Origin of the sequence: Bacillus fonticola (genome assembly GCF_012955605.1) — a bacterium.
GTDB classification, from domain to species: domain Bacteria; phylum Bacillota; class Bacilli; order Bacillales; family JC228; genus Bacillus_CG; species Bacillus_CG fonticola.
Genome location: NZ_CP052135.1, coordinates 2,682,185 through 2,739,855 on the forward strand (window position 1 = coordinate 2,682,185; position 57,671 = coordinate 2,739,855).

The following is a 57,671-nucleotide window of genomic DNA, read 5'->3' on the forward strand; positions in this document are numbered from 1 at the left end:
TCGTCTTTGGGGTGGTCTCGTCTATCTACTGATCTCTCTCGCAGGTCTAACATCGATTATCATGTTTGATATGAGTCCTTGGTTTTACTTATTGATCGCCTTTGTACTCGGGAACAGCTTTGCTTCAATGGGGTTTTTAGGACATGAAATACTTCATGGAACCGTGGTGAAAAAACCTTGGGTACGAAATTTCCTTGGAGCCGTAGCCTTTTGGCCGCTTAGCACGGGGCCACGCCTTTGGAGAAAGTGGCACAACATGGACCATCACGTGCATACACAGCACGAAGAACTCGACCCAGATTCTTGGCCAAGCCTTCGTCAACTATCAAAAATTAAAATTCTACGCTGGATCTATAAACTACCCCTTCCAGTACGTGCATTTTTCAGCTTTTTGTCGCTGACGATCACATTTACGATGCATTCTTTACGGATGTTTGTCGTGTACTTGAAGGAATTCAAAAGCACGAACCGCCCAATGGTTGTTGTTCAACTTATTCTTCCTTGGGTCACCTGGATCGGATTACTCGTTTGGATCGGACCACTAAAATGGCTCTTTGCGTTTGTGATACCACTATTGATCGCAAACTTTATCGTCATGGCGTATATCTCAACGAACCACAGACTTAACCCACTCGTTCCAGTCAATGATCCGCTCGCAAACAGCTTGACGGTGACGGTGCCAAAATGGGTCGACGCCCTACACTTTAACTTTTCGTACCACACAGAGCACCACCTTTTTCCGGCGATGAGCTCTAAATATTACCCGATGGTGAAAGAACACATTAAGAGTATGTGGCCAGAACGCTATCATGAAATGCCGATGACAAAGGCGTTAGTCACACTGTGGAGAACACCACGTGTCTACCATGATGACGGTACCGCTCTCATTGATCCATATCCAGGCAATGTATACGGATCACTCGGACACGGCCTAGATCCAGCGAAAATCAAATTTCAAAAGCTCAACCTAAAAGGGACGGCTTTCTTTTTGAAAAAGGGCAAGACGGAGAAGGCTTAGTAGCTTTTGAAAAGGCGCAAAACACAAATTGATGTGTTTGCGCCTTTTCTTATTCGTTTTTGCTATCGTCAATCTCGCAACAAGGCATTGGTACCTTTTCGGATCTGATGAGTGTGAGTATTTGGTTCTTGAGTCTGAGCATTTGCCCCTGAGTCTGAGCATTTCCTCCCAAGTCTGAGCATTTGTCCCTGAGTCTGAGCATTTCCCCCCAAGTCTGAGCATTTCTCCCTGAGTCTGAGCATTCCCCCCTGAGTCTGAGCATTCACCCTCAAGTCTGAGCATTTCCCCCCAAGTCTGCGCATTCCCCCTCAAGTCTGAGCATTCCCCCCCAAGTCTGAGCATTTCCCCCCAAGTCTGAGCATTTGTCCCTGAGTCTGAGCATTTCCCCCCAAGTCTGAGCATTTGTCCCTGAGTCTGAGCATTTCCTCCCAAGTCTGAGCATTCACCCTCAAGTCTGAGCATTCCCCCTCAAGTCTGAGCATTTCCCCCCAAGTCTGAGCATTCACCCTCAAGTCTGAGCATTCACCCTCAAGTCTGAGCATTCACCCTCAAGTCTGAGCATTTGTCCCTGAGTCTGAGCATTCCCTCCCAAGTCTGAGCATTTCCTCCCAAGTCTGAGCATTTGTCCCTGAGTCTGAGCATTCACCCTCAAGTCTGAGCATTTGCCCCTGAGTCTGAGCATTTGTCCCTGAGTCTGAGCATCCCCCCCCCAAGTCTGAGCATTCCCCCTCAAGTCTGAGCATTCCCCCTCAAGTCTGAGCATCCCCCCCCCAAGTCTGAGCATTCCCCCTCAAGTCTGAGCATTTCCCCCTCAAGTCTGAGCATTCCCCCCCCAAGTCTGCGCATTTGAAATAGGCGAGCTAGGCATGTAATAAACTGTTCCAGGCACGTGTGATGGACTTCCCCCACTTTTGCCATGATGTCTCAAATGACCGGCGAAGAGATTGATCAAGATCAATTAAAAAAACAAATTGCAGAAAGCATGGTCGGACAGGAGCTCCTTATACAGGAAGCAGATACCCGTGATATTAACGTTTCAGAAGAAGACTTCAATGAAACACTCGATCGATTAGCATCCCAAAATGGACTCGAATCCAAAGATGAATCTTTGGCCGCTTTGGAAGAACAAGGCATGGGTAAAGAAGAAGTCATGTCTCAATTGGAACCGCAAGTAAAAGTAGATTTGCTTGTCGCTAGTGAGTCTGGTGACATCACACCTACGGATGAAGAGCTACAAGCAGCTTATGATCAGATGGTAGCCCAGCAAGAGCAAGCAGGGGAAGATGCAGAAGCTCCATCTTTTGATGAAGTGAAACCAGACCTTGAAGAAGAGGTAAAGATGCAAAAAGAGTCAGAAGCCGTTCAAGCACTGGTTACAAAACTGCGTGAAGGTGCAGACGTTACGGTGAATATTTAATACCTTTGGAAAACCAGGTTCCGTTTTGGGACCTGGTTTTTTAATGGGCGAGCTAAGCACTTTATAAACCATAGCTACCTATCCCTCTGTCCCACCTAATATGTTATTTATTTTCCTTTACCGCTTTATCTTTCTCCAATAGCACAATGAATCCAGGTAGTAATATACCCCTGATTAAGAAGGTGTCTAATAAAATTCCGACAGCCACTATAAAACCAAATACAAAAAGTAATTGAATCGGCTGTGTCATCAAGACTGCAAATGTAGCTGCAAGAACAATTCCTGCTGATGAAATGACACCACCTGTGTTCGCGACCGCAATCTCAACTGCATTTTTCACAGGATGGTTCCGCCTTTCTTCCTGGAATCTTGAGACTAAGATGATATTATAATCAATTCCTAGGGCTACTAAGAAAACAAAGGAATATAGGGGAACCCGGTTGCTAATCGTATTTATATCAAAAAATATATTCGTTAAAAACATGCCTAATCCTAATGCAGCAAGGAAAGAGACTAAGATCGTTCCCATCATGTAAATCGGCATCTTAATTGTTCCGGTTAAGAAGATAAGCATCACAAAAATTAAAAGGGTTTCCAATAGCACAATGACAATGACATCTCTATTATTCGTCGAACGATCGTCCACTTGTGTAGCGGTCTCACCTGAGAAATATAGGTTCCCGTCGAGATTACTTTCCGCTAGGATCTGATCTGACTTTTGAATGATTTCATCCATCGCGTCAATAGTGGCAACTGCATAAGGACTTTCTTCAAAAGTAAGGGTGTATCTAATAACTGTATCATCCTCTGCCATACCATTGATCCGAACATTACGGACAAGAGGCTGTGCAATAAGGACATCACTCAGTTTTACTTGCTGTTCACTTGTCACTGTGTCATCAGCTTCTAATAAAACAGTAGTTGGCGCAAGATCTCCTTTATCAAATTTTTCTTCCAAAATTTCATAGCCCTGTCGTGAAGGCATATCTTCAGGGAAAGATTTTATTGTATCGAATTCATATTGAAGGTTAAATATATTCCCAGCCGACAAAAGAAGAAATATCCCAATTACAACTACTGAAAGGCCAGGCTTTCGAACAACAAAATGCCCCACCTTGCTCCATATAGTGTTTTTCTTGAGTTTGTCTCCTCCTACTTTAGGAATTTTAGGCCAGAAAGACTTTCTTCCGAATAGAGTAAACAAAGCAGGAACTAATGTTATAGAAGCCAGCATAATAACGACCATTGTTGTGGCAAAGGTTGGAGCAAAATTCCGATAGTCACCAAATTGGGCAAAAAATAATACAAGCATTGCGGCTAAAACAGTACCACCTGAAAAGAAGACAGGCATCCCAGTCTCTCTCATTGCTGCTTTCATGGCATTAAATTTGCTTTCTTCCCTACTTAACTCTTCGCGAAAGCGGGAAAAGACAAATAGTGAATAATCAATGACTGAAGCAAATAAAAGGATGGACATGATTGATATCGTTTGATTGCTTAGTAGTAGGCCGGCTTTCCCCATTAACCCAAGCGTTTGCATAACAACCTCATAGACAAAAGCTGCGGCAATTAAGGGAATCATGGCCAGTAATGGTGAACGATAAATAACCATTAATAAAACAAGAATTAAACCAACTGTTGAGAATAAAAGGACCAGATCGGCTCTGGAAAATAAATCCAGGGAGTCGGTTGCAATTCCGGCAGGACCTGTCATGTACAGATTTAAATCAGATGACTCCTCTACCACGTTAACAAGTTTCTCTTTTGCATCGTTAATTTCCTTTGTCTCTAAAGCAGAGTTGAAAGAAACAGGAATGACGGCGGTTGTTTCGTCCTCAGATAAGAGACCTGCTACTGCCTGAGGGGGTAAGGATGATAACTGAATCAAAAGTTCGAGTCCTTCGATCTCCTGACCTTCAATTGTACTAAAAAGTTCAACTATCTGACTAAATGCTAGACTACCTTCCTTTGCTTGAAAAATTAGAATGGCTGGAGTGCCTTTAAGATCTTGGAAGTATCTATCTACTTTTTTCTGTGCAATAACTGATTTGGCATTATCCGGTAGAGAAGCTATTCTTGAAACCTCATAATCTTTCGCGTTTGGTGCAAGCGCAGCTAATAACAAGGTAACAACAAACCAAATGGATAAAGTAATCCACATTCCTCTTTTGGTTGAAACGCGGTCAGTCACTGCTTGTAAGATTTTCTTCATTATTTTTACCCTTCCTTCTCCGGAGGCTTTAAGTAAATGTTGTACTCAATAAGGTGACACAACTGTTACTTTTAATAAAAATAAAATTGACACCGCTGTCACCATCATTATCTGGTATAGTGACATAAGTGTCAATTAACTTTTTATGAACATTCCGTTACGAAGCATTTCTTTAATTGAGCTAACCCAGACTGAATATGGAGTCTCAAAGTGATTAGGAATGGTAACCGACTGAAAGATGTATGAGAGCATTAAAGAGTTGGGAATATTTGGGTTAAGTTTCCCTTCCTTGAGACCAAGTTGAATGAAGTTCTCTAGATAAGAATACATGCTAATATGAAGCTGATCTAACTGCTTTTTATTATTCTGTACCTTTTGGTTGGTATGAGTAGGGATTTGTCTACCTATTTTAATAAGACGAAGGGTATCGGGCTTTCCAAAAAAAAGATCAATTAAAAAATCGAATTGTGCTTCAAATCCTTTATGAATTTCAATCTTTTTTAATTCAACAAGAAATTGATTCATTTCATAAACCATAAATTCAGAAATGAGCTCTTCTCTATTCACAAAATACTTATATAAAGCTCCTCTTGATACCTCCAATTGATCTGCTAAAAGACTAATAGTAAATCCCTCATAGTCGTGGCGTAGAAGAAGAGCCCTGGTTGCTTGAAATAGATCATCAGTAGAGAATTTACGTTCACGTGCCATTTTTTCACCTCGATTTTATTATAGAACAAATTTGGACAGTGGGACAGGCACAGACCCAACTAAATATCCCTCTTTTAACCCCACTTCTCACTATACTCCTCTAACGTCGCTTCCATCTGTTCAAACGTATAGTTATGATTCACCACATCCACAACAAAATCTTCAGCTACTTCCGGAGGCATGGTGAATCGATACCCGTTGTGAGCTAGTGACTCGAACAGAGCGTTCGCCTTGCTGAATAAGGAAGCGTACACATCCTCACCAAACACGCTTTCCTGTGGACGATGCACTGTTGACTTCAAGAGGTTCCGTTCTTTTGCCTTACTTTACTGTTATAACTATACTATCTGTAATACTTTTCTGACACAAGGGGCTAACCGGCACTCTTTCATATTAGGAAACGCTCGTTCGAAGGGATTCGGACATATCAATACCACCACATTTCAATTTGCTCTATGTCATGTCAGCATGTATAATATGAGTACATATAGCGTAGTAATAAAGAAGACCGTGGTAGGTTGCACTACGCACGGTCAGGTTGAACTACATGCCGCAAGGATTAGCGGCTAACCTAATTAGGGATGTAAGAAATAGTCACCCAACTTTGGTCTGAGCGGGGTGGCTATTTCTTTTTATTTATGGCGACAACGATTGCTACAATAGTTGCTGTATACACACAGCCTGAAGAGTCTGTGCAGCAATGACAATTGCAACGATTTCAGTTGTCTCCATCAGCGTCACCCCCTTTCTACAAGGGAGTGTCAGCCGCCACCCTGCTTTATGTAGTTACACTTGTATTCTATCATTACTCTGGTGACAACACTACAAATAGATTGAATATTGCCAACACACTTACGATATTAGATAAGGTCGAAAAGCTCTCTCTAGTTCATCTTTAAGTTTCTTAAACTGCGGAACGAACGTGAACTGCATGACTTCCTCTATGTCAAACACATTCATTCGACAAATTTCGAGTGGTGACAGGCACCGTTCACTTAACTCCCTTGAGAGGAAGCAAGAGTACCGTGCCCTCTCTTCTCCCACTATTGTTAAAAACTAGGGAAACACACGAACCGTCCCCGTGTTTCCATAACATATATAATTTAGTTATTATTCCGAGGGAGATGAAAGTGATGAAAAGATTAATAACACTGATTACCGAATTTTTATTTAAAACAGACGAACAGCAAGCACAAAGCCAGATAGTAAAACCAAAGTTCGCCAAAATTCAAAAATCAAATTATTTCCGTAGGAGAAGTCTCTAGAATCAAAGCTTTCATTTTGAAATTGTACAGAAAAAAGAGTTGCCATCGGCAACCCTTTTTTGTACTTATTATTAACGAAGAAGTTGTAAAACTCCTTGTGGTTGTTGGTTCGCTTGCTTTGCGACTGTATCTTTCGATTACAGAATAGACTATATCTTCATCCATGTATTTTCATGGAGCTGGGCACTTCGAACAGCTTCCCGCTGCCCTACGAGATTCATAGTCATAGCTTTTGCCTTAGACCGTATTCTCTAGTCGTTGAACCTTCTCCAGAGTTTCCTTACAGGAGCTTGGCTGCTGATTATCCATTTTTCATCCTCATCATTTTCACACCTTCACGCTGACCGTTTCCAGTTACGTTGTGGTTGATGAAGCTTTAGGAAGTTCCAGCAATTCACCCAGTTATACTCTAGCTCGTTACCAAGCTAGACGCCCTTAAATCATTATCTCAAAAGTTGTAAAACTCCTTGAGGCAATTGATTCGATTGAGCCAACATTGCTTGTGCTGCTTGTGCAAGAATTGAATTCTTAGTTTGGTTCATCATTTCTTTCGCCATGTCTACGTCACGGATACGAGATTCCGCAGCAGTTAAGTTTTCGGAAGATGTGTTTAAGTTATTGATTGTGTGATCCAGACGGTTCTGGAATGCACCTAATTTTGAACGTTCACTGGAAACTTGCTTAATAGCATCGTCTACTGTTTTGATAGCTGTTTCAGCACCAGCAGTTGTAAGAACATTGATATCTTTAATTTTATTAATATCATTTCCTAAGGTAGTTGTATCCATTTGATTAATATCAACTAACATTGTTTGATCTTTGTTAGCACCAATTTGGAAGCTTACTCCTGAAGATGCTACATTAATTGTAGCTGAAGAATCATCGGATGTAGCTGTAGCTGTAAACTCAGCAGTACCATAAACAAGTTTTTGTCCAGTTCCAGTAACAACTTTTGTATCATCTGGACCAGCTATTGTTGCAACTGCATCTTTTCCATCTGTAAGTGCTCCACCATTAATTGTTGATGCATTTGCTCCTGTTATAGCAAATGTTTTGCCAGAGCCAAATTCCGTTGCTGTAAATACAAGTTTGTCATCTCCATCAAATGCAGCTGTAAAACCAGTTTCACCAGATTTTGAATTAATTAGTGTTGTTAATGCTGTTTTTGTTGTTACACCAGTAGTATCAAGTTGAACACCATTAATAGCGACATCTTTATCATTTGCACCAAAAGCAGTTGCTACAGCTGTATCGTCTGCATAAGCTGCAGAACTTGCTGCAGTTGTAGCCTTAGTAGCTGCCGTATCAACAGTTACCGTATAATTGCCAACTTTTAATCCAGTTGAAGAAACAACGGCAACGTTTGAAGAATTACTTGACGTTGCAGATGCACCTAAACTACCATTTAATAATTTTTGTGTATTAAATTCCGTTGTACCTGAGATCCTATCAATCTCAGAGTTTAATTGCCCAATCTCTTTTTGGATCTCATTTCTATCATCCGCAGTATTAGTATCATTAGAAGCTTGAACAGAAAGTTCACGCATACGTTGTAAAATAGATTGTGTTTCGCTTAATGCACCCTCTGCTGTCTGAACCATAGAAATACCATCCTGAGCATTACGTGACGCTTGGTCTAACCCACGAATCTGCCCACGCATTTTCTCAGAAATCGCTAACCCCGCCGCGTCATCCCCAGCTTTGTTAATACGAAGCCCCGAAGACAATTTCTCCATTGATTTAGATTGGTTAGTTTGAGCAGTATTCAACTGACGATATGTGTTCAACGCCGCGATATTACTGTTAATACGCATGTTTGTTTTCCTCCTTGAATTTGAGGGATCACGTCCTTGTGATCCGCTAATGATTTTGGTGGCGTGAGCGGTCGGCCGCGCCGCTTTTGCCGGTTACAGTCTTTATATCGGTGTGATTTTCATTCTGTTTAGGGGTTATTTTACTTTTTTCGGTGTTTGGTGCGTATTCTTTGCGGTCGAGGTCCTGCTAGAGGAACTTCTTCAAAAACCACGCCGTCCTGGCGCAACGCAGAAGCACCCACGTCCTGTTGAAGCAGGAATGCGTGCTTCGGGATTGTGGATGTTCGGCGATGGCACTCGTGGCTTTGTTGGGGATTGATGCTGACACCCCTATACAGCTCACTCCCCTTGTTTTCCACCCGATAATAGCTTCCTCACATCTACCGTTCCTCCGACCGCCTCCGCATTCGCTGCAGCCGTGTCCGCTAAGAGCTCCTTCCTCACAATATCCACCGATTTCGGGGCGCGGATGCCGATTTTCACTTGGTCGTTTTTCAGCGAGATAATCTCTATCTCGATGTCGTCACCAATACAAAGCGTTTCCCCCTGTTTGCGTGTCAGTACGAGCATGCCGTCACCCCTTCTCCGCTGCTGTTTTTGTAATGAGTGGTTGTTTCATAGCGTAGTTACCTTCGTTTAAGACGACCTGCTTTCCTTCCTTCGTGCGGACGTTACAGATGATTGGCGCTTGGAAGTTAGCGGTTGATTGGTCGAATGGGTCTGTTACGGTCACGATGACAAAGATTTGCGCTTCCTCTTCGTTTTCGAGGTGAAGCTGCTCTACAGTTGGTTCATCGAGTGTGAATTCGTAGTTAGCGAGAAAAGCGAATGGGTTTGTGATTACGAAAGCGAGCATTGGTGTGTTGATTGATTGCAGCACTTGGTACATGCCGTCGTCAGTGAGCTGGAGAATGGTGAATTGATGTTCTTCAGGGAACCCTGGTATTCCTCGTTGGAACGTGTAGATTTGGTTGGCTTCTATTTGTATGGTGTCGTGATATTTTGTTTCGATGTTCATGGGAATTGCCTCCTTTTTCTTGTGCGGGCCAGGCACTTGTGAAATCGGAACTTCTGCTAAAAACGTGCCGTCCTTGGCGCTGGCTCGCGTGCTGAAAATATGTTAAGCAGTTGCATCAATCGTAGGCTCTGGCATATCAAACGAAATCTCGATGTATGGGTTTTGGCGCATGTACGTTTCAACAGATCCTGGTTGGTAATCAATAATCGGAGCGTTTTGTTGTGCTTCAATAATGGGTTTTCGTGGTGTCGCGTCAATTTGTAGTTCGCCTGGATCGACGCTGATTTCGACGCTTCCGTATGGTGGAATAAAACCGATATTGAAGTCTTTCATTTGTGCCATGCTGTTTTCTGCAGCAATGCTAGCTATTGGGAACCCGCCATTTTCAATTTTCATGAGGCGGTCACCTTCTTGAGAGCGTCTTGCCATCCCAGCTAGCCAGTCCGATTTTCCCATTTCGGCAAACTCACGGATTCTTGTCGAGATACGTTTTAGGTCCACTGCGTCGCGCGCTTTCTGCTGATCAATGCTAATGGTAGCTGGACGCGAGTCAATTTGTAGATCTGCTTTCGGTTGCTGGATGCTCAGGTCAGCTTTTGGCTGCTGGATTGTTTGTTTCGGTTTTGTGATATTGAGTCCAGTTTTTCCCCATTGCTGGTCTATGCGCAGTTGAGGTATTTGCATCTAGGTTCACCACCCTTGTTTTGTGCTGTTGTCGCAATCCTAGCGGAGGAAATACACGTAGACTCCTGCGGAAAAGCGGAGACGCTGAGACCCCACAGTGAGCGTCCTTTGCGAACGAGGAGGCTCAGCGCGGAGCCCGCGGAAAGCGTAGTGTATTTCCGGAGCGGTATGTTATGTCGCATTACATTTCAATAGCAACAAATAATGCAAAAAGAGCCTTTTTCAAAAAGAAAAGCTATCCCTCTATGGAATAGCCTTTACCGCAAGAAATCTAGTAATGTCGGTTGAATGATGCGTGCACCGACTCCGAGGGCGGCTCTGTGTACGCTTTCTTGTGTTTTCAAATCTGTAATGACGCGTTCAATGTCGATGTCCTCGTTTTCAGAAAGTACGCGGGACGACATCACCTCTTGTTGGTCGATACGGGTTTCGATCATTTCGAGGCGGTTATAACGTGCGCCGAGTTCTGATCGTTCCGCAGACATTGTCTCGATGTTGCCATCTAGATCACTGAGTAACTCGTCCATGTCTAAGTCCTCTGCGCCGTTCAAAGTATCTTCAATGTTCTGTAGAGTTTGGAACATCTCACTAGAAAACACGTTTTCTCCGTTCACGCTCGCTTGTAGTTTCACACCTGGAGATACTTGAACTTCGTATGGGTCGGTATTGATGGTCGAAACGGGTGGGTTTCCTTCTGTAACAGGTGGCTGATCGACACTCGTTCCGTTAAAGATGTAACGCCCACCCACTTGTGTGTTGGCTATCCCCATAACAGATTCTTTAAGCTGACCAATTTCTTCGCCGATTGCTTGTTTGTCATCCTCACTCAATGTCCCGTTCTTTCCTTGAATCAGCAGTTCACGAACTCGCTGTAAGGCGTTATTCGTTTGCTCAATGCCTGCTTCTGAGTTGTCCATCCATAAATAGACTTCAGACAAATTACGTTTGTACTGCTGAATGTCATTCAAGTTAGAGCGATACTGTACACCCTTCATCGCAACAACAGGGTCTTGAGAAGGTTTGGTAATCTTCTTCCCTGAAGAAAGCTGGTCTTGGTACATTCCGAGTTTTTCATAGCTTTTGCTTAAATAACTTAAGGAGTTGGATGCGAGCATGCTTTGGGTTACGCGCATCGACCTCACCTCACTTTTGGATTAGCGTCCGACCAATCCCATATTATTAATGATTCGTTCAAGCATTTCATCTACTGTCGTAATCATCCGTGCAGACGAGTTATAGGCTTGTTGAAATTTAATCATGTTCGTCATTTCTTCATCGAGCGAGACGCTGCTTACTGATTGACGGCGTCCTTCCACTGCACTGCGGAGCTGTTCACCGTTTTCTGTCATGCGGTTTGCCTCTTGGGCGTTCACACCCATGGCACCGATCACCGACTCGTAATAGTTAGAGAAGCTAGTTGAACCGTCTTCACTGTATGCAAGATCATTTTTAATCACTTCAGCGAGGGCAAGTACGTTGGAGGAATCCCCCATTTCAGCCTCCCCTGTATTTTCATTAGGAATGGCGTGGGCAATGTTGTCAAGACTGTCACGAATTTGGTCGTCTATCGTCATGCGACTTGCAAATCCAGCTTTGTCTCCAAGCGCTCCGTCATCTGAGCTTGCGTCTGCAAAAAATCGAATATCTTCGTTCGTTTGGTCATTAGTAATCTCGTTCGGGCTCATACCGTCTCCGTGCACTGTATTAAAAGCTTGAGCAAATGTATAGGCCAAGTTATCGAGCTCTGCCAGCATGTTTGGGTACAGACCTTCAACATCCCCTGCTTCGCTTTCAAAACCGTATGCCTCCACTAATCCTTGTAGCTTTCCAGGAGAACTGAATTCAGCTGCTGAGATCACTTTCCCACCGACTGAAATACCTGATACCGCATCGCCGTCGTATTGAATATTGATATCTTTTCTTCCCGAAGGACTGACGAGTGTTGTTAATTCGCTACCACTTTCATCGAGGAGCTTCACAGTTGCTAGTCCTTCAGCAATGGAGGAAGGGTTGCCACCGCTACCACTATATTCGACTTTCACGCTTGCAAGCTTTGATAATTCATCTATCAACACATCGCGGCGATCGTACAAGTCGTTTGGCAAATACCCATGAGGCTCTACTTCCGAAATTTGTTTGTTAATACCTTCGATCTGCCGCAAGAGCGAATTCGCATCCTGCTCGGTTACTTCCATCTCGTTTTTCAAATCCGTCTGAATGTTAGAAAGAGACGTGGATAAATAGTTAAACGTTTCTGCAAGAGCAATCCCTCGTTGGCGAACAACAGATCGCGCTCCCTGATTTGTCGGATCCACTGACAAGTCTTGCAGAGACGACCAAAATTGATCCATCGTTTTAGCCAGTCCAGATTCACTCGGCTCGTTCATAATCTCTTCCATTTGTTGCATAGCGTCAGCTCGAGTTGACCAGTAGCCCACTTTGCTATTTTCCCCACGGTACTGAATATCCAGGAAAGCTTCGCGCACGCGTTGAATCGATCCGGCCTCCACTCCGGTTCCGAGCTGTCCGGTTACATCCGGACGGTTAAAACTGCTTGGCGGGTACGGATTTGTCTGTTCAAAGTTCACTCGTTGGCGGGAGTAACCTGGTGTATTCGCGTTGGCGATGTTGTTGTTTGTTACAGACAAGGCCGTTTGTTGTGCAAACATACCGCGCTTTGCCGTTTCCAAACCTTGAAATGTTGAACGCATGAATTCGTTCCTCCGTTTCGGTCGTTACACTTTTGCTTGAAAGAATCCTTGTCCATTCTGTTGCTGTGGCTTCTTTCCTTTTTGAGGACCATATGTCGTCGCTTCTTCTTTCGGTCGCAACATATTCATAGAGAGATGGACAAAATGCAACGACTGATTGAGTAGCTCCTGGTTGAGTACGTTGCGTTCTTTAATTTGTAGGAGCTTACCCGCAAGTTGTTCACGAATAGCGAGCATCTTCTCTTTGTCCGCTATGCTAACGTAGGCGAGACAATCATCAAATGAGCTTGTTCCGTGTTCTGGAACGAGATCGCGTACGAGCTGTTGTCGCTTCCGCTCGACCTTCTCAATCGCTCGCACATGTTTGTCTTCTTCCTTTAGTAACTGTTGAAGTGCTTCCGTGTCACCTTTTTGAAGGATCTCCGTTTTCTTTTCCGTTACGGACCATAGGCTATCGTGTAGCTGCAATAAAGCATTCATCGTTTGGATAAGTTCTCGATTTGGCAACAAAGGCTGCCTCCTTTACGGTCGGTTGGTCGTTTTATAAAAATCTACTAGACTTCTCGCGACTTCCTTCTGATTAACTGTATAGTTGCCAGACTGTACGTCTACTTTCAACTGCTCCATTCGTTGTTCACGTTCAACTGATGTGGCACTTTTTTGTTGAAGCTCTTTTGCACGGTCTGAGATGTGAAGTTGGTCGCTTTGCGTTCGTTCGATTGATTTTGGTTGCTGTACAGTGGGCTGATACTGCTTGTAAGGATTAATACCACTGGTTCCAAATGGTTGAATCTTCATAGTTCCATTCCTTTCTTCCGTTCGCACTCTTACCGTTTATATCGACTTTTGGAAAGTAAAGTTAAGTAGAATGGATGAGGAAATTCGTCCCTATTTTCACTAAAGGACTTTTGGATGATACCTCTATAATATTTGTCCAAATCTGTCGAGGACTTTGGTATACTATGCTAAAGAGGAGGTGAGATAATGGAGCAGCTCTTACAGCAAATTTTACAGAAGCTCGACAATCTTGAAAAGGGGCAACAAGTTACAAATACACGACTTGAGTCACTTGAGCAAGGGCAACAGGCTCTTGAAAAGGGACAACTGGCTCTTGAAAAGGGGCAACAAGCCCTTGAAAAGGGACAACGCGACCTTGAAAAGGGACAACTGGCTCTTGAAAAGAGGCAACAGGCCCTTGAAAAGGGACAACTGGCTCTTGAAAAGAGGCAACAGGCCCTTGAAAAGGGACAACTGGCTCTTGAAAAGGGGCAACAGGCCCTTGAAAAGGGACAACTGGCTCTTGAAAAGGGGCAACGCGACCTTGAGCTGGGGCAGCAAACTCTTGAACAAGGGCAACGAGCAACAAATCAGCGTCTTGAAGCACTCGAAACCAGTCACAAAAATCTTGAATCTAGCCACGAGTCACTTATTAAGGCTGTCGAGAGAAACACAGAGCGTATAGATAACCTCACAATTGAGATGCGTGGTCACTTTAAGCACATCGAAGATAACCTCGAAACCCACAACAACATCTTCAACTTGATTTCACGTGAATGGAAAGGCCCGTACAAAAGAAAGTATTAATATCTTTTCCCCAATCCCACACATATTTCCGGTTGGGATTGGGGAAATATTGATTATTTGAAATTTAAACAAACGTTTGATTAAGCGGTACACTGCCTGTTAAGTTTACTTTTAACACTTAAATAACTGTTTAAAATCTCATCTTTCTTGTTTATTTCCTCGGCAATTTTCTACCTTTTCCGACATCCTTACAACTTCAAATCCAAACGTTCTGATTCACACTCAGGCCCTAGCTCATAGGCCTTATCATAATACTGACCATGTAGTGCAGCAATCATACCAGCATCGTGCGCTGATCTTCTTGTAGTGTACGCTTCTCTATGTATTCTTCTTTTTCTAATTGGACGAGTAAGAAGATGAAACCCTATCCATTTTCGCAGTATTCTGTCATGATGAAGGGAAAAGGGGTGCGAGTATATGGGATTTAACATTATCAGTATTGATCATATTCAAGTAGCTGCTCCTCCTAATCACGAAGAGAGTGCGCGGACTTTTTACGGAGAAACTTTAGGGCTAGAAGAAGTAGAAAAGCCTATATCGTTACAAAGACGCGATGGTTGCTGGTTTCAAATAGGCGCACAGCAGTTGCACGTCGGTACTCAGGAGGATTTTACCCCTTCCAAAAAGGCGCACCCTGCTTTCGTTGTGAAAGACTTAACAGAACTCCGGAACAACTTACAGCGAAAAGGCGTTGAAATAAAGCCAGACACACCGATTGATGGACGAGAACGCTTCTTCGTCAAAGATCCTTTTGGTAATCGTATTGAGTTCTTGGAGTATCTAACCTAAATAAAAAGAGGACTTTTGCATCTTTACGCATAAGTCCTCTTAAATTTTACTGAGATCCCTTTTTCCCACCAAACGTATAGTACGTTAGCTTCTGTTCTTGCTTTAGCAACTCTTTTTGTCGTTTTTCATCGGTTGTATGCTGTTGTAAATCCTTTGTGAGTTGTTCTCTACACCCGATACAAATCTTTCCTTCTCTCAAAAAGGTTCCACACCTTTCACACGGATACCCTAGATTTGGAAACTGTGCAAGACGGAGTCGCCCTTTCTTAATATATTTGATAAGAAGGTCTTGGGTAACGCTGGTCGCTTCTGTCACCTCATCCATTGTAGCCGTACGATTCTCTCTTTTTTTTATAAAGTCATAGGCTTTCTCAAAATCGACCTCTTCTTGTTTAAAACACTCTCCGCATACGTCACGAAAGCTTGTTTCTACAAAAACTGCATCGCAACTTGGACAGTTATTCAGTTCTCCCATGTTGTTGTCCAACCCCTCTACCTGTCTTTTCTTCTATTATAACGAAATATAATAAAAGGGGAACGGGGGAACATTCTATTATTCAATCGCTCTGTCATTTTTTGACCCGACGAAAATTGTATTATTCAACCGCTCTTGCCATTGTTACGGATGCGACTTCTTTTGCTTGCCCACTTTGTTTCAAAACGTGTGCTGCTTCATGAACGGTGGCGCCCGTCGTATACACGTCATCAACGAGTAGTACGCGTTTACCTGTCACATCGACATCATTTTGCAGTTGAAAAACACCTTCAAGTTCGAATCGTTCAGCGAGTTGACCTTTCGCTTGCTTTGCTCGATGAAGTCGCCACAGGGCATCGGTTGCAAGGAGTCCAGCTTCCTCTATAAGTGCTTTCGCTTGATTGAAACCACGCTCTTGACCTCGCTCCTTTGACACGGGAATTGGGACAAGGACATCTGGCTTCCACCCTCGTACAACGTCACGCAGTAACACATTCACCACACCAGCCACTGCTACGTCTCCCCGATACTTAAAGCGCGCGACCAACGATTGACAAAACGCATTGTATTGAAAAAAACTGTGATTCCAAAGCAAATCATCCCCCCTTACTCCTTGTAGCCACCCTCTACAATCATGACAAAGCGGGAGCGATCTTTCAGGAGGAGTGGCCGGCATCCAGCAAGACACACCAGATAAGGTGGGCTTTTGTAAAGGGGCTTTCCGACAACGAGGACAACCTATCCTTGATGGAATGCGGATGAGCTGCTTTTGGCAAGAAGAGCAGACAGGTGTTCGACTCGCTCCAGAGCGGAACCACGTCCAGCTCCCCCATTCGTCTACTGGGACCCCACAACACAGACAAGTATCCACCTCTACAATAGTTTTAAACAGACGCTTCATGGGCGCGGTCCCCCTCTAAAGTCAAGATCTCCATTAGCTAATGCTTCACGATTCATACTTCGAATGTGATGTCGTGCCCGCAGCATACTTAGCGAAACTCCATTATGAAAGAAACAAACCTGTCCCATCGTATCGTCCTTTTTTCGTCCGGCTCGCCCAGCAATTTGTACTAGTGCAGCTTCTGTAAATTGGCGATGCTCACCGCCAATAACCGCCACATCGACAAACGGAATCGTGACGCCACGCTCTAAAATGGTTGTCGTCAGTAACACCCGGCGATCTCCTACGCGTAACGCTTGTACCTTCTCCTTCCGCGCGGGATCTTCGGCATGAACGCTTGTTGCTTCTGGAAGGTGTTTCAAGAGGCCTTTTTCAACTTTTTGCATGAGATGAATGTTTGGAAAGAAGAGTAGTACACGACGACCTTGTTCAAGCCGTGCGTTCATCCACTGAAGTGCTTTTGTAGGCAAGCGCCCTTTTTCAACCGCCTTCCGCCATGAAAAGCAACGGACAAATGTCGGTTCGGGAAGCGGGTTACGGTGATATCGTGCAGGAATGCGAACGTAGGGCTGGACACCTTGGCGGCATGCTTTTTGGAAATAACGCGGTGGGGTAGCGGTCAAATAGACAATCGGGGATGTGTTGGTTTTTAACGCCTTTCGAACGGCAAATTGCAGCGTGGCGTCAACAGAGTACGGAAACGCGTCGACTTCATCGACAACGATTACATCAAACGCGTGGGAGAAACGAAGCAATTGATGGGTAGTACATAAGGTGAGGGAACTTGTTGCAAAACGATTTGGCGCACCTCCGTATAAAGTGGCTACGGGTATATACGGAAATACTTCCTGCAACCGAGGAGCAAGCTCTAAAATCACATCCGTTCGCGGTGCGGCGATGCACACCCTTTTGCCTTGCTGTAATGCACGCTCAATCCCGCGAAATAGCACTTCTGTTTTTCCAGATCCGCAAACCGCCCAAACCAATAGGGACTGATCGTTTGAAACGGCCTCTATCACCCGGTCACTGGCACGCCTTTGTGCAGGTGACAACTCACCCCCCCAGTGCAAAGCTGAAGAATCTTTCCACCGACTGGGTGGACCTGTCCATTCATAAAGGCTCGTACATACTGCGACACGCCCCATTTGCAGGCATGTTCGGCAGTAGGTACACTTTTTCATGCAGCGGACACACGAGTATGGAACTAATCGCTTGGGAGAAGACTCGCCACAGCGTTGACAATGTGCAACTCCGTTTTCTAAACGTATACCCGGAATCTCCCGCAACCAGCCCTGCGACACTGCCCACGCTAAAGTGTCACCATGCATACCGATTTCCACAGCAAGCAAACTGCGCCCTTCTAAAAGATGCTGTAACCGAAAGAACAGCGCGAGTTGAGCTGAAAGAACATAGGAAAAGGCAGGGAACGGAGAGGATTGAGAAAGGGGGAATTGACTCGGTAAAAATGTATATTTCACAGACATCACCTTCTAATTGCGGATTGAATAAAAGCAGGAGTAAGGTACAACCCTACTCCTAAGTTTTCCGAAAAGCTCTGTAGTAGAACCATCAGGCGCCATTGAAAGCGCTTGTCTGTCTAGCAACGGGGTCGCAGGAGGAGCAGTGTGACCTGATTGTGATCATGAGCACGGGAGGAGCCCCCTGTGACGACAAATGCGAGCGTTTTCAACAGCCTGACTCCTCCGACTTCTTCATCCAACCCATACCGAGTGCACCTTCCCCGAGATGGGTGCCGATAACAGGGCCAAAATAACTTAGGTAAAACGTAACAGAGGGGTGCGCGGCTGCTAACTGATTCTTCCAAGCTTCGACTTCCTCTTCTCGATTTGCATGGATTATGACTGCTTGAAGTGCAGGTTCCCGCTCAACAGCTTCTGAGAGCAACTCTTCCAACCGCTTGATCGCTTTTTTCTTCGTGCGAATTTTTTCAAATGGGGCAATTTTTTTGTTCACAAAATGAAGGATGGGCTTGACTTGCAGGAGACCCCCAATAAATGCTTGAGCACCTGAAAGACGTCCGCCACGTTGCAAGTGGGCAAGATCATCGACCATAAAGTATGCGTTCGATGTCGGGCGCAGCGCTTCTAGGTGGGACATAATCTCATTTACGTCTGCCCCTTTTTGTGCTTTTTTGGCAGCTTCTAATACGTAAAACCCTTGAATCATGCAGCTGATCTCAGAGTCAAAGACATGGACGTCGATGCCCTCTACCATTTGTCCAGCAGCTTGTGCTCCTTGTGCCGTACCACTAATACCACTGGATAAGTGAATACTGACTACGGTCTCATATGATTTTGACAATTCCTTGTAAAGCTCGACAAATTCTCCGACTGAAGGCTGAGATGTTGTTGGTAAAGCACCCTCCTTCCCGACCATCTCGTAAAAATCAGAGACAGTCAGCTCAACTTCCTCACGATACGCCTCTTTACCGAAGACAACACTCAACGGAATGACATGAATACTATACTTCTTTCGGAGGTCAGGGCTAATATACGCTGTTGAATCTGTAACTATTGCCGTTCTCATCATCTTTGCCTCGCTTTATCGTATTTGCTTATGTAAGTGGCTGACTAATAAAATTGACCTTAATTGTAGAGTACGATACTACACTCGCCCACTCTCTAGTTCAATCGTCCTTACTATATTCGAGAGGGGTGGTGGAATTCCTGCTATTGCGGATAATTCCGTGAACAATTTCGAGCTCAGTAATAGTCCGCTATCCTGCGTTCTGACCCACAACCGAAGTTACCGCACAAAAAAGATCAACGCATCGTTCTTTTACTAACGCGATGATCTCTCCCTTAAGCTATTCCTTAACGTATTTCTACCCAGCCCTTTTTAATCGCAACGACTACCGCTTGTGTTCTGTCGTTCACACTTAATTTTTGTAGGATGTTACTAACATGGTTTTTCACTGTTTTCTCACTGATATACAGAACGTCACCGATCCCGCGGTTACTTTTCCCATCCGTCAATAGTTGGAGCACTTCACATTCTCGGCGGGTTAACAAATGCAAGGGCCTGCGTACTTCAACCGGTGAAAATCCCTTTGCAGCACTCTTACCCGCGTCCTCATCTTCAGCTAGCCTTCTGTATTCTCTTACCAAGTTGTGCGTCACTTTCGGGTGCAAATAACTCCCCCCGTCTGCCACCACTTTTACAGCTTGGACGAGAGCTTCAGAATCCATATCCTTTAACAGGTATCCCATAGCACCTGATTTCAGCGCATGTGTGACATACGATTCATCGTCGTGAATAGATAAGATAATCACCTTTGTTTCCGGATACCTATTAATGAGTTTTCGTGTCGCTTCAACCCCATTTGTTTCCGGCATGTTGATGTCCATGATGACAACGTCCGGGCGAAATTGCTCGACAAGTCGGAGAGCCTCCGAACCGTCTTCTCCCTCAGCAACGATACGAAACGTTTTTTCAAATTCTAATATTCGCTTCACACCTTCACGGAACAATTGGTGATCATCAATAATGATGATATTTGTCATGAACCATTGCCTCCTTTTCCTCTCACTCTTTGTCTACTACTTTTCTTTTAATGGAACGACAATACGTATCGTCGTACCCATTCCCACTGTCGAATCAATTTTCATCTTGCCTTCTAATAGTTCGACGCGCTCAGTCATTCCCATCAGTCCAAAAGAACCAGCTTTCTCCCCGCCAATCTCAAAGCCATTTCCATTGTCTTTCACAACAACAGTAATAAAGTCCCGCTTTCGTTCAATCTTCACCTGAATTTCTGAAGCATTTGCGTGTTTGTTCGCATTTTGCACAGCTTCCTGAACGAGGCGGAACAAGGCGACTTCTAACTTAGAGGGCAATCTTTGCTCTTCTCCAAGCGTGACAAAAGAGATCACTGTTTTATGATAGTCTTCGACAGTATGTAAGTACTTTTTGAGGGTAGGCACTAACCCTAAATCGTCCAGGGCCATAGGACGAAGATCATAGATAATGCGTCGAACTTCATACAATGCCGAGCGGACCATCCCTTTTAGGCTCTTGATTTCTTTCATTGCCTCGTCAATTCCATGCTCTTTATGAATGCGTTCGATCAAATCTGAGCGTAATATCACATTCGCGAGCATCTGCGCAGGACCGTCATGAATATCTCGAGACAGCTTTTTACGTTCTTCTTCTTGGGCTTCAATGATTTGAAAGCCAAAGTCCTGTTTTCTCTTTGCATCTTCCAATGCTCGATTCACTTCTCGTAAGTCGACCGTTAAGTAGTTTAGTACGACTGTAATTTGACTTACCAAATGATCCGCCCGTTGAATCGTTTCTTCTAATTTGAGTAGACGTCGTTCAATCTCATCTCGTCGCTCTCGTAATTGTTTTTCCTGTTGGCGGTTCAGCGAAAGGTTCGTGCGTAAATCATGGGCATATTCATAAGCTTCTCGCACTTCATCTTCTGAATACTTTTCAAACTGCTGGCTCACTTCACTAAGCCGCGTTCTAGCGTAATTCAGCTTCACTTCGATCCGCTCACCTTCATGAATGGTCTCATGAACGCGGATTTTCACCTCTTTTAGCTGTTCAGTCAATGAAGTAAATTCGTCCCGAGAAGCTTCACTAATCTGATAAATCTCTTGCTTACTATCGCCTACCGTCCGGATCATCTTATCGAGAATAAGATCGAGCGCGCGACCGTCTAGCCTTCGAGACATAGGCCTCTCCTCCGAACATTGCTAAATGTAAGAATAAGAATTGTATGTTAGTAAAAATGCCCTGTGAAGAGCGCCGTCGTTGACAACCAAACCCATAGTCGCACATTTTGTGAACAGGTACCTAAGCTCCATTTAACCAAAACCTAGACCGACTTGCTATTACGCTTTGTTAACAATTCAGTTTCATCGACCAAAACGACGGCATATCTTCCCGTAAATATCAGACCATTTCCGCAGGTCTCTATGAGTAGTATAGCACGTAATCTTTGACGCCATCACATTTCCACACATTAGAAACATCGATCATATGTTGTCAAGTACTGACGTAATCTGTCACACTTAGCTATAATTAGACATATGAAACAAGTTTGCGAGGAGTGACACGATGCACTTTCATTATATGACAGTTCCTTCCAATTGCACCCAACATGAGTTTGTTGTCCAGAGATCCCGGTTCATTGCCCATGTAAAGCGCGCAACGACAGAATCAGAAGCACAAGCGTTTATTGCACAAATTAAAAAAGAGCACTCGAATGCCTCACATAACTGCTCCGCCTATTTGATTGGAGAGCACGACAACATCCAGAAAGCAAACGACGATGGCGAACCAAGCGGAACAGCTGGTGTCCCCATCCTAGAAGTATTAAAAAAGCGCAAATTAAAAGATACCGTTGTGGTGATTACTCGGTACTTTGGTGGCATAAAATTAGGAGCAGGTGGGCTTATTCGCGCTTATGGCACTGCCACAAGTGAAGGCATACAGGCTGCTGGTCTTATCGAATGCGCTCTTAAACGAACCATCTCCACTTCCGTCGACTACACATTACTTGGCAAACTCGAAAACGAACTGCGCCATTCTCATTACCATTTACAAACAATAGATTATCTCGACCGCGTGACAATCCATACCCACGTTTTAGAAAGTGAAGTAGAGCACTATTTAGAATGGATAACGGAATTGACATCAAACCAGCATCAGACAACGATTAGTGAGTCACACTATGTAGAGCGTGTCTTGCCGAAAGAATAAGTTGGGTTCCATTGTAACAATTACATAACAACAAGAGGAAATCTCTCTTATTTTGTCGAAAGAGTCGAGAATGATGGAAATTTCCGTGGAAATATGTCGAAGGAGTGACAACTAGTCACCCCCATCTCTTACTTCTTCGACAATCGCAAGGTCACGATGAAACGTCCCCATAATCATAATCGTCTAATGGTTGTAGTAAAGGAGTACCTATATGAATCGAACTAAGATGAGAGTGGAAAGGAAACGTCAAAAACGAAAACGTTGGGGGAAATGGGTCGGTATCACCATTTTACTTTTTCTTCTTGCTGGTACTGCGTACGGTCTCTCCCTCTATCAACAAGTAAAAAGTACAATTGATCGCCAAAACGAGGCGCTAGATTTTAGCGAAGAGGAAAGAGAAAATCGTGCTAGGGAGCGTGCCAGTCGTATCAACCCAGAAAACACTTCCATTTTATTTATTGGTGTAGATGGAGGCGAAAATCGCGGCACGAGTAATACCAGATCCGATGCACTCATGGTCGCAACCTTTAACGAAAAAGAAAAATCAATTAAATTGTTAAGCATCCCCAGAGATTCACTCGTTGATATACCTGGGCATTATCGCACGAAAATCAATAGCGCTTATAATCCTGCAACTTTCCCTAATGGTGGTCGAGAGCTCACGGTGCGTACTGTGGAGGAACTTCTACACATCCCTATCGATCACTACGTAGAAATGAACTTTGATGCGTTTGTAGATATAGTAAATGCGTTTGACGGCGTTGAAATTGATGTCCCCTTTGCTATGTCAGAACAAAATTCTCTAGACGAAGCGAACGCCATCCAACTTCAGCCTGGCTTGCAAGAATTAAACGGTGAAGAAGCGCTTGCCTTTGCTCGTTCTCGTAAGATGGACAACGATATTGAACGTGGGAAACGTCAACAAGAACTGATCGTTGCTCTTATAGATAAGGCGTTGTCTTTCGGTTCCATCACAAAATACAACGAAGCCATTGATGCTGTAGGAAACAATATGACAACAAGCATGCCGTCCGACGAACTGTCTTCTTATTTTAGCTATGCACTTCGTGGAACATCTCTTGACATCGAACGTATGACACTAAAAGGCACTGATAGCTGGGAAGGTGGATACTACTGGATTTTAGATGAAACCTATCTTGCTGAGGTACAAACTAAACTTAGAAACCATTTAGGTGTAACGGCTGATCCGGATTAGGAAGGGGTGGTGTGACCGCTATCTATTCGTTGATTGGAGCGGGGGTCCACAGGATGGGGGTCAGAAAGGCGTTGCCACAGGACGTGGCGCCTTTAGCCTTTCCTCCTTTGACTCCTGCGGGAAAAGCGTGTCAAAGGGAGTTCCCGCAGGCGCACTTAAGCCGAGGAGGCTCCCTGACCGCCCGCGGAAAGTGTCCGCCTGGAGCGGAAATCAACACAGCTTTACGTAGCATCATGAAATAACTGTTTAATAAAAACAACAAAGGATACGAAAAGAGCCTACTTGAAAGACGGGCACTGTCCTTACGTTGTCTGCCACCCGCCTCTTCCTCCTGCCGATTTATCCCTTTTTATACCATTCTATTACATTATATAAACATTGTTATCGAATTGTTAATAGACGACTTACAAAATACGTTGTAAAATAGCACTTGAACGTTTTTTGCATTTTTCGACAAGTTTTTTGCTGTGGAAAAGGGGCGGAGTTACGCAGACTCCTAACATCATATGTTGTATTCTATTAAAAAAACGACTTCGGATGTTGTTTGATAAACAACATGGAGCTCCACTCACACCGCCTTGAGCACAACTCGACTGCTTTGTGACCCTTTTCCATGCATGGGTTGCGTACTGCGCTCATGAATGTTTTATAAATTCGAAAACGTCCACCTCAATGCAATCTCTCACAAAAGGAGATCCTGGAATGAAACGAAACGATTATAAGCAAGATAAGAAACGCAAACGTCGCAAGAAAGTTGCACTTTGGATCGGTGTACCGATACTCGCTGTGATCGTGGGCTCTGTTACTTACGGGGCTTACTTATATAATGAGGCAAAAGAAATTGCACAAGCTTCCTTTCAAGAGGTCCCATCAAGGAGTTCAAACTCAGAGGAAGACAAACCAAAGAGAGAAGACCCGGAAAATACGTCCGTACTTTTCATAGGTGTAGACGATAGCGAATCACGTGACAGACAAGGAAATGCCTTGTCTGACGCACTCATGCTCGCCACCTTTAATCAGGAGGAAAAATCAGTAAAACTCGTCAGCATCCCACGTGATTCATACGTCAATCTTCCCGGCGAAGGCTTCAGCACAAAAATTACCGAAGCACATGCATACGGAGGAACAGACTTAACGATTCAAACTGTAGAAGAGTTACTCGATATTCCGATAGATTACTATGTCAAAATGAATTTCGAAGCCTTTATGGACACTGTAGACGCGTTTGACGGGGTAGAAGTTAACGTTCCTTATGAAATGTACGAACAGGACTCCAATGACACTGCTAACGCCATTCACTTGCTTCCAGGAGAACAACTGTTAAACGGTGAAGAGGCCTTAGCTTACGTCCGAACAAGAAAAATGGACAATGACATTGAACGCGGAAAACGCCAACAAGAAGTGCTCACAGCTCTTCTAGACAGAGCTACATCTTTCTCGTCATTAACCAAATACCGCGATGCCATGCAAGCAGTTGGCGATAACATGACAACAAATATGCGCTGGGACGACATGACTTCCTACTTCTCCTATGCGATGGAGGGAGCTAACCTTGACATCGAACGAACCACGTTAGAAGGTTCTGACTGGTGGATGGACTTCGCGAGTGGCGGGAGAGCGTACTATTGGAAGTTGGATGAGGTTGCATTAGAGGAAGTACAAAATCAATTGCAAACGCATCTCGGATTAACTGCCCAAAACGATTCCGGTCAATATGCATCTCCACGAACGGATGACCAAAGCGAAGACTCTCGCGGATAAAATTCACTCAAAAAAAGGCTGCAGGTCCACTAACCTGCAGCCCTTTTTTACAGCTTCATATCGAAAGAACCCAGCCATATGGCTGGGTTCTTTGTACAACGTTATTCTTTACGTGTGGCCTGGAGTCGACTTGCTCGCACGACTCGAGCTATTTTTAGTAACGGTCTGAAATTCTCGTTCACCAAACCGACTTTTTCTGCGAATAATTCGATCAATAAACTTAACAGTAGCAGGATTAATATCGCTCCCCACACTTTTGCTTGAGAGAAGATAATAGCTGTAATCCCGAAGAATGCCGCAATTGCATAAATGACAAGTACTGTTTGTCGATGAGTAAACCCTAAACGTAACAAACAGTGGTGTAAATGAGATTTATCCGGAGCGGACAAAGGCTTTTTGTTTACAATTCTTCGGATAATAGCAAACAATGTATCAGAAATTGGAACACCGAGGATAATAATGGGGATGATGAACGAAATGACTGTAACGTTTTTAAACCCCATAAGTGACACGACAGAAATAACAAAGCCTAAGAAAAGTGCCCCGGTATCGCCCATAAAAATCTTTGCGGGATGGAAGTTATAGACCAAAAATCCAAGTGTTGAAGCTAACACGATACCGGCAGTGATCATAACGAACGTATCTCCCATGATGAAAGCCATACCGGCGATCGTGATAAGAGCAATGGAAGAAACACCTGCTGCAAGTCCGTCTAATCCGTCAATCAGGTTAATTGCATTTGTAACCCCTATAATCCAGAGCAATGTAAACGGGATGCTCCATACGTCAAATTCAAGCTGGCCACCAAAGGGCAAATTGATAAATTCGACTTGAATGCCACCCCATACCACGACGACTATTGCAGCTGTAAACTGCCCAAGCAACTTCAGTTTAGGTGACAGTTCACGTATATCATCAATCATTCCTGTCATCACGATAATGGTAGCACCGACTAACAACGGCCATGTAGCAGGATCCTCGGGACGCAGAATTAGATAGCCGAGCAAAAAGCTTATATAAATGGCTAGACCGCCTAAACGTGGCATAATTTTCTGATGAACTTTACGTTGATTTGGCTTATCTGTAGCCCCAACTTTGATCGCCATTCTTTTCACAAATGGCGTTACAAGAACAGATATAATAAAACTAAGGGCTAAGGTTAGATAGATCATGCTTTACCTCCCTAAGCAGTAGCATAACCAAAAAGGGCCTTTTTACGTAGCTGTTCCCCTTGTAGTTTTTGGTTCGCATATGTATACGAAACGCACTGTGATTTTCTGTACTTAGAAATGGAACTTCTGGGCAAACTTTTATCAGTAAGGATATCTTCTTGACGAATTTGTCAGACCCATTATATCACGCCTATAGACAAACTCCATAGCAAACTTGTAAAAAACTCATGTCTTATATGACAAAAACAACAAAAACATTCCATTGAATCTAAAAATCTTCTAAAACCAAATTCAATATACTTCTAGATATTCTACCATGCAACGGTTACTGATTGTCTATTTCGATAGTAGCGCCCTAGTTTTTCACTTGTATTTTTGGTAATATTAATGGTTAGGAATATACATCCGATGAGGAGTGTAACGAAAATGCTAAAATCTCTTCGAAGGTTATTTGATGCCAGTGAACGAAAACTGGAGACTTACGTAAAGCTTGTTGAAAATATTTCTGACCTAGAAAAAAAATTCTCAACAATGAGTGACTTCGAACTTCAACAACAAACTAGTCGGTTTAAAAAACGTTTAGAGCAAGGAGAAACGCTAATCGACATTAGATGCGAGGCATTTGCCACTGTTCGAGAGGCTTCTAAGCGTATTTTATCTATGCGTCATTACGATGTACAACTACTTGGTGGACTCGTGTTAACAGATGAAAACATTGCAGAGATGGCAACAGGCGAAGGAAAAACGTTAGTCGCCTCTCTTCCAAGCTATCTATACGCACTCGCAGAAAAAGGCGTCCATGTGATTACTGTAAATGAGTATCTCGCACGAAGGGACCGAGAGCAAATCGGGAGGGTTCACGAGTTTCTAGGATTATCTGTGGGTCTGAACATTCCCATGATGGAACCTGAAGCGAAAAAGGTCGCCTATCAAGCTGACATCACATATGGTGTAGGACAAGAGTTCGGTTTTGATTTCTTGCGGGATCACATGGCTACCTCACCACTTGACCAAGTACAAAGGCCCTATCATTTTGCAATTGTCGATGAGGTGGACAGTGTGCTCATTGACGAGGCTAAAACTCCACTAATCATTGCAGGAAAAACAAAACCAAGTGCTGATTTGCATTTTATAGCAGCAAAAGTAGCTAAGCGCTTTTCACCTGATGTTCATTACGAATTTGACGAAGAAACAAAATCTACCACCCTGACAGAAGAAGGGATTACAAAGGTAGAAGAAGCCTTTGGTGTGGACAACTTGTACGAACTCGAACACCAAACGTTATATCACTATGTCATCCAAGCTGTTCGTGCACATGTGATGTTTGAAAAAGATGTCGATTATATCATTCGTGATCAAAAGATTATGCTTGTAGATATGTTTACTGGCCGCATCATGGAAGGACGTTCATTAAGTGACGGACTCCACCAAGCTATCGAGGCAAAAGAAGGCGTCCCTATTACAGACGAAAACAAAACGCAGGCGTCCATTACAATTCAAAATTATTTTCGTCTATATCCACATATAGCGGGCATGACGGGAACAGCTAAGACAGAGGAAAAAGAATTCCAACAGCTATACGGAATGGAAGTCTTTCAAATACCAACGAACAAACCCAAAATTCGTGAAGATGCAGAGGATCGTATTTTTTCGACGAAGGAGCAAAAGTACGATGCTATCCGGAATGAGGTAAAAACTCGCCACAAGTTAGGACAACCCGTGCTTGTGGGAACGACTTCAATTCTACAATCTGAAATCGTGGCGAATTATTTGCGGGAGGACGGTCTTTCTTTTCATTTATTAAATGCAAAAAGCGTGGAACAGGAAATCGATCTTATTGCTAACGCAGGACAATTTGGAACAATTACGATTGCTACAAATATGGCCGGTCGTGGAACAGATATCGTATTAGGAGAAGGCGTTTCAGGAGTTGGTGGACTTCACGTTATTGGCTCCGAAAAACATGAGGCAAGACGCATAGATAACCAGCTCCGTGGTCGTTCAGGACGTCAAGGGGATCCTGGTTCAAGTCAGTTCATCATCTCACTCGAAGACGATATGTTCCGAAGATACGCGAAGGATGACCTTAAAAAGTTCAATGACAAAGCAATTACAAATGATGTTGGCGAAATTCTCAACAAATCCATACACGAATTTGTGGAACGTACACAAAGAATCGTGGAAGGGGCAAATAGATCATACAGGGAGTTTACTTTGCGCTTAGATGATATCGTAAAAGATCAACGCGATATCGTTTATACATTGCGGGAAAAAATACTGAGGTCTGATCAACCTCTTCAAGTCGTATTACCGTCGATAAAACAGAGCCTTTTATATGCAGTTGATCAATACTGCCCAGAAGAGGCACTTCCTGAGGAATGGGACATAATTAGGCTCAAAAGTTTCACGGAGCACATCATGAGTTCTCAGTATACTCCTGCACTTGAAGGTCATTCCCAAAAGAAGATTAAAGAAACTCTTATTCGTGCAGCGGAAGCCAAATGGGATGAATTTGCAAGTAAAGGAAAAATAGTCACTCAGCAAAGCCGTGTAAAGCAAACCTTCCTTGCTACCCTTGATTTTCATTGGGTAAAACATCTTGAAGCGATGACAAGGCTGAAGGAAGGTATCGGTCTTCGTTCATACCAACAAGAAGACCCTGTACGAGTATATCAACGAGATGGGTTTACCTTGTTTGAAGAAAATTTTGCGAAAATTGAGCGTGACCTTGCATTAGAATGGGCCAACGTCCTTCGATCTTTTGAATAAATTACTGAGGGGAGGCAAACAGACATGTTATCTTTTTTTCGAAAGCAAGACTCCAAAAAAACTGGAAAAGACACCAGTTTTGCTTCTGCTGATATAGCGGAGCATACACACGGGGAACAAGAAGATACACACACTTCCGAAACTGTGCAGCCGACTTTATCCATTCACCCTAAGTGGCGCATTTCTACAGAACAAACGTACGTATATCGTTTTTTAAATCAGGACCTTCCTGAAATAGCCAAAAATCAAATTGGGTTCTCTGCAGTGAATTTGCAGCTTGAGGAAACGCACCTTTTGGCAGTCGCGTTTGTTCGCTCGTCTGCAGCAAAAGCGGTCACTCTAGGCGAATTAGACGTTTTTCTCTTATCCAGTGACGATCAAGTCTTTGCTAGACAAAAGTTCGATGGTGCAGAGATAGGTGAGTTGCAGCCTAATACTAGTCGCCCATGGGGATTTCGCTTTGATATGAAAAACATTAAAAAAGAAGAAATCCCTGAACAAAATTGGCGCATTGCGATCCATGTTCCTCAAGAAAACAGAAAAACAAAATCGCTTGATCTTACGGAAAGCTGGGAAAAGCAATTAACCACAGAGCAAATTTCCCAACTCGAACAGGCTGCTCAATCGCTCCCACCTGTCGCAATGAATGAGTTGAACATGACTGGCATTTCAGCCCAATATGTGAATGACGAAAAGCTCGCTGTTACAGCACTCATACGAAGTGGATATCCTAAAAAGATTACAATTCCGGAACTTCCTGTGCAAGTTTTTGATGCTAGTTCAAACCTCTTAGTAGAAGCCACCTTTACATTTAAAGAATTTACGATTGCTGCAAATAGTGCGAAACCGTGGACGTTCGTTTTTGATAGAAGCCAGTTGGCTCAACAAGATGCTGATATAACTCGCTTCCTGATTACATTTCCTAATGCCACCCAACGATAATCAATGTAAAAAGGACTGGAGCTGATGAGAGCTCCAGTCCTTTTCTCTATTCTATAATAAACGTTTGTTGCCTTGCCTCTTTCAGTAATCTTCCTGACGTCGATTTTGCATGCTTTGAAATGACAAGCTGGTACGCCTCGCCCGTTTCATAAGCAGAAGAAGATACTTTTATTTGTTTAGAGTTCACGACTTCAATGGAGATAGGTATACGTGTACCATTTTGTTTTTGTACGTATACTTGTCCATCTTGCAAGCTTTTGTCACTCATCGATGTTGTAAACGTAATTGTCCAAACTTTGTCCTTGTTAACGGACTTAGCACCAGCTGACGAGAAGTACACAGGTGGCTCGTCCACAAATTCTGCTTGTAATCCATCAAAATATAGCGTGCCTTTCGATTTAGCGGCATCTTCAGTTTCTGCAATATACAATTCTTTGAACGTGATCGGTGCTTTTATGTTTTCTGGAAGCTGTGCACGCACATACTTCCATCCGTACCAATCCAGTCCGTTGTCCGCTGTAAAATCTATGCGTTGCTCATTCCCATTTCCATCCTCAATCCGTCCACGTAACCAGTTTGACTTGCCATCACCGTATACCCATAGCCCCACAGATTCCGGTTTTCCGTTTACCACTGGCGATTGCTTCCACGTTACATAAGAGGCAGATGTCCCTTGTGTATTCCGGAAATCATAATCCAGTTGCATGACAGGGTTTGTGGTAATACCTGGTACATCTGTTGACGTCAATAGAGAGGTTTTAGAACGGATACCTTTCGCCTCTAATCCGTCTAGTAAGTGCAGATTACCCAAGCTTATAGGATCATTGCTGACGACCACTGGAATAGATGCAGATTGATTTCCAAACCAAACCTCGATCGTACCTTTGCCCTCTGATGTAGAACGGAATGTGCCTGATTGGTCAATTGTTCCTATACTTCCTGTTGTTGCCCAAACGACTTGATCTTCATTAAAGATCAAGTTCTCACCGTCCATCGAAGCTTTAGCGCTTACTGCTACTGTCTGACTAGTTCCTACCATTAGCTTAGATGGTTCGATTCTCAAGTTGTCTACTTCATCAACAACCTTAACGGGAATCTCCGTTTGAGCACCATCAGCGCGTACAAGGATTGTCCCAGATCCTGCTCGTTCTGCCTGGAATGTGCTTCCTTCTATAGAACCAAGATCATTCGTTACTTCATACGTCATTGTATAGTCGTTTTCGCCAAGTAGGTTATCATATTGATCTAATACATATTCAACTGCAATATCGACAGACGCTCCTACAGCCAGGATACCTTCTTCTGCCGCTTTTGCTTCTACTACCTCTGGAATTCCTTTAGGTGCGGTATTGACTGCTTGTAAGATGGTGGAAATTCCTCGTTCGGCACCATCTGAGGGACGGTTTGCTAATGACACATAAGGTTGTCCGAGTGATCGTGTCGCCATTGTCGTTGAACCACCGCCGTCAAGGTTCATTGCTTGCTCGACCCCTAAACTATCTAGGTATCTGGCAAACTCTGGCAAGGTCATTCCCTCGCTATACCCGCGCTGTCTACCATCGACCGTTACAAGAAACACTTCGTTCCCATTGTTTCTTGTGGCTACAGCTGTACGCGGACTTCTAGTAGTAGCTCTGGAAGAATTCTCATCTATTGTAAGGTCAACTTGTCCGTTTTGAACTAGTAATGGTCCACTCGCTAAGATAAACTCGGCGTTTCTCCACGCTTCATCCACATCAATAGTTAATGAAACGGGATCTCCTTGCTTAAGGTTTCTAACGTAGTCAACTTGATCTCCTTGTACCGAAATGACAAATCCATTTTCAGGAATCGTCGCACTCGTATATTGACCATAAGGACGAACACCTGCCACTTTACCTGTTAAAGTTTGACCAAAACGCGCTTCTGTATCAGGGGATGTTGCTAACCCCTCCACAACAACTTCTAGCCCGAATTGATTTGTCCGAGTTTTATCCCAACGATAGCTCTTTGTAAAAAGTACACTATCATTATCACTTCTGACCCGATTTAGCCCATCCAAAGTGAACGTTTTTCCATTTGCATTGATATTTAAATCCATTTGCATCTTTCCAATTCGACCTCGTCCTTCCTTCGTGATCCCAAACGCTGCCGGTGTATACATATAGTTGTTTTCTTTTGCCGAAACTGCCCCCAAGTTGACGATTTGATCGTCTTGAGCCAAAAGATAGGAAGGGAGCCTACTCGAAAAGTCGAAGAATGAAGCATTCACAGCTCCTACTACTTGATGACCTAAATATGTATTTTCCTTTGCCAAAGAGGTCGTGGTTTTCAAAGAAGGGAAAGGTGACGGGATCCCTACATCAATGGTAGTGTATGGATCCGTTAAATCCACCTCAAGCCGTTGAATATTTTGCTTTAATCCGAAAACAGTTGTATTTTCTTCAACGTGAGATACCCCTGGAGAAAGTTCTTGCTCTGCTCCTAAGGAAATAAAGGGACTACTGAGTAACAGTCCACCAAAAACAATTACAGAAACAATTGGTTTTACAAAGCGTTTCATTACTACTACCTCTCTTTTCTACTAAACTGCCAAAAAAGCACAAGTTTAGTATATCGTATTTCGACAGATAAGAGAGAGATTCGACAAATTTTCCATATCAAACTTTCTTCCCGTCCAGTTCAACGGCTACAAAAAAAAAATTTAAAGCAACTACTATTCTGCTGGTATGTGTATAGTTAGAATAGTGATTTATGAAATTGATTCAAAAAAGCCAAAAAGAAATACCTACCTCTATAAAAGAGGTAGGTATTTCTTCTGGCCGCAACCCATGTCATCGCACGTAAATTATTTAAAGATACAAAACAGGTCTTACAAGTACATTTTACCATAACCGTGCAGGAAAACAAGGTAAACAATGAAAATATTAACTCATTCGATCGTGCCTTTTTGGTTGAAAAATGCTTGTTCTTATAGGATAAGAACAGGCCCAATACTTATTCTGTTACGCTTAAAAATAAGGAGAATACTTTTGCTAACTGTGCACGGGTCGCTGTTTCATATGGCTTGAATTCAGTGTCTGTGAATCCATCAACAAGACCTAATTCATAAGCACCATGGACCGATGCTGCTGACTCTACACGAAGAGCCCCTATATCTTCGAACGTAGCTTCTCCCTCAGCAACGTAAGCCTCTCCCGTTAACAATTCATATGCACGCATAGCCATGACGGTCATCTCAACACGAGTAATAGATGCAGTCCCATTGAACGTGTTCTCGCTCACACCTTGAACGATTCCGTTGTCATAAGCTGCCGCAACTGCTGTTCTTACCTCACTTGAAGCGTCTTGTAGATCCTCAAAAGGAAGGTTTTTTACTTCACCCGTAAGGTCTAAACCACGAACTAACATCGTCGTGAATTCGGCGCGTGTCATGTCACGATCCGGTGAGAAGACAGTGTCTGTAGTGCCATTTAAAACATCTCTGTTGTAAAGGTCTTGAATAAAGTCGTATGCCCAGTCATCTGTGTCAACATCAACGAATGGAAGAGCAACTTCTCCATCTGCATCAACCTCAACAATCCGACCTTCTGCTTCGTACGTAATTGCCCCTTCTTGAGCTCTCACATAATCTTCAAACGCATCAATATCTAGGGCAATGTTCTCGCCTTTCCCCTCATAAAAGTCGGAAAAAGCCATATCTGGATCTCCAAACATATAATTGTTAACCACAACGGAATACGTTTTGTCCAAGTCAAGAGGCTCACCGTTCTCACCTTTTATGTCAACGATAGCTTGATCTTCGTAGTTCCAAGTATATTGGAATCCAGCAATTGAGTAGTCCGGACCGTAGCTAGAGAATTGACGGTTCATTGCCTGTTTTAATTCTTCTCCAGTGAGTTCAAATTTAACTAGCAAATTGTTGAACGGTTGGACTTTAAATAATTCACCATACGTAATGTCACCTGCATCAAGATCGGCTCTAATCCCTCCACCATTCATCATGGCGATATCAGCATCTCCGGCAGCTTTCATACTATCCGCAATTAAATTCCCTAGTGCATTGTCCCCGACTGGACCGCGACCTGCGTAGCCACCTTCGATAGCAGTTGCCGCTTCTCCAACGACTTCATTTTCGATTGGCTCTACAAGTTCCTTGAAGCGATCAATCAACTCTTTCATGGATTGGTCTTGAGTGCCTTCGTTGCGATCGTTGTACTCAATGACGGCTTCTTTCTTCACAATGTCCCCTGTTTCAGGGTCAATTTCAATATCCACATCGCTATACGCTTTTCCATACTCACCAGATTGGACGATTAACTTGTTGTCTATCGTACGATTTACAATGATCTGGTTGTGTCCGCCAAAGATAACATCTACTTCGTCGTCAATATTTTGAGCAATGTTAGCTAAGTCACTAGAACTTTCTGTATCCTCAGATTCATCTGCAAATACTTGGTTATGTGCAAGCACCACAATTGCCTTAACACCCTGTTCCTTTAATTCATTTGTATATTTGTTGATCGCTTCTGTTTCATCTATCACACGTAAATTTTCGTTACCTGTTTGTACAATCATATTCGGTGTCTCGGTTGTTGTGATTCCGATAAAGCCAATTTTTGCCCCGTCAACCTCTTTAACCGTATAAGGCTTCATAATTAGCTCGCCAGTAGAATCATCCACCATATTGGCAGATAAAATATCAAAATCAGCACCATCATACCCTTCAATACTTGTCCCGTCTTCATGCTCTCCACCGTATACGATACGCTTTAATTCAGCAATTCCTTCATCAAACTCGTGGTTTCCAAGAACTCCGACATCGTATTGAAGTTCGTTAAGTGCTTCAATGGTAGGTTCGTCATGAAAGGCTGCGGATAGAAGTGGTGACGCACCAATCATGTCTCCCGCATTTACGAGTAACGTATTCGGCTGTTCTGCGCGTTTTTCCTTTATCTTAGACGCTAAATAATCGAGACCACCTACAGATTCTTCTTCCCCGTCTTTATCGTAGTCCAAGCTGCTAGCGGTATCCAAATTCCCGTGCAAATCATTCAAACCTATTAATTGCACTTTAATATTATCACTCTCTGCTTTTACTAAACTCGTGCTGAACGGAGTAGCAAAAGCACCTACTGCTAAAGCAGATGTAAGTGCCACACTAACGAGACGTTTCCCTTGTTTACGGAACATGTATAAATCTCCTCCTGAAATGTGTCGATTTTATGTCAACGGTCTCAGTTTAGCATGTACTTGTTAAGATCGTGTATACTCTTTGCAAAGTTTTTAAAAACAGGCGGAACTTCCTTATGTTTAGACGTCTGACAAATAGGTATAAATGCCTACTTGTGAATGGAAGTCTTCCTCTTTTAGATAATCTCACCGCTTAGTTTTTATGAAAAATGGCAATAGAATAGTCCTTCGCCTACTGCCAAGTGCCATTTCATTTCGCGCTTCTTTGTTTTGCTGACTCCACACTGCGGTGCGCAAGAGCTTGTATAGAGACGAGCGACACTACAGCTCGTTTACTCCATTTGCAGCTGTTTCTGCTTCTGACCGCGGATATATTCCCCTGTTCGCGGATATATTCCCCTGTTCGCGGATATATTCCCCTGTTCGCGGATATATTCCCCTGTTCGCGGATATATTCCTCTGACCGCGGATATATTCCCCTGATCGCGGATATCCGCCCCTGATCGCGGATATATTCCTCTGACCGCGGATATCCGCCCCTGTTCGCGGATATATTCCCCTGTTCGCGGATATATTCTTCTGACCGCGGATATCTGCCCCTGACCGCGGATATATTCCTCTGATCGCGGATATCTGCCTCTGTTCGCGGATATCGGCCCCTGATCGCGGATATATTCCCCTGACCGCGGATATCGGCCCCTGATCGCGGATATCTGCCCCTGACCGCGGATATATTCCTCTGATCGCGGATATCTGCCCCTGATCGCGGATATATTCCCCTGACCGCGGATATCCGCCCCTGACCGCGGATATATTCCTCTGACCGCGGATATATTCCTCTGACCGCGGATATATTCCTCTGACCGCGGATATCCGCCCCTGTTCGCGGATATATTCCCCTGATCGCGGATATCTTCCCCTGACCGCGGATATATTCCTCTGATCGCGGATATCTGCCCCTGATCGCGGATATCTGCCCCTGATCGCGGATATCTGCCTCTGATCGCGGATATCTGCCCCTGACCGCGGATATATTCCCCTGACCGGTGATATATGAGGAATTTGGGTGAGCAAGAAAGGAACCGCATGCGCTACGTCTTTTGGGAGTCCTAAGCGTTGAATTGGAATTCTACTCTTTCTAAAGACTAAGAAAAATTTGCCACCTATTCCTCGTCCGCCACTTACACAAGATTACTGAATAGAACGTCCATTTTTTGAATCATCTAAATGCAATGTATAACTTCTGTTCGACAACGTCTAATAAATAGAAAACATAAAAAAACCTTCAGAAGAATCACCCCTTCTAAAGGTTTAAAAATTTTCTAGCGGATCTTCTCTTCCACCTGCTGACAAACCTCATCTGCCGTCATCCCACGTGCGGAGATAACTGAAGCTTTTGTAGTTGCGTCTGCCATGCCCATGACGTTTTGATCCTGGCCTGAGATCACGCAGCAGTCACTGTCCTTCGCGTCAGACTCCTGCTTCAGTTCGACTACGTCATAGCCTTTCGCTCGCAAAGCTTGTTGAATGTCTGTTAACGATTGTTCTACCGCAATTTTGCTCATGTTAAGCACCTCCACCTGTAAGATTCTCCGTTTCGTCATAAAATATTCTGAAACGCGCATCCTACTAAATGGGTTTTAACACAAAAAAGGGGCGAATTCCATGAAGCGCAAAAAACAAGATGCGTCCAAGGCAGGATTAGGTTCACCGCGACCTGAAGGACAAGGAACCACAAATACCGAAACAGGGAATGTAAAAATGGATTCAACGCGAAGAAGACCTCGTAATCCTTAAAAGCAAAAATCCCCTGGACTTTGCATGAAGTCCCAGGGGATTTAAAAGATACTTTGTGGATGCCTGCATTTTTATAGAGAGTGAACAATCAAGGAAGTGGATATTATTCTGGTTTCTCTACTACATCTTCAACAGTTACAGAAAGCGTTTCTAAAACATCTTCTCCGCTTGTTAATTCAAACGTCCCAGTACCAGCTAAAGAACCTGAAACCGTTACTTCAACTTCACCTAATTCGTTGCTTGGAGTTGCTGAAACTTCCGCAATTACCTCACCAGCTTCGTTAGTCACTGTTCCATTAGTAAGTGGAACATCCTTCATTGCCTCACCAAATTGATCAGTTACTAAAGCAGTGAACGTATGTGTATCCCCAGCTGTTACTTCAACCGGTCCAGGGATAACCAGCTCTGAAGGTGTGCGTGCTTCGTCCACCACTTCAATTTGAATTTGACTTTCCGAGAACTCAGTTTTCAAAGTAAGAAGAGCTGTGCCTGCGGAGTTAATAGAAATGGTGCCATCCGCAGCAACCTCTACTATCTCAGGATTTTCAGAGCTTAACTCCACATCCTCTGGCATAACTTCCATATCTTCAAGTTTAAAGTTAGAACCAATCATCTTACCTAGGTACACATCTTTATCGGATGTTGACAAAATGAGTTCTTCCTCAGCCATAATTTCAACACCATTGGCAAAAAGGGTACCTTCGTAAATCCATAATAGAGTCGTATCAAAATCAACTGCTTTTGCTTCTGTATCGGACACTTCTGTTACAAGTTCACCGTCTGGATCCTTAATCATTACACTGTACGTAAACGTGTCTCCATATTCAAACTTACTTGAATTAATAAGACCCGTTTTTTCATCTAATAGTGCACCTTCTACACTAGGTTTGAACGTCACATCATAGCCATAATTAATCAGTTCGTCAGCATATGTCTCAAAGCCATCATACATGAAAGTTAAATTGTAGTCTCCATCTTCACTTGGATCAAAAGGAACTGTCCATTCTGTTGCCGCAATGTCTCCTGATGTAATATCTGGCGTCAAAAGACCCAAATTGTCCATTGTACGGTATACAAACGCTGCAAACATTTCACGGTCCACAGTTTCTTCTGGTCGGAATCCTCCATCCGTGTACCCAAATGTAATTTCGTACTCAGCCAATGTAAAGATGTCTTGACTGTGTGACGGGCTAAATGAATCAGCGTCTGTAAATTCAAACGGTAGATTGTCAAACTCCAAGTCAAATGCACGCACGAGAACAGATGCCATTTGCTCGCGAGTTAGCGTGTCTGTCGCTCCAAAAGAACCGTCGCTGTTTCCTTCAAAGATACCTGCTTCAATCGTTGCCGCTACGTAGTCACGGAATGTGTTGCTAGCTTCGTTTGCCATCGGATCAATGACTTCAGGAGTTGTGAGATCTCGCGCTTCGGCAATCAACTTCGCTGCTTGTTGACGCGTCAACTCTTCTTTCGGACGAAACGTACCATCAGTGTATCCATCGACAACACCTTCATCTACTAACCTTTGAATCTCTTCAGCAAACCTTGAACCTTGAATATCTGAAAGTGAATTGGACTCTTCTGCTTGTACACTAGAGAAAAACACACTACTTGTGAGCACAAACGCTGTTGCACCGGTCATGAATTTTGAAATCTTGCCCAAATTATTTCCTCCTTATTAGTCCGTAAATATTACAAGTTTGCTACAAAAATTACTTTACCAAGTTTTACAGAACTTGACTACAAGAAGGTTATGGAAACGTATATCCACGAACATAAAAGCGTAACTCCCACGTATTTTTTCTTCAACACAGAACCAACTCAGTTACTTAGTAGGGATAAGAGTGTTTATTACATGACCCCTTTAAATATTCCGATATATATCTATAACTCTCAGGAGTTTCCCATTGCCAAACACAACCAGATCGTTTAGCCTATAAATATCCATTAAAAGTTAAATAGTTATTTGAATATAAATATAAAGAACTACAACTCTAGAAGTCAGGAGCAAAATTCACACCTTAAAAAATCTTTCTGACATATCTTCATAGCGAGAACAACTTTATCCGCCTTTTTCATAGAGTAAAAGAATAGGAGGTTCATGATTTGCGACATATAATAACCGTATTAGCAAGCACATTACCCTTACTTGGAGTTTTACTATTTACAAGCACAACGGAAGCCAGTGATTATCGATACGTACAAGTACCTGAGAATACAGCTATTTTTGATGATATCAATGGTGAGCAAATTAAAGTCGGGATGTTAGTAGCTAGTGAAGCCTACACACTGGTGGCCGAAGACGCAAAGTACTATTACGTTAAGTTTGGAAATCACACCGCTTACTTTCCCAAAGCACTAGGTTTGGAAATATATACAACGAATTACAGCAATATGAACAACATCACCTTTCCTAACAGTACCAATGTCATCATTACACAACGTCCAGTTACAGTATTTGAAGATATTGGCGACGACAAAGGCTATGCGGTAATAGGAAGGAACATTCGGTACCCCATAGTTGATCGCATAGGGGAATATTACCGTGTGGATATAGGAAATCGCTTAGGCTATATCTCAGCTCGTTTTGTGGAGAAGGATAAAGGGATTCCTGTTCTTATGTACCATAATATCGTGGAGAATCGCACGAGTTCGGGATGGGGCACAAACTCTATGGTGATCAATGTCGACTCATTTAGAACTCAAATGGAATACTTAAGTAGGTTTTCCTGGCGCACAATAGAATTAGCAGAACTTGATAGCTATATGAACTACAAAGCCAACTTAACAGGCAAAGTAGTACTGATCACGTTCGACGACGGATTATTATCTACATATAAATATGCGGTTCCTATTTTGCGTGAATATGGTATGAATGCCGTTAATTTTGCCATTGGCGACCGTATACGTGGACAAGCAGAGCCCTGGGATGAAACATCACTACAATATATGGGTTTAAAGGAAATGGATGATTCGGGTGATGTGTTAGATAATCAAACCCATACGAACGCAATGCATCTCCGAACAAGAGATACGAACACACCGTACATGCTTACCTACAGTCGCAAGGAAATTACAGCAGACTTAGAAAAAGGGAAAATTCAGATGAATAAGTCGTCAGCGGTGAAAAGCCCTGATGATGTAAAGTACTTAGCGTATCCTTGGGGTCAATACAACGATACGGCGATCGCGGGTTCCCTTGACGCTGGAATTCGCATGGCATTCACTACAGAACGAGACAATGTTCGCTTAGGGATGAACCCAATGACACTTCCCCGACAAGGGATTGCGCCCCGTCATACGTTAGAAGATTTTAAAGCGAAGCTATACGGAACCTATACAGAGTAGCTACTTTTGTATGTACCCTCCATCAAAAGGTGATGTCTATATGAACAATTTTCACTAGTGGGGCTTCACTCGCGCCGCCTTGATCACAACTCGACTACTTTGTGACTTGTTTCCTGCATGGTTGAGTGCAAAGCTCATGAATGGTTTTTGTGGAAAAGGGGCGGAGTTACGCAGAACCCTAACATCATGATCTATCCTATTAGATAACAACTTCGGATTGTTGATTGGTGAACTACGTGGGGCTTCACTCGCGCCGCCTTGATCACAACTCGACTGCTTTGTGATTCGTTTCCTGCATGGTTGAGTGCAAAGCTCGTGAATGGTTTTTGTGGAAAAGGGGCGGAGTTACGCAGAACCCTAACATCATGATCTATCCTATTAGATAACAACTTCGGATTGTTGATTGGTGAACTACGTGGGGCTTCACTCGCGCCGCCTTGATCACAACTCGACTACTTTGTGACTTGTTTCCTGCTTGGTTGAGTGCAAAGCTCATGAATGGTTTTTTGCATAAAAGTACTCTCACAACCTAAAACTGGGAGTATAACCACATGAACTAAGCACACGGAGGTGATGAAGTGTTCAACACCATACTTTTATGGAGCCTGCTCCTTTTCCCTTGGCTTTCTCTGTTTTTTATGAATCGGAGAAGTATCAAACGCTTTATGCCTGTGGGAATCTTTGTCGCCTTACTATTAAGTATTATTTACGAAATAGCTTTCATATATGAGTGGTGGGAGATCAAGGAGTCCATCCTTCCGTGGGGGAAAATCACTAACCCTTCTTATGTTTATGGCACCTTTTTGGTTGGCACCATTTGGATTTTTTACTTTACATACCAAAGCTTCTGGTTGTTTATCGTAACCAATTTAGTAGTTGATGCCTTGTTTTCGTTTGGTTTTCTCAAGTGGATGGAAATGCTTGGCATGCACGAAATGAAGAACCTATCCGAGTTTCAAGCCTTCCTAATTATGACAGCCCTGTCGTTTATCATCTACTTTTATCAACGATGGCAAGAGGAGGCCTTTGTTGACCGTTCTTCTTAGGTTCCAGCTCTCCCCCAACTTCACAGTTCCCTACATTTTTTTAAAGTAGTCGACTCTCCCTATTTGAACAAAGTTGGACTCTGGTACAAGAGGGGCCATCTCTATTTGGTGGGAAAATTCATTTAGTAACTCCTCAAGGTCTGCTCGTTCACCCTCCGTTGTCATCAATTCTACTCCGTATAGAAATAAATCTTTAGAGTCGTGCTTCCATATAGGATGCCCCTTTAATAGAACGTTTTTTCCCATGATGAGCGTTTCAAACTGTAGAATGAGGTCCGGACGTACGGGCAAATCAATTGTCGAAAGGAATTTAACACCCTTTGGACAAATATTCTCTAGTAGAACGTTTGTTTGTCCAAGCTCTACCTTTTTATTATGGATAGAGAGGAGCGACATGCCGGCACCAAGAGGGAATGGCAACGAGATACGCTCATATTTCCTTCTTTCAACGTGTACTTCTATATCTTGATGGCGCTTCCCTGGGTAAAGGATACCTTGTGCTAATAAACGTTGAAACTCCCTTTCATCCACGGGTTTGCTAAATAGATAGCCCTGAATTTCATCACATTTCTGTTGTCGTAGAAACGTGAATTGTTCAATGGTCTCAACACCCTCAGCGACCACTCGCATGTCCAAGCTCTTTGCAAGAAAAATAATCGCTGTGATAATCTTCTTGTCACGTTCGAATTCTGTACTATTTTGAATGAAGGATCTGTCCATTTTAATCGTATCAATTGGAAATTTTCTCAAATACGTTAACGACGAATAGCCTGTCCCAAAATCGTCCAGTGCAAAGCGAACACCCATCTCCTGTAACGTGTGGATGGCATCGAACACAACTTCCTCATGTTCAATGAGTACACTTTCTGTAATTTCAAACTCCAGAAGTTGTGGATCGACCTGATCCTTTTGAACTGCTTGTATAATGGATGCGACCCAATCTTTTGTCAAGAAACTTTGTGCGGAAACGTTAATCGATATCGGAACGACCTGGTGACCTTGGTTTTTCCAAGAAGAAATGCACCGGCAAACCTGTTTGACAACCCAATCTCCTACTTCAACAATGAACCCGTTTTCCTCTGCGAGTGGGATGAACTCGTTCGGAGAAATTAGCCCCCACTCTGGATGATTCCAGCGAATGAGCGCTTCCGCAGTGATCACTTCGCCTGTTATTGCGTTCACTCGCGGCTGAAAATGAAGGATAAACTGTTCTTTTTGCAAAGCTTTTCGCAAATCTCTCTCTAGTACAAATGATTTGTACGACTCAATGTTTAAGGATGCGGAAAAAATTTGATAATTATTTTTTCCATTTTCTTTGGCACGATACAAAGCGGCATCTGCATGCTTTACTAAGTCCTTTTTCGTCTTTCCGTCTTCTGGAAACAAACTAATGCCGACACTTGTCGTTAAGTAAATGTCAAAATCATCAATCGTAAAAGGGGTTTTCATCCGGTCAATGATCGTTCTGGCTAAGTTTATCGGCTTGTTCTTATCCCGTATGTTCCATATGAGGATCGCAAACTCATCTCCACCCATCCTTGCAAATAGAGAGGAATGATCCAAAAGTTTCGTCATTCGCTCCCCAAATTGCCGAAGTACTTTATCACCAATCGAATGGGCTAATGCATTATTGATCGTGGTAAAACGATCGAGGTCTAAATACATCATGGCAAAGGGTTGTTCAGACGTAAGCAATTCCTCTATTTTCTCATCAAACATTCTCCGGTTTGGCAAGTCTGTTAAATAGTCGTGATACGCAAAGTAAGTCATCTGTTCTTCAATGTTTTTTTGCTCAGTAATGTCCGTAATAATCCCATCAATTCGAATCAGGTTACCGCTTACATCATGTACAGGTAACGTGCGATCTTGAACCCATCGCAGCTCACCGCTTTTCGTTCGGATACGGTAGGAGTGAAAAATAGCCTCGCCTTTTTCTAAATGGGTCTGATTGGTAAGATAAGCAGATACATCCTTTGGGTAAACGATAGACTCCCACGGTAATCCATTTTGAAACGCTTCAGGTGAATATCCAGTGACCGATTCTATACCAGGGGAAACGAGAAAATAGTCATTTTCTTTTACGTTAAAAGACCAAATGCCCACCTCTAAGTTGTTATAAATGTTTTTAAACCGTTGCTCGCTCTCTTTTAATTTGATTTCGGCTTCTTTGCGTAACGTGATATCTTGAATGGTGCCAATAAACCGAACGGCTTTTCGATTTTCATCTAATATCGCATCGCCGCGCGCGTACACATGAATGGTAGTGCCGTCTGTTCGTATTACCCGAAACTCAAAATCAAAACTTTCACAACGAGCTGCAGACTGTCGAAACTGATCATCTGTATAACGGCGGTCTTCGGGGTGAACCCTCTCCAAAATATCTTCATAAGTAGGAACGAACGCACTCGTTGGATCGATACTAAACAACCGGTACGTCTGATTTGACCAAAAGAATTCATTCTCTAAACGGTCGTAATCCCAGCTTCCAATATTCGCAACTTGCTGTGCTGATTCCAAATTGTCCTTCAACTTCACCAAATCTTTACGGTTTTGAACGTCTACTGTTATATCTTTAGCCAATATACATACGCCGCAAATTTGCCTTTTTACAGTAAACACAGGAATACCCGTGACATCCACATTCATCCGTGTACCGTTTGTATGCGTAACGACCACTTGATAATTGTGTGCCGATCCATGCAAAACCTTGCGAAAAAAAGCAATTCCGCTCTCCCGCTCCTCCTCAACAATATAGTCTAGAAAATGTTGGCGGAGATCTTGGTGTGAATAACCGAAAATCATCTTCACAGCATGGTTAAAATAGTGCATATTCCCATCGATATCCAAGAGAAAGATCGCATCTGGATGGTGCGAAAACAGCCCATCAATAACCCCTATTCTCTCCTTCGTCAGGTTGCAATCGGCAGCTTGAGATGATGACTCTTGCCGATAAAATCCCTTCATTTTCTCTTGCAAAAAATCTATCACCTTCAAATTTATCCCCCCTACGCCACAAGTGAACAGAAACAACTAGATTACAACTTATATCGGAAAATAACACGACACCTTGAGAACCAAAATATGGTGGTACAGGAACTGGTACGCCCCGAATTTTGTCGAAGTACTACAGGAACTGGTACGCCCCGAATTTTGTCGAAAGCTCTATTTCGACTTCAATCACGCATTTTGCCATAGAAATATAAAAAATCCCCTAAGTAGTTTTAGGGGATTTTAATGGAGCAAGTGTACTTCTTTCGTCTCAAAAAGTTCGGATGGGCAACTTGCACCGAACAACTTGTTACTTCACAAGCTCTAATTCAACTGGAATAAATTCGTCTACTGTCTCACCAGCTAGCACCTTCTCTGCTGCTTCCACTGCCTGTGCTCCCATAAGATCTGGCTTTTGAGCGACAGTTGCGTCCATCCGCCCTTCTTCCACTGCGGCTACGGCGTCGGCTGTAGCGTCAAAACCCACAACGATCACATCTTCCATCCCTGCTGCTTCAAGTGCTTGCAGGGCTCCAAGTGCCATTTCATCGTTATGCGCAAACACAGCGTCGAATTCTGGATTACTTTGGATGATATTTTCCATAACAGACAGACCTTCTGCCCGGTCAAAGTTGGCTGTTTGCTTTGCCACGACTTCAAATCCTGCTGCTGCACTAACCGCATCATTAAATCCTGCTCCCCGCTCCCGTGCGGCAGATGAGCCTGCGATTCCTTCCAACTCAATTAATTTGCCACTATCACCAACTTGTTCGATGATAAATTCGCCGGCCATTTTTCCACCTGCAGCGTTATCAGATGCAATGTGGGTAACCACTTCACCTGTTGTCGCGCTTCTATCTACTGTGATGACAGGAATATCTGCATTGTTCGCAGATTCAATCGCTGCTCCTACTGCGTCAGAGTCAGTTGGGTTTATAATGAGTAAATCTACCCCTTGTTGAATTAGATCTTCGATATCACTCAACTGTGTCGCCGGGTCGTTTTGGGCATCCACTGTCCGTACCTCATAGCCAAGTTCCTCTGCCTTTGCCTCAGCACCGTCTCTTAGCGTCACAAAGAACGGATTGTTCAATGTGGAGATTGACAAGCCAATCACTACCTCCCCATCACCTGTATCTGCATCATTACCATTAGGCTCTTCTTCCTCTTCTGACCCTTGTTCCAATGAGCAAGCTGATAATACAAGCACAAAAAGAATTACAAGACTACTAAACAACCATTTCTTCATCGTTCCATACCCCCTGTAACAGAATTTTTATAGGTTAGGCAGCTTTCTTTCGATCTAGCAATACTGCTAGGAGAATGACGCCACCTTTGACCACTTGTTGATAAAACGAAGATACATTCAAAAGGTTTAACCCATTGTTCAGCACTCCAATGATGAGTGCCCCAATCAATGTACCGAAGATCCACCCTCTCCCCCCAGACAAACTCGTTCCGCCGAGCACTACAGCTGCGATCGCATCGAGTTCGTAGGAAGTACCGGCTGTTGGTTGCGCTGAGTTTAATCGGGATGTGAGCGTGATACCAGCGAGCGCCGATAGCATACCAGCAATAGAGTACACACCCATTTTAATACGATCGACGCGAAGTCCAGAAAGTCTTGACGCTTCTTCGTTCCCGCCTACCGCATAGGTCCCTCTACCAAACGTTGTCTTTGTTAAAAGTAAATACAAAATAATATAGGCAGCTGCCATCGTAATGACGGGAAATGGAACACCTAAGAAGTACCCTTTACCTAGCATTTGAAAGCTGAACGATTCGGACAACCCCGTGATCGGACGCCCTTCCGTGTACACAAGTGTTAGCCCCCGAAAAATCGTCATCGTCGCTAACGTTGCAATAAACGGAGCTATCTTCCCCTTTGTAATTAAGAGACCGTTAAATGCCCCCATAACTGCTCCAGCTAGTAGCCCGAGTAAAACGGCAAGAATTGGATCCATCCCTGCTGTCAACATTCCAGCGGTGAGTGCGGACGCTAATGCCAAAATGGAACCTACGGATAAATCAATGCCACCCGTCAAAATAACAAATGTCATCCCAAAAGCGATCAGGGCATTGACTGAAACTTGTCTAAGAATATTTAACAAGTTGTCCGCATCCATGAAATTCGGACTCAGTATACTTATAACGAATAAAATAAGAATTAATCCTAATAATGGCCCCATCTTTTGGAGAATATTTGCCTTTTCCGCTCCTAAGTTTAAGTTCATCAGTTCATCCCTCCTGTGGCTGCCTCCATGATTTTTTCCTGTGTGGCGTCTTCTTTGTAAAACTCTCCTGTCACTTTTCCTTCACGGAGCACAAGTATTCGGTCGGACATTCCTAACACCTCAGGCAATTCCGATGACACCATAACGATCGATACCCCTTGTTCCGTTAGCTCATTCATAATCGTATAAATTTCCTTCTTAGCTCCTACGTCTACTCCTCGAGTTGGTTCGTCTAATAGTAAAACCTTTGGCTGGACACCGAGCCACTTCGCGAACACAACCTTTTGCTGGTTCCCCCCACTCAAATACTTCACTTGTTGATGGCTTCCTGCGGTACGGATAGAAAGTTTTTGAATCATTTTATCAGCCTGCTCACTTTCTTTGCGGTGAAGGATCCACCCTTTTGTCGCGAGCCTTTTCAACTGTGTGAGCGAAATGTTTTCCTTCACACTTGTTTGCAAGAGGAGTCCTTTTTCTTTGCGATCTTCTGTGATAAGCGCCATACCCGTTTTAATCGCTTGATCAGGTCGATGGATCGTCACCTTTTCACCGTCAATCCAAATGTTTCCTGTCGCTTTCCTCCTTGCACCGAAAAGCGTTTCGACGATCTCTGTTCTTCCTGCACCCATGAGACCAGCAATCCCCACAATTTCTCCCTTCTTTACTGAAAAGGAGACGTCTTTAAAGGTTTCTTCAAGTGATAAACCTTCTACACGAAGTCTTTCTTCACCGATTTGTGCTGTGCGTTCAGGAAAACGTTCGCCCAATTCTCGACCGACCATCATGCTTACAATTTCCTCAAAGTTCGTCTCTGAGGTAAGTTTTGTGCCGATCGATTTGCCGTCACGTAGAACAGTTACCCGATCGGACATACGAAATACTTCTTCCATCCGATGGGAAATGTACACAATCGCTACCCCTTGCTCGCGAAGCTTGTTCATGACTTGGAAAAGCGTCTCTATCTCCTGATCAGTAAGGGCCGCAGTCGGTTCGTCCATGATCAGTACTTCTGTATTAGCCGCTACTGCCCGTGCAATTTCAATCATCTGTTGCAAGCCGATAGACAAATCTCCAGTACGTTTTCTTGGCGATAGTGTGATACCCAAGGTGTTTAGAAAGTCTGTTGTCTTTCTCTCCATTTCCTTTGTTCGTAACCAGCCTGTTTTGCCGTAAGTCAGCTCTTTCCCAAGAAACATATTTTCCGCAACCGTTAAATGCGGAATGAGACTCAGTTCCTGGTGGATGACAGCAACCCCATTTTGCTCGGCATCCTTCGCTCCGGAAAATGCCGTATTCTTGCCCTTAAACAGGATGTCGCCCTCGTCAGCTTTGTACATACCGGTTAATATCTTCATCATCGTCGATTTCCCAGCACCGTTTTCGCCCATCAATGCGTGAATTTCGCCTTTTTTTAGATCAAAGTCGATCCCCTTTAAGACATGCACTTTTAAAAACGACTTTTGAATGCCTTTCATTTCTACGATAGAAGGGGTCATGAGAAAATCACCCCAGCTTTCAGCATAATGTTCGCGTATGGGGTAGCTTCTCCGGTTCTGATGACGGCACGTACCCGTGAGAGATGCAGTTTCAACTCTTCATGGGATACGCTATCTATCGGAAACGAATGGAATGGCAACTTATCGTAAAGGGCTGTATTTTCATCTATCATCTCCTCAGCAATAATGGCTTGTTCCACCTCGAAATCTTCTAAAACAACTGCCAATGTTTCTAGAAAACTAGGAAGTCCTGGTTTTAGCGCCAGATCAATTTTCTTCACAGTTGCTGGAATTGGAAGTCCACAATCTGCAATGACGAGCAAATCAGTATGCCCCATGTCCGAGAGCACCTTGGAAATGTCACTGTTGAGAATTCCTTGCTTTTTCATTAACTCACATCCCCTCTACTTCGCATCGAGTCGGCATGCCACCTTGTGCACCAAACTTTGTAACAGAAAGTGATGCGGCTTTTACGGCAAAAGAGCAGGCTTCTCTTATCGTCATCCCCTCATCCAACGCCACTGCCAGCGCGCCAGTAAACGTGTCCCCTGCCCCTGTTGTATCTACTACCTTTACAGCTGGGGCAGCCACTAAATCCTCTCCTCCACCACTCAAGAAGCTCACGCCTTCTGCACCTCTGGTCACAATGCATTTTTTTTGCATAAGTTTTCGTGTCGCCGGATCAGAATACGCTTCTTGCATCGCCACCATTTCCGTCTCGTTTGGTGTGCACCACGTCATCATGTCAAACCACTCTTTCGGGAAGGCTTGGAACGGCGCAGGATTTAAAATGACTCGCACCCCATTTTCCTTCGCAATTTTCAAGGCAGCTTCGTTCGCCTCCAACGGAACTTCGAGCTGGAGAACAAGCCAGTCACTCGTTGCAATCACATCGCGGTGTTTGTTTACTTCGCTTGTTGTTAAACTATTATTGGCACCAGAAACGACGATAATTTTATTATTGGAATCTGCCACGGTAATGGTCGCAATGCCTGTTTTTTGATGTGTAACCGGTTTCACATTTTGCAAAGAGATGCCTTCTCTTTTTAGTATTTCTCTATACTCTCGACCAAACACATCGTCGCCAAGACGCCCGATAAATTGCACGTCCCCACCAAGTCTGTGAGCAGCCACGGCTTGATTGGCCCCTTTGCCACCAGGAACTGTGTCAAACGCCACTCCCATGATCGTTTCACCCATTTCAGGATCTCTGGTTGTCGTTGTTACAAGGTCCATGTTTAAGCTACCTACAACCGTAATCATCTGTTCACCTTCCCTCGTGTTGATTGTCTTGTCAGTAGTGAAGCGTGTAAAACAGTTTTGGCTGGAGCAGTGACGCCTTCCTCAATTTGTTGAAGAAGCAATTTCGCTGCTTGCCGTCCCATCTCTTCAATCGGTTGTGCCATTGTCGAAATTTCTGGCGTTACCATCTCAGTCCAATCAATGCCATCAAACCCCATAATGAGCAAATCTTCAGGAACCCGTTTACCCATGCGCTGAGCAGCCTTTAGTGCGCCGACAGCCATCACATCGTTACCCGCGTAGATTGCCTCCGTATCAGGATGATCCTCTAACAACCGTGATACTGCCTGTTCAGAGACTTTTAAATCATATTCTCCCTTTGTAGAAAGAACTGGTAACCCTTTTGCCTGCATTAAATCTGTATAGGCTTGAAATCGAAGTGTCGAGTTGGCAATATGAGCAGGTCCTTGAATATGGGCAATCCGTGTACACCCTTCGTCCAGCAAATGCTGAATGGCCCGCAACGACTCCTCATAATTATCAATTCGAACTGTCGGTACTTCTTCATGAAACGTGCGATCTAGAGCCACAATAGGAATATCAAGCGATTGCAAATGCTCCCACTCTAGCGTGTTCGAAATGACAATGACACCATCCACATGATTTTCCTGCATCTTTTCTAAATGACGAAGCTCCTTTTGCAAATCCTCTTCGCTACTGCAAAGAAACGTCGTGAATTCCGCCTCATTTGTCACTTGCTCAACAGCCCGAACAAGCTGTGCAAAATACGGGTTGGTGATGTCTGGAACGAGAAATCCAATCATTTTTGACTGCTTTTTAAACAAAGTACGCGCTACATTATTCGGTCGATAAGATAATTTATGAATGGCTCCCTCAACCCTCACACGCGTGTGTTCATGTACATATCCACGCTTATTCAGCACACGCGAAACCGTCGCCACAGATACTTGCGCCTCTTTCGCTACGTCACGAATTGTTACCATGTATCTTCCCCATTTTTGTATGTAACCGTTTACATATTGTCTTAGTTGAAAACGGGTTTCATTTTGTGTAACCCGTTACAGATAGGATAAATGAGTTTGTTTGTTTGGTCAAGGGGGCTCCGCCAGATATTTTTTTGACCGCGGATATATTCTCCTGACCGCGGATATCTGCCTCTGATCGCGGATATCTGCCCCTGATCGCGGATATATTCTCCTGACCGCGGATATCTGCCTCTGACCGCGGATATCTGCCCCTGATCGCGGATATCTGCCCCTGATCGCGGATATCTGCCCCTGATCGCGGATATATTCTCCTGATCGCGGATATCTGCCCCTGATCGCGGATATCTGCCCCTGATCGCGGATATCTGCCCCTGACCGCGGATATCTGCCTCTGATCGCGGATATCTGCCCCTGATCGCGGATATCTGCCCCTGTTCGCGGATATCTGCCTCTGACCGCGGATATCTGCCTCTGATCGCGGATATATTCTCCTGACCGCGGATATCTGCCTCTGATCGCGGATATCTTCTGCTGACCGCGGATATCCGTCTCTGATCGCGGATATCTGCCCCTGATCGCGGATATCTGCCCCTGTTCGCGGATATCTGCCTCTGATCGCGGATATCTGCCCCTGTTCGCGGATATCTGCCCCTGTTCGCGGATATCTGCCTCTGACCGCGGATATATTCCCCTGATCGCGGATATATTCCCCTGACCGCGGATATCTGCCTCTGATCGCGGATATATTCTCCTGATCGCGGATATCTGCCCCTGACCGCGGATATATTCCCCTGATCGCGGATATCTGCCCCTGATCGCGGATATATTCTCCCGATCGCAGATATCTGCCTCTGATCGCGGATATATTCTTCTGACCGCGGATATATTCTCCTGACCGCGGATATCCGTCTCTGATCGCGGATATCTGCCCCTGACCGCGGATATCTGCCCCTGATCGCGGATATCTGCCCCTGATCGCGGATATATTCTCCTGACCGCGGATATCTGCCTCTGACCGCGGATATCTGCCCTCGTACTTAAACTATTCATCACTACTGCTCCACCATAAGTTGAGTTTCAGACAGGAAAAGAAAGGTTTATTAGCAAAATCCCAAAAAAGCCCTGAAGAGATTTCTCTCTATCAAGACTTCCACTTGTCAACAATAGTCGTTCGACAAATTTCGGGTGGTACCTGTTCCGGCACTATACTGGCACTACAACCTAAACCGCCGAATCAACTCATTCAACTCCTCGGCCAATTCTGCCAGCTGTCCTGAGCTTGTGGCAACCTCTTCCATGGAACTGTTCGTTTGTTGAATCGATGCAGAGGTTTGTTCGATTCCGGCGGCAGATTCTTCGGAGACGGCGGTAATTTCTGCAATGGACGCCGTCATTTCCTCCGTATTGTTTGCCATGGTCGACAAGTTGGTAGAGATGCTTTGAATGTTGTTGACCATCTCAGTAACGGAATCGCTAATGCCCGCGAAGGTTTCGCCTGTTGTTTTGATTTGATTTGTTCCTTTTGTGACCTCTTCGTAGCCATCTTGTAAGGATGCGGTGACGTTACTCGATTCTTGTTGGATTGTATTTACAATGCCAGTAATGTCTGTGACTGAGACGGCTACTTGCTCTGCTAGTCTTCGAACTTCATCGGCAACGACGGCAAATCCTCGTCCTTCTTCACCGGCACGTGCTGCTTCAATGGCGGCGTTGAGCGCTAACAAATTCGTTTGTTCTGCAATGTCTTTAATAACGGAAACGAGCTTGGAGATTTGTTGAGATTGCCTATCTAAGCCACGTACTTTCTCCACTGCCCCTTGGACAATTTCGTCGATCATCGTCATTTGCTCAATGGATGATCTCATGAGTTGACTGCCTTTTGCGGTCATCGATAGTACTTCGTTGGAAGATTGATAGATCGTTTCACCGTTTGTATTGGCTTCTTGTACTTTTTCTGCAAAGGTCACCATCATGACGGACAGTTCACTCGCACTATTTGCTTGTGACTCAGCTCCAGATGCCAATTCTTGCATAGTCGAAGCGACCTGGTTACTACCTTCTTTCACTTCATTTGCAGATTGAGTCAGCTCTTCACTTTGACCTGAAACAGATTCGGCTACCGTATTGATTTGCCCTAGTAGTTGGCGTGTATTGTCGCTCATGTGGTTCGTGGCGATGACAAGCTGGCCTAGTTCGTCCACTGACTTTAGTTCTAATGGTTCCTGGCTTAAATCTCCGCTCGCAACTAAATTCATACGATCCTTCACCATGATAATAGGTTTCGTAATGATTCTGGTCGTAATGAGTGCAGCTGCGACACCAAGCAGGACGACTAGAATAGAGACGGTCCCGCCTGCCAATAAAATGGTCTCTCCATTTTTGATAATTGCGTCCCCTTCTTCTTGAATAAGGGCTTCTCTGCTACGAGCCACACTCGCAAACCCGTCCATAATGGTACGAGCCAAAGGTTGAACCTCATTGGCGAGAATGACCATTGCTTCTTCTTCGTTGCCTTGATCAAACTGTGCAAACACTTGTTCAACGACCAATTTCTCCCATTCAACACTCTGCTTAATGAGAATTTTTACTTCCTCTGAATCACTCGCGCTCAAAATAAATTCTTCTTGCTCTTGACTTGCCTTTGTATACTCGTCAAACCGTACTTTATAATCATTATCACCATAGAGGACATACGCCCGGGTCAAAGCAATTCGTTGTGCCATGTTAAAAGCAAGCTTTTCATCAGCAACGAGTAAAGGGAGTTGATCATTCACAATATCCTCCGTGTCACTATTGACCTTGTTAATGGAGTAAAAGTTAAAAATACCTAGTCCAAGAACAAGCACAATCACGACCGCAAACCCGAGTAAAATCTTCATTTTTATACTTTTCATCTTCAGTAAACTTTTCACCTAATCATCTCCTCTACAACACTTTCTCTATCGCTTCTTGAATTCGATTTGCTGCAAAAGGTTTCACGATGAAGTCTTTTGCTCCTGCCTGAATGGCGTCGATAATCATCCCCTGTTGCCCCATGGCCGAGCACATAATGACCTTAGCATCGGCATTCAGTTTTTTAATCTCTTTGCAAGCCTCGACACCGTCCATTTCGGGCATGGTGATGTCCATGGTGATGACGTCAGGCTGTAATTCCTGAAACTTATGTATTGCGTCTCTACCATTTTCCGCTTCTCCTACTACCTCATGACCGAGCTTTTGTAAAATATCTTTTAACTGCATTCTCATAAAGAGGGCATCGTCTGTAACGAGTATTTTTGCCATACCTTCCACATCTCCTGTTCTAGTAGTCTAGTAATAAGTAAGTTTCCAGCTCACCTACGCGTTCGACAGCCACACTTAATTGATGGGCCACGGCATGTCCAGAGAGGGAAGCTTCCCCTTGCATGATCGTTGGCGCAGTAATATCCGTCCGAATGCCTTTCTTCACGAGGTTAGTAGACAGGCCGCCAGCGATCATGTTGCCGAGCTCGCCACTAAACGATGCCAGCATTTCCCCCTCTAACGGCATGCCAAACATCGATTGACCAATGGCTCCGAATACTTTTTTATTCCCTGTTAAAATCAACTTTCCTCGAACATCTCCAGTAATTCCGATTAAAACCCCAAACTGTAGTGGTAATGAGGTTTCTAGCTGTTTTAGCTCCTCCATTTTGAGATGGATCGGAATGATACGCTGCATAGATAAATACGTACCCTGTAGTAACAAATCCACCACAGTTTGACTTCTTGTTTCGGTTAACAAAGTTTACCAACTCCTATCTGATTCCGTTTTGAGTACTGGTTCTGTTGTGTTGACGTCAAGTGCAACAAACGCTATCGAAAAACTATCCTGTCTTATACAGCCCACTTTTCAGTATAAAAAAAAGACCATTCTAAAAAGAGCATAGAATGGCCAAACAGATTTTTATTAGAAATCTTAAACTTGGTAACCAGGCGATCATAGCCAAGTGACTTTAGGAACAGTCATGACCTTAGACTCTAGGCTTTGCGTCCTATCCTTTCGAATAGTTTGCCTTTAACATCAACATATTCAAGACTTTAGGAACAGCACTAAAGTAATGATAAAGCGTCTTAATACAAAAATCAACAATATTCGACATGTTTCACAACTTTGAAACTTCTGTGTAACGCTGATGGATAACACAAATATTATATTGAAATAGTTAATAGTTCCCGAGTAGACGCACAGAAAAGGCTTCTATTCCCTTGATGGAAGGACTCCTATATAAACTACAAATACAGCGTTTACCGGATCAACCAATAATTAAAATTCTGCTGGATGACACTCGGGCTATTCCTTAGCATAAGACAAACTACAAGTTTCATAGTTTACTAAAAAACTATGGAGGGGAAAATTTTGTCTCACGAGTACATCCCAGTAAAAAATATCAGGACGTATTGGCAGACAACAAACGAGGACATCAGAAAGAGTGTTGCGAATTATAACAATGTGGCATTGGACGACGATTTAACTGTTTTTACGTACAGCGGTGAGTACTATATTTGTTCAAATTACTTCAAATTCTTCATGGTGAGGTATCGTGACAGAGAGCAGATGTTAAAGTGTAGCATTAAGCAAGTTCACGACTTGGAGTCTCTCCGTACTCGCTCGTTAAAAAACGCTATTATAGAGTCAAAGGGTTGGGGATGGATGAAGGAGATGATTTATGGACTATTAAGCCGGGTTAGCTCCCAAGAAATCAGTTATCTCGTTCAACAAACGGGACTTCCTAAGGAGAAATTTAAAAATTATGTCCTAGATGAACGTGTGCCTGATAGGTATCGGGATTATGCATATAATAAGATGCAAGTTTCAAAGTTTAATAAGATGTACCATAGTCGAACATTGAGGCAAGCAGGTGAACATGTACTACACATTTTAACAAACTTTCTTACTTGGGAGGACCCCATTAAAAGAGGTTTGACTACAGACGAAATCGATTATTGCATTCGTTATTTCAATACCCATCGTGTACATCCAAACGCTGAGAAAGCACGAGATGATCTGATCGAATTACTATTGGAAAAGGAACCCGCAGATCGAAGACGTCAACAAGAAATTCATGATAAACGCTTCTCGCCCGGTACAAATTCATCTAGAGATAGTGACGAAAACGACTTTGACCCTCTACATTAATAGCTGTTTCAATTATTACTTAGAGGGTACCACGCTTCTGGCCCAGGTAAAGGAGACTGAGTAAATAGTAGTTTATCATCGTGGATTTTGTGAATAAGGGTTCTAAAAACAACACACGGTTACCTAATTTTACCCACCACAAACAAGAAGACCCGACTGAAACTCCTCTCCGACGGGTCTTCTTTTTACTGCACTACCGCAGTGGGGGTCTGACACCGTTAACCGTTATCTAATGACAGCGCTCACTGCCTCAATAAACCGCTCCACTTCTTCTTCGGTATTGTATGGGGCGATTCCGACTCGTATCCAGCCACCACTTTTGTTGATATCGAGCTTTTCAGCCAGAGTTGTGGCGTAGAAGTCTCCGTCAGCGGCAAAAATGCCATGTTCGTCAGCCAGAACTCGGCAAAAGTCTTGAGGCTTGATACCTTCTATTTGAAATGCAATGGTTGGAGTCTTCGGAACGGTATCGTCTGCTTGATATAGGGTGACGTTCTCCATTTGACTTAACGCTTCTCGTAACTGATTGGCTAACTGATTCTCGTACTCTTCTATTCTTTTGATACCAGAAACGATTCTGTCCCTGCGATTCTCTCCCACTCCCATTGTATCGAAAAAGTCGATGGCTGGTTTGATGCCTGCGATGCCTTCATGGTTTTGTGTGCCGGTTTCTAGTTTATCTGGGAAGTGCTCTGGGGCTGGAGACAATTTATAAGGCCGTAACGCTTCAAAAACTTCTGAGCGAATAACAGCGATCCCAACGTGAGGCCCAAAAAATTTATAGGCAGAGCACAACAGGATATCTACGTCCAAATCGTCTCGATCGATGGAAAGGTGAGGGGCTGCGTGAACAGCATCCACCGCGACCAACGCACCTACTTCTCTTGCCCGGCGCGCGATTCTCTTAACATCATTCACTGTTCCGACGGCATTTGAGGCAAGACTTACCGCAACAAGACGGGTTTTCTCTGTGATCAAGGAATCCAAATTTTCCAAGTTCAGAGTCAGGCCATCAGGGTCTACCTCTATCCACTTAACAGTCAGCCCATGATCACGTGCCATCAACAACCAAGGATCCACATTGGCCCGGTGATCGATTTCTGACAAAACAATTTCCCCGCCCTCTCCCCAAGATTGACCGAGAGCCCTAGAAATAGCCAAAGCCAACGTCGTCATATTGGCACCAAACGCCACCTCTTGAGGATGAGCGCCTAAAAAGTCTGCCACGGCTTGTTTTGAATCCGCAATGATCTGTTCAGTTTCACGACTCGACGGAAATGATCCGTGAAGATTCGCGCCACCACTTTCCATATATTTCACCATGGCGTCGATTGATGACTTCAAAACTTGAGAGCCACCCGGACCGTCCAGGTAAACAACTGACCTTCCATGATAAGTTCGATTTAACGCTGGGAACTGTTTTCTAACCTCTTCAATCGGAAAACACAACTGTGATCATCCCTTTCGAGTGCTCTATTTATTGTGAATTATCGCATACCTATACGTAAAAGTCCCCCCATGGTTTTCTTAAATCGGTATTACAAACGATCCCTCTTCATCCACAACTTTCATTCGACAAATTTCGGGTGGTACCAGTTCCCTGATCTGTCTCATTCGACAAATTTCGGGTGGTACCAGTTCCGGGGTCTCCTGGGGTCTCCTGGGTCTTCTTTGGTCTATCCGAGTGTGCTCACTAGGATACTGGCGATGAGGATGGAGGCGGTGGTGACGGTGGTGAAGCCTCCTACTAGCATAGGGGTTAGGATTTCGTCAAAGATGATCCTTTGTTCCTTTTTGTTTTTCCCTACGCTACGACTTACCTCTTCACATAGAATATAGTCTCCCGGAAAGCCGTATAAAGCGGTTAAGGCGATGGGCATGCCTTTGAGAGGATCCCATTTAAATAGTTTTGTCATGACGAATCCACCGATAAGTATACCAATAACCCCAACTGTCATAATGAGGAGAACGTGCGGTAAGTAATCTGCAAACAT

General features: G+C 43.8%; 48 protein-coding genes, 3 pseudogenes and 1 riboswitch (2 of these 52 running past the window's edge). Of the genes and pseudogenes, 13 read left to right on the forward strand and 38 right to left on the reverse strand.

Annotation, left to right across the window (positions count from 1 at the left end; all coding sequences use genetic code 11):
• Both HHK01_RS13290 and HHK01_RS13295 read left to right on the forward strand, forming a co-directional pair.
• Window positions 1-1,018, forward strand: the 3' portion of a protein-coding gene (locus HHK01_RS13290; RefSeq protein WP_170008225.1) for a Delta(10) desaturase DesB. Its footprint begins 83 nt before the window's first position; only the last 1,018 of its 1,101 coding nucleotides appear in the window; the start codon falls outside the window, past its left edge; it ends in the stop codon at window positions 1,016-1,018.
• Between the two features lie 916 nt (window positions 1,019-1,934).
• Complete coding sequence (locus HHK01_RS13295) at window positions 1,935-2,435, forward strand: SurA N-terminal domain-containing protein (RefSeq protein WP_170008226.1); 501 nt, start codon at window positions 1,935-1,937, stop codon at window positions 2,433-2,435.
• Between the two features lie 103 nt (window positions 2,436-2,538).
• Here the strand turns inward: HHK01_RS13295 and HHK01_RS13300 are convergent, their stop codons facing one another.
• The 12 genes and pseudogenes from HHK01_RS13300 to flgM all read right to left on the reverse strand — a co-directional run bounded on the left by HHK01_RS13300 (window position 2,539) and on the right by flgM (window position 13,648).
• On the reverse strand, window positions 2,539-4,647 hold the full coding sequence (locus tag HHK01_RS13300; RefSeq protein WP_170008227.1) for an MMPL family transporter: 2,109 nt from the start codon (window positions 4,645-4,647) through the stop codon (window positions 2,539-2,541).
• Between the two features lie 135 nt (window positions 4,648-4,782).
• A complete protein-coding gene (locus HHK01_RS13305; RefSeq protein WP_170008228.1) occupies window positions 4,783-5,358 on the reverse strand; it encodes a TetR/AcrR family transcriptional regulator in 576 nt (191 codons plus the stop codon).
• Window positions 5,359-5,432: 74 nt separating this feature from the next.
• Window positions 5,433-5,660, reverse strand: coding sequence for a hypothetical protein (locus tag HHK01_RS13310; protein ID WP_170008229.1), 228 nt, complete (start codon window positions 5,658-5,660; stop codon window positions 5,433-5,435).
• A gap of 1,406 nt (window positions 5,661-7,066) precedes the next feature.
• Window positions 7,067-7,327 (reverse strand): annotated as a pseudogene (locus HHK01_RS16015) (flagellin); the annotation flags it as partial.
• A gap of 753 nt (window positions 7,328-8,080) precedes the next feature.
• Window positions 8,081-8,437: pseudogene (locus HHK01_RS16020) on the reverse strand (flagellin N-terminal helical domain-containing protein); the annotation flags it as partial.
• 339 nt (window positions 8,438-8,776) lie between these two features.
• On the reverse strand, window positions 8,777-9,007 hold the full coding sequence (gene csrA, locus HHK01_RS13320) for a carbon storage regulator CsrA (protein WP_170008231.1): 231 nt from the start codon (window positions 9,005-9,007) through the stop codon (window positions 8,777-8,779).
• A gap of 4 nt (window positions 9,008-9,011) precedes the next feature.
• Window positions 9,012-9,455, reverse strand: coding sequence for a flagellar assembly protein FliW (gene fliW / locus HHK01_RS13325; protein ID WP_170008232.1), 444 nt, complete (start codon window positions 9,453-9,455; stop codon window positions 9,012-9,014).
• 102 nt (window positions 9,456-9,557) lie between these two features.
• On the reverse strand, window positions 9,558-10,139 hold the full coding sequence (locus HHK01_RS13330; protein WP_170008233.1) for a DUF6470 family protein: 582 nt from the start codon (window positions 10,137-10,139) through the stop codon (window positions 9,558-9,560).
• A 257-nt stretch (window positions 10,140-10,396) separates the two neighbouring features.
• A complete protein-coding gene (gene flgL / locus HHK01_RS13335) occupies window positions 10,397-11,272 on the reverse strand; it encodes a flagellar hook-associated protein FlgL (protein WP_170008234.1) in 876 nt (291 codons plus the stop codon).
• Between the two features lie 21 nt (window positions 11,273-11,293).
• Window positions 11,294-12,850, reverse strand: coding sequence for a flagellar hook-associated protein FlgK (gene flgK / locus HHK01_RS13340; RefSeq protein ID WP_170008235.1), 1,557 nt, complete (start codon window positions 12,848-12,850; stop codon window positions 11,294-11,296).
• Window positions 12,851-12,874: 24 nt separating this feature from the next.
• Window positions 12,875-13,357 (reverse strand): flagellar protein FlgN, encoded by a 483-nt coding sequence (locus tag HHK01_RS13345; RefSeq protein ID WP_170008236.1) that lies wholly within the window; start codon window positions 13,355-13,357, stop codon window positions 12,875-12,877.
• Window positions 13,358-13,372: 15 nt separating this feature from the next.
• Window positions 13,373-13,648 (reverse strand): flagellar biosynthesis anti-sigma factor FlgM, encoded by a 276-nt coding sequence (flgM, locus tag HHK01_RS13350; RefSeq protein WP_170008237.1) that lies wholly within the window; start codon window positions 13,646-13,648, stop codon window positions 13,373-13,375.
• Between the two features lie 186 nt (window positions 13,649-13,834).
• Between flgM and HHK01_RS13355 the strand changes: the two genes are divergently transcribed.
• Window positions 13,835-14,434: a hypothetical protein gene (locus HHK01_RS13355; protein ID WP_170008238.1), complete on the forward strand. Its 600-nt coding sequence runs from the start codon at window positions 13,835-13,837 to the stop codon at window positions 14,432-14,434.
• A gap of 417 nt (window positions 14,435-14,851) precedes the next feature.
• Window positions 14,852-15,223 (forward strand): VOC family protein, encoded by a 372-nt coding sequence (locus tag HHK01_RS13360; protein WP_170008239.1) that lies wholly within the window; start codon window positions 14,852-14,854, stop codon window positions 15,221-15,223.
• A 46-nt stretch (window positions 15,224-15,269) separates the two neighbouring features.
• Here the strand turns inward: HHK01_RS13360 and HHK01_RS13365 are convergent, their stop codons facing one another.
• The 6 genes from HHK01_RS13365 to HHK01_RS13390 form a co-directional block, all read right to left on the reverse strand.
• A complete protein-coding gene (locus HHK01_RS13365) occupies window positions 15,270-15,698 on the reverse strand; it encodes a TIGR03826 family flagellar region protein (RefSeq protein ID WP_170008240.1) in 429 nt (142 codons plus the stop codon).
• A gap of 121 nt (window positions 15,699-15,819) precedes the next feature.
• Window positions 15,820-16,293 carry a ComF family protein gene (locus HHK01_RS13370; protein WP_170008241.1) on the reverse strand — a complete coding sequence of 158 codons (474 nt, stop codon included), beginning with the start codon at window positions 16,291-16,293 and terminating at the stop codon, window positions 15,820-15,822.
• Between the two features lie 302 nt (window positions 16,294-16,595).
• A complete protein-coding gene (locus HHK01_RS13375; RefSeq protein WP_228027577.1) occupies window positions 16,596-17,744 on the reverse strand; it encodes an ATP-dependent helicase ComFA in 1,149 nt (382 codons plus the stop codon).
• A 541-nt stretch (window positions 17,745-18,285) separates the two neighbouring features.
• On the reverse strand, window positions 18,286-19,146 hold the full coding sequence (locus HHK01_RS13380) for a DegV family protein (RefSeq protein WP_170008802.1): 861 nt from the start codon (window positions 19,144-19,146) through the stop codon (window positions 18,286-18,288).
• A 287-nt stretch (window positions 19,147-19,433) separates the two neighbouring features.
• Window positions 19,434-20,123 (reverse strand): response regulator, encoded by a 690-nt coding sequence (locus HHK01_RS13385; protein ID WP_170008243.1) that lies wholly within the window; start codon window positions 20,121-20,123, stop codon window positions 19,434-19,436.
• 36 nt (window positions 20,124-20,159) lie between these two features.
• Complete coding sequence (locus tag HHK01_RS13390; protein ID WP_170008244.1) at window positions 20,160-21,299, reverse strand: sensor histidine kinase; 1,140 nt, start codon at window positions 21,297-21,299, stop codon at window positions 20,160-20,162.
• Between the two features lie 385 nt (window positions 21,300-21,684).
• Between HHK01_RS13390 and HHK01_RS13395 the strand changes: the two genes are divergently transcribed.
• The 3 genes from HHK01_RS13395 (at window position 21,685) to HHK01_RS13405 (ending at window position 25,306) form a co-directional block, all read left to right on the forward strand.
• A complete protein-coding gene (locus HHK01_RS13395; RefSeq protein ID WP_170008245.1) occupies window positions 21,685-22,329 on the forward strand; it encodes a YigZ family protein in 645 nt (214 codons plus the stop codon).
• A gap of 211 nt (window positions 22,330-22,540) precedes the next feature.
• A complete protein-coding gene (locus HHK01_RS13400) occupies window positions 22,541-23,545 on the forward strand; it encodes an LCP family protein (RefSeq protein WP_228027578.1) in 1,005 nt (334 codons plus the stop codon).
• A 702-nt stretch (window positions 23,546-24,247) separates the two neighbouring features.
• Window positions 24,248-25,306, forward strand: coding sequence for an LCP family protein (locus HHK01_RS13405; RefSeq protein ID WP_170008246.1), 1,059 nt, complete (start codon window positions 24,248-24,250; stop codon window positions 25,304-25,306).
• 101 nt (window positions 25,307-25,407) lie between these two features.
• Here HHK01_RS13405 and HHK01_RS13410 read toward each other — a convergent pair whose 3' ends face one another.
• The gene (locus HHK01_RS13410; protein ID WP_170008247.1) at window positions 25,408-26,478 is read right to left on the reverse strand and encodes a glycosyltransferase family 4 protein; all 1,071 of its coding nucleotides are present in this window, start codon (window positions 26,476-26,478) and stop codon (window positions 25,408-25,410) included.
• A 426-nt stretch (window positions 26,479-26,904) separates the two neighbouring features.
• Between HHK01_RS13410 and secA2 the strand changes: the two genes are divergently transcribed.
• Both secA2 and HHK01_RS13420 read left to right on the forward strand, forming a co-directional pair.
• A complete protein-coding gene (gene secA2 / locus HHK01_RS13415; protein WP_170008248.1) occupies window positions 26,905-29,247 on the forward strand; it encodes an accessory Sec system translocase SecA2 in 2,343 nt (780 codons plus the stop codon).
• Window positions 29,248-29,271: 24 nt separating this feature from the next.
• Window positions 29,272-30,189: an accessory Sec system S-layer assembly protein gene (locus HHK01_RS13420; RefSeq protein WP_170008249.1), complete on the forward strand. Its 918-nt coding sequence runs from the start codon at window positions 29,272-29,274 to the stop codon at window positions 30,187-30,189.
• A 46-nt stretch (window positions 30,190-30,235) separates the two neighbouring features.
• On the opposite strand, the gene HHK01_RS13425 is transcribed toward HHK01_RS13420, so the two are convergent.
• The 4 genes from HHK01_RS13425 to HHK01_RS13440 all read right to left on the reverse strand — a co-directional run bounded on the left by HHK01_RS13425 (window position 30,236) and on the right by HHK01_RS13440 (window position 36,926).
• Window positions 30,236-32,731, reverse strand: coding sequence for a phosphodiester glycosidase family protein (locus HHK01_RS13425; RefSeq protein WP_170008250.1), 2,496 nt, complete (start codon window positions 32,729-32,731; stop codon window positions 30,236-30,238).
• Between the two features lie 434 nt (window positions 32,732-33,165).
• Window positions 33,166-35,361 (reverse strand): 5'-nucleotidase C-terminal domain-containing protein, encoded by a 2,196-nt coding sequence (locus tag HHK01_RS13430; RefSeq protein ID WP_170008251.1) that lies wholly within the window; start codon window positions 35,359-35,361, stop codon window positions 33,166-33,168.
• Window positions 35,362-35,682: 321 nt separating this feature from the next.
• Window positions 35,683-36,435 (reverse strand): hypothetical protein, encoded by a 753-nt coding sequence (locus HHK01_RS13435; RefSeq protein ID WP_170008252.1) that lies wholly within the window; start codon window positions 36,433-36,435, stop codon window positions 35,683-35,685.
• 248 nt (window positions 36,436-36,683) lie between these two features.
• Window positions 36,684-36,926, reverse strand: coding sequence for a YkuS family protein (locus HHK01_RS13440; RefSeq protein ID WP_170008253.1), 243 nt, complete (start codon window positions 36,924-36,926; stop codon window positions 36,684-36,686).
• A gap of 100 nt (window positions 36,927-37,026) precedes the next feature.
• Between HHK01_RS13440 and HHK01_RS13445 the strand changes: the two genes are divergently transcribed.
• A complete protein-coding gene (locus HHK01_RS13445) occupies window positions 37,027-37,158 on the forward strand; it encodes a YuzL family protein (protein ID WP_170008254.1) in 132 nt (43 codons plus the stop codon).
• Between the two features lie 103 nt (window positions 37,159-37,261).
• On the opposite strand, the gene HHK01_RS13450 is transcribed toward HHK01_RS13445, so the two are convergent.
• Window positions 37,262-38,821: an S-layer homology domain-containing protein gene (locus HHK01_RS13450; RefSeq protein ID WP_170008255.1), complete on the reverse strand. Its 1,560-nt coding sequence runs from the start codon at window positions 38,819-38,821 to the stop codon at window positions 37,262-37,264.
• A 443-nt stretch (window positions 38,822-39,264) separates the two neighbouring features.
• On the opposite strand from HHK01_RS13450, the gene HHK01_RS13455 reads away from it, so the two are divergent.
• Together HHK01_RS13455 and HHK01_RS13460 are read left to right on the forward strand one after the other, a co-directional pair.
• On the forward strand, window positions 39,265-40,506 hold the full coding sequence (locus tag HHK01_RS13455; protein ID WP_170008256.1) for a polysaccharide deacetylase family protein: 1,242 nt from the start codon (window positions 39,265-39,267) through the stop codon (window positions 40,504-40,506).
• Window positions 40,507-41,144: 638 nt separating this feature from the next.
• Window positions 41,145-41,552 (forward strand): hypothetical protein, encoded by a 408-nt coding sequence (locus HHK01_RS13460; RefSeq protein ID WP_228027579.1) that lies wholly within the window; start codon window positions 41,145-41,147, stop codon window positions 41,550-41,552.
• Window positions 41,553-41,582: 30 nt separating this feature from the next.
• Here the strand turns inward: HHK01_RS13460 and HHK01_RS13465 are convergent, their stop codons facing one another.
• The 12 genes and pseudogenes from HHK01_RS13465 to HHK01_RS13515 all read right to left on the reverse strand — a co-directional run bounded on the left by HHK01_RS13465 (window position 41,583) and on the right by HHK01_RS13515 (window position 54,282).
• Window positions 41,583-44,540, reverse strand: a complete 2,958-nt coding sequence (locus tag HHK01_RS13465; RefSeq protein WP_228027747.1) for a sensor domain-containing protein — start codon at window positions 44,538-44,540, stop codon at window positions 41,583-41,585.
• Window positions 44,541-44,850: 310 nt separating this feature from the next.
• On the reverse strand, window positions 44,851-45,789 hold the full coding sequence (gene rbsB, locus HHK01_RS13470) for a ribose ABC transporter substrate-binding protein RbsB (protein WP_170008259.1): 939 nt from the start codon (window positions 45,787-45,789) through the stop codon (window positions 44,851-44,853).
• Window positions 45,790-45,823: 34 nt separating this feature from the next.
• Complete coding sequence (locus HHK01_RS13475; protein WP_170008260.1) at window positions 45,824-46,774, reverse strand: ABC transporter permease subunit; 951 nt, start codon at window positions 46,772-46,774, stop codon at window positions 45,824-45,826.
• Window positions 46,774-48,270, reverse strand: a complete 1,497-nt coding sequence (locus HHK01_RS13480; protein ID WP_170008261.1) for a sugar ABC transporter ATP-binding protein — start codon at window positions 48,268-48,270, stop codon at window positions 46,774-46,776. The genes HHK01_RS13475 and HHK01_RS13480 overlap by 1 nt, the downstream gene beginning before the upstream one ends.
• Window positions 48,267-48,659, reverse strand: coding sequence for a D-ribose pyranase (gene rbsD / locus HHK01_RS13485; RefSeq protein ID WP_170008262.1), 393 nt, complete (start codon window positions 48,657-48,659; stop codon window positions 48,267-48,269). Before rbsD ends, HHK01_RS13480 begins: the two co-directional genes overlap by 4 nt.
• Window positions 48,660-48,663: 4 nt before the next feature.
• Window positions 48,664-49,533: a ribokinase gene (gene rbsK, locus HHK01_RS13490; RefSeq protein ID WP_170008263.1), complete on the reverse strand. Its 870-nt coding sequence runs from the start codon at window positions 49,531-49,533 to the stop codon at window positions 48,664-48,666.
• The gene (locus tag HHK01_RS13495; protein WP_170008264.1) at window positions 49,530-50,516 is read right to left on the reverse strand and encodes a LacI family DNA-binding transcriptional regulator; all 987 of its coding nucleotides are present in this window, start codon (window positions 50,514-50,516) and stop codon (window positions 49,530-49,532) included. Before HHK01_RS13495 ends, rbsK begins: the two co-directional genes overlap by 4 nt.
• Before the next feature lie 108 nt (window positions 50,517-50,624).
• The gene (locus HHK01_RS13500) at window positions 50,625-51,569 is read right to left on the reverse strand and encodes a hypothetical protein (protein ID WP_170008265.1); all 945 of its coding nucleotides are present in this window, start codon (window positions 51,567-51,569) and stop codon (window positions 50,625-50,627) included.
• A gap of 164 nt (window positions 51,570-51,733) precedes the next feature.
• A complete protein-coding gene (locus HHK01_RS15970) occupies window positions 51,734-52,681 on the reverse strand; it encodes a methyl-accepting chemotaxis protein (protein ID WP_407646963.1) in 948 nt (315 codons plus the stop codon).
• Window positions 52,673-53,413, reverse strand: a pseudogene (locus tag HHK01_RS15975) (MCP four helix bundle domain-containing protein); the annotation flags it as partial. The gene HHK01_RS15970 and the pseudogene HHK01_RS15975, both read right to left, overlap by 9 nt.
• 31 nt (window positions 53,414-53,444) lie before the next feature.
• Window positions 53,445-53,801 (reverse strand): response regulator, encoded by a 357-nt coding sequence (locus HHK01_RS13510; RefSeq protein ID WP_170008267.1) that lies wholly within the window; start codon window positions 53,799-53,801, stop codon window positions 53,445-53,447.
• A 19-nt stretch (window positions 53,802-53,820) separates the two neighbouring features.
• Window positions 53,821-54,282 (reverse strand): chemotaxis protein CheX, encoded by a 462-nt coding sequence (locus HHK01_RS13515; protein WP_228027580.1) that lies wholly within the window; start codon window positions 54,280-54,282, stop codon window positions 53,821-53,823.
• Between the two features lie 179 nt (window positions 54,283-54,461).
• A riboswitch (cyclic di-GMP riboswitch) is annotated at window positions 54,462-54,564 on the reverse strand.
• Window positions 54,565-54,897: 333 nt separating this feature from the next.
• On the opposite strand from HHK01_RS13515, the gene HHK01_RS13520 reads away from it, so the two are divergent.
• Window positions 54,898-55,677: a hypothetical protein gene (locus tag HHK01_RS13520; protein ID WP_170008268.1), complete on the forward strand. Its 780-nt coding sequence runs from the start codon at window positions 54,898-54,900 to the stop codon at window positions 55,675-55,677.
• Between the two features lie 225 nt (window positions 55,678-55,902).
• Here the strand turns inward: HHK01_RS13520 and HHK01_RS13525 are convergent, their stop codons facing one another.
• Together HHK01_RS13525 and HHK01_RS13530 are read right to left on the reverse strand one after the other, a co-directional pair.
• Window positions 55,903-57,126, reverse strand: a complete 1,224-nt coding sequence (locus HHK01_RS13525; protein WP_170008269.1) for a cysteine desulfurase-like protein — start codon at window positions 57,124-57,126, stop codon at window positions 55,903-55,905.
• Window positions 57,127-57,353: 227 nt separating this feature from the next.
• Window positions 57,354-57,671: the final stretch of a hypothetical protein gene (locus HHK01_RS13530; RefSeq protein WP_170008270.1), read on the reverse strand. It continues 873 nt past the right edge of the window; only the last 318 of its 1,191 coding nucleotides appear in the window; its start codon lies beyond the right edge, outside the window; its stop codon occupies window positions 57,354-57,356.

Excerpts from the sequence above, each read along its gene's own strand:
- secA2 (WP_170008248.1), top strand. The coding sequence starts at position 26,905 with ATGCTAAAATCTCTTCGAAGGTTATTTGATGCCAGTGAACGAAAACTG.
- HHK01_RS13385 (WP_170008243.1), bottom strand. The coding sequence starts at position 20,123 with ATGACAAATATCATCATTATTGATGATCACCAATTGTTCCGTGAAGGT.
- HHK01_RS13420 (WP_170008249.1), top strand. The coding sequence starts at position 29,272 with ATGTTATCTTTTTTTCGAAAGCAAGACTCCAAAAAAACTGGAAAAGAC.
- HHK01_RS13330 (WP_170008233.1), bottom strand. The coding sequence starts at position 10,139 with ATGCAAATACCTCAACTGCGCATAGACCAGCAATGGGGAAAAACTGGA.
- HHK01_RS13390 (WP_170008244.1), bottom strand. The coding sequence starts at position 21,299 with ATGTCTCGAAGGCTAGACGGTCGCGCGCTCGATCTTATTCTCGATAAG.
- HHK01_RS13395 (WP_170008245.1), top strand. The coding sequence starts at position 21,685 with ATGCACTTTCATTATATGACAGTTCCTTCCAATTGCACCCAACATGAG.
- flgL (WP_170008234.1), bottom strand. The coding sequence starts at position 11,272 with ATGCGCGTAACCCAAAGCATGCTCGCATCCAACTCCTTAAGTTATTTA.
- HHK01_RS13480 (WP_170008261.1), bottom strand. The coding sequence starts at position 48,270 with ATGACCCCTTCTATCGTAGAAATGAAAGGCATTCAAAAGTCGTTTTTA.
- rbsB (WP_170008259.1), bottom strand. The coding sequence starts at position 45,789 with ATGAAGAAATGGTTGTTTAGTAGTCTTGTAATTCTTTTTGTGCTTGTA.
- HHK01_RS13425 (WP_170008250.1), bottom strand. The coding sequence starts at position 32,731 with ATGAAACGCTTTGTAAAACCAATTGTTTCTGTAATTGTTTTTGGTGGA.
- rbsD (WP_170008262.1), bottom strand. The coding sequence starts at position 48,659 with ATGAAAAAGCAAGGAATTCTCAACAGTGACATTTCCAAGGTGCTCTCG.
- HHK01_RS13305 (WP_170008228.1), bottom strand. The coding sequence starts at position 5,358 with ATGGCACGTGAACGTAAATTCTCTACTGATGATCTATTTCAAGCAACC.
- HHK01_RS13500 (WP_170008265.1), bottom strand. The coding sequence starts at position 51,569 with ATGAATAGTTTAAGTACGAGGGCAGATATCCGCGGTCAGAGGCAGATA.
- HHK01_RS13295 (WP_170008226.1), top strand. The coding sequence starts at position 1,935 with ATGATGTCTCAAATGACCGGCGAAGAGATTGATCAAGATCAATTAAAA.
- HHK01_RS13400 (WP_228027578.1), top strand. The coding sequence starts at position 22,541 with ATGAATCGAACTAAGATGAGAGTGGAAAGGAAACGTCAAAAACGAAAA.
- HHK01_RS13440 (WP_170008253.1), bottom strand. The coding sequence starts at position 36,926 with ATGAGCAAAATTGCGGTAGAACAATCGTTAACAGACATTCAACAAGCT.
- HHK01_RS13430 (WP_170008251.1), bottom strand. The coding sequence starts at position 35,361 with ATGTTCCGTAAACAAGGGAAACGTCTCGTTAGTGTGGCACTTACATCT.
- HHK01_RS13300 (WP_170008227.1), bottom strand. The coding sequence starts at position 4,647 with ATGAAGAAAATCTTACAAGCAGTGACTGACCGCGTTTCAACCAAAAGA.
- HHK01_RS13445 (WP_170008254.1), top strand. The coding sequence starts at position 37,027 with ATGAAGCGCAAAAAACAAGATGCGTCCAAGGCAGGATTAGGTTCACCG.
- csrA (WP_170008231.1), bottom strand. The coding sequence starts at position 9,007 with ATGCTCGTACTGACACGCAAACAGGGGGAAACGCTTTGTATTGGTGAC.
- HHK01_RS13475 (WP_170008260.1), bottom strand. The coding sequence starts at position 46,774 with ATGAACTTAAACTTAGGAGCGGAAAAGGCAAATATTCTCCAAAAGATG.
- fliW (WP_170008232.1), bottom strand. The coding sequence starts at position 9,455 with ATGAACATCGAAACAAAATATCACGACACCATACAAATAGAAGCCAAC.
- HHK01_RS13375 (WP_228027577.1), bottom strand. The coding sequence starts at position 17,744 with ATGGGGCGTGTCGCAGTATGTACGAGCCTTTATGAATGGACAGGTCCA.
- HHK01_RS15970 (WP_407646963.1), bottom strand. The coding sequence starts at position 52,681 with ATGAGCGACAATACACGCCAACTACTAGGGCAAATCAATACGGTAGCC.
- HHK01_RS13510 (WP_170008267.1), bottom strand. The coding sequence starts at position 53,801 with ATGGCAAAAATACTCGTTACAGACGATGCCCTCTTTATGAGAATGCAG.
- flgM (WP_170008237.1), bottom strand. The coding sequence starts at position 13,648 with ATGAAGATTCAACCATTTGGAACCAGTGGTATTAATCCTTACAAGCAG.
- HHK01_RS13495 (WP_170008264.1), bottom strand. The coding sequence starts at position 50,516 with ATGGTAACAATTCGTGACGTAGCGAAAGAGGCGCAAGTATCTGTGGCG.
- HHK01_RS13365 (WP_170008240.1), bottom strand. The coding sequence starts at position 15,698 with ATGGGAGAACTGAATAACTGTCCAAGTTGCGATGCAGTTTTTGTAGAA.
- HHK01_RS13410 (WP_170008247.1), bottom strand. The coding sequence starts at position 26,478 with ATGATCTATCTAACCTTAGCCCTTAGTTTTATTATATCTGTTCTTGTA.
- flgK (WP_170008235.1), bottom strand. The coding sequence starts at position 12,850 with ATGCGTTCAACATTTCAAGGTTTGGAAACGGCAAAGCGCGGTATGTTT.
- rbsK (WP_170008263.1), bottom strand. The coding sequence starts at position 49,533 with ATGATTACGGTTGTAGGTAGCTTAAACATGGACCTTGTAACAACGACA.
- HHK01_RS13355 (WP_170008238.1), top strand. The coding sequence starts at position 13,835 with ATGGAGCAGCTCTTACAGCAAATTTTACAGAAGCTCGACAATCTTGAA.
- HHK01_RS13405 (WP_170008246.1), top strand. The coding sequence starts at position 24,248 with ATGAAACGAAACGATTATAAGCAAGATAAGAAACGCAAACGTCGCAAG.
- HHK01_RS13460 (WP_228027579.1), top strand. The coding sequence starts at position 41,145 with ATGAATCGGAGAAGTATCAAACGCTTTATGCCTGTGGGAATCTTTGTC.
- HHK01_RS13360 (WP_170008239.1), top strand. The coding sequence starts at position 14,852 with ATGGGATTTAACATTATCAGTATTGATCATATTCAAGTAGCTGCTCCT.
- HHK01_RS13380 (WP_170008802.1), bottom strand. The coding sequence starts at position 19,146 with ATGAGAACGGCAATAGTTACAGATTCAACAGCGTATATTAGCCCTGAC.